Below are 56,568 nucleotides of genomic sequence, written 5' to 3' on the forward strand. Positions count from 1 at the left end.
CGGTCCCATTCCGAACCCGGAAGCTAAGCCTGCACACGCTGATGGTACTGCAACCGGGAGGTTGTGGGAGAGTAAGTCACCGCCGACACCAAACAACAAACACATAATTCAATAACCCAAAAGAAGGGAAGAGGACGGAACACCCACCGTACTCTTCCCTTTTTCCACGTTTTGCGGGAGCAAGCATCACGCGACGGAACACGTAGCGAGCCGCGTGCCGCCGGGGTGTAGTAGGCGACGAACCCTAAACCTTTGCTTTTACCCCCGGTGCTGGTTGTGGTGCGACTCTGGGGATCCCTGCGGTTTTAGGGGAGCCTATTCGAACATAAACACCCCCACACAAGGTACATGTCCACCACCCGGGATATTATAAAGGCACTCGTTAGAAAACACATACGAACCCTGTTCTTCTCTGCTGGAGTGCCTCGTCCATGACTGCCACACTCACCCCACCCGAACCAGATACCACCCTCGACTACCCAGACACCCTCCTCATAGGTGACCACCCCGCAAACGCACACGACACAGATGCCGACCAAGACGTTCCTGAAGCGTTCTACACCACCAACGCACCCGGCAACCACATCGGCAAAGCCGGCACCTACACACGCAAAACCACCTGGTTCCTCTACCGCGCCATCCTCCCCCAACTAGACGACGACGTCGACTTAAGCCTCACCAGCCTTGCCAAAGACCTGGGCATTTCCTACTCCAAACTCCTAGGCTTTCTGCGTGCACACTTCCGCATGCGCCAACTGCCCCTAGTCACCGAAGTACAAGGCCACCACTGGATCCTAGACCTTAACAAGCTGCGCATCATCGACCGCGAACTCAACAGGCTTGAAGACAACCCCGAGCATCTGGAAGCCATCGACGCCGCACTTGCAGACTTCCTCACCCCCACCACACCCAACCAAACAGTCCCCACCGATGCTGATCTGCGCCGATTTATCCGCACCTTCATCGACACCCACCTGCGCCCCGAAGACAAAGAAGAACAACCCCACCCACGACTGCGCATCAACTACAACCCGGATAACACCACCACACTATCGCTTACCTGCGATAGCGCCACCGCCACCATCATCGCCCGCCACATCGACGCCTACACCAATCAGGCCGCAACCACCGCCGCACAAGGCCTCATTGACCTGATCCTCGAAGACACCCACACCAGTGTTGCCATCAACACATTCACCACCAACCCCGATACCAACCTGGTCTTTCACCCTGGTGCCGGATGGATAAACCTCGACCATGCCCCTACAGACAACACTTTCATCCGCCGACTTAAATCCGACGAGGTAGACTCCTACACCCCCAGCATCGACATCCGCGCATACACCCAAGGCAGAGACGCCACCTGTCGCTGGCCTGGCTGCACCGTCCCCGCCACTAGGTGCCAACTCGACCACCGCATCGAATACGGCCAACCAGCCCAGACAATCTAATAAACCTCTGCCAACACCACCACAACATCAAAACCGACCGCAGAATCCACTACATCCTCGACCCCATGACCGGCACCATCGCCTGGCTACACCACGACGGCACCTACCAACTAGACCACCCCACCGGACCACTAGCCACACACCACACACACTGGAACCACACCTGGGCCCAATACCTCGCACTACAACAACAAAGAACACAGAGAAGGGAGGGCTAGGGAGTAGACCGGAGCCTGCGGTGTGTGACCAGGAGAATGGTCGTGCCGGCTTCTCGCATGCCGTTTTCCTCCTCAGGGATGATGTCGGCCGGAGACCACGGTCGCTAGACTTAAATAGGTAATTTCCCATTTACAAGGAGAACTTGTCTCATGACTGATGCTGCGGCTCGCGCCGTTGACTTGTTTAAGCAATACGGAAGCGATGACACAGCTGTCGTCGCTCTTGATCATGTATCCATTGAATTCGGTAAGAACGAATTCACTGCGATCATGGGCCCATCCGGCTCCGGTAAGTCGACGCTGATGCACACCATGGCTGGTCTCGATTCAGCGACCTCCGGATCAGCATTTATCGGTGATACCGATATTTCTGCGCTCAATGATAAAGACATTACGTCGCTGCGTCGTGACCGGCTGGGCTTTATTTTCCAGTCCTTTAACCTTGTGCCCACGCTGACTGCGGCGGAAAACATTACGCTGCCTACGGATATTGCGGGTAAGGATGTCGATAAGCAGTGGTTTGAGGAGGTCACTAGCCGCCTTGGCCTAGCGGAGCGCCTAGAACATCGCCCAGCTGAATTGTCTGGCGGACAGCAGCAGCGCGTGGCCTGTGCTCGTGCATTGGTTTCTCGGCCGGAAATCATCTTCGGCGATGAGCCAACGGGCAACCTGGATTCGAATTCTTCGGCCGAGGTGCTCGACATTTTGCGAACCGCGGTGGATAAGGACAGCCAAACAGTGGTCATCGTGACGCACGATGCCAAGGCCGCCTCGTATGCGGACCGGGTGGTTTTCCTTGCTGACGGCAAGCTTGTGAATGAGTTGCACAATCCGACGATGGAGGCCATTCACCAGGTAATGGCGGAGATTGAGGGCTAAATGGCACGCGGAAACGCAATGCGCAGAGTATCTCTGCGTAATATTGTGGCGCATAAGTTGCGCCTTGGGCTGACGATTCTTGCGGTGGTTTTGGGCACCGCGTTTATTGCCGGCTCGTTTATGTTTACCAATTCGCTGAAGTCTACGTTTGACTCCGCCGTGGATAATCAGTTCCGCGGCGTGGATGCAGTGGTGAGCCAAAAGGACGACAATGGCGCGAAACTGGATGACAAGTTGCGCCAAAAGTTGGCCGACGATAAGGATGTCAAGAACATCAATATCGCGGATACGGAGACCGTTGTCGCGGCCGATGAGAACTCGGAGGCCTATCAAACCCAGGGCGGCACGGCCAGCGTTGTCCCGTTCTACCCAGAAGACAAGGTCGTTGGTGGCGCCGATGAGCTGAAGGAGGGCGAGGAGCCTAGCGGTAAGAACGAGGTCCTCGTCAACTCTTCCGCGGCCGACAAATACGACATTTCCGTGGGCCAGAAGCTGACTGTGGTTCACCCTGATGAGCAGGATACGGTGACGGTTTCTGGCATCTCGGAGCCCGCGGTCGACCAGGGCGAGAGCATCGTGCTGAGCATGGCTGAAAAGGATTACCTGGAGCGCTACGGTGAGCCGAGCCAGCTCAAGGTTTCTGCAGCCGATGGAGTGGATGCGAATGCCTTGGTGGACCACCTGAATGAGAAGTATGAAGTCGAAGCGGAGTCGGGTGAGCGCCTGGCTGAGGAGACCTCGGAGATGATGTCTTCTGCTTTGAAGTTCATCAATTACTTCCTCATCGCGTTCGGCCTAATTGCGCTGCTGGTGGGCACCTTCATCATTGCAAATACTTTCTCGATGATTGTCGCACAGCGCACCAAGGAGTTTGCTCTCTTGCGTGCGCTGGGTGCTTCCCGTCGCCAGATCACAAACTCGGTGGTGGTGGAGTCCGCCATCGTTGGTGTTCTGGGGTCCATAGTTGGCGTAGTTGCTGGTATGGGGTTGGTCGCAATCATTAAGGCAGTCATGAGCGCGCAGGGAATGCCTCTCGATGGCGGCTTGGGCCTGAGCGTTTCGGCAATCGTAGTTCCAATCATTTTGGGCACTATCGTGACGGTTGTATCTGCGTGGGCGCCGGCACGGCGCGCGGGCCGCGTGCAGCCGGTTGAGGCAATGCGCACTACCGAATCTGCTTCCGGAACTTCCCTGAAGGTACGCACGATTTTCGGTGCCATTATCTTGCTGGTGGGTATTGTTGCGGCGTTGGCAGGCGTGCTTTCCGACGGCGAGACGAACGTCCGCGCCATCCTCGTCGGCGTCGGCGCATTCGGTGTCATCGTGGGATTCTTCCTAGTCGGCCCTGCTTTGTCGCTGCCTTTGGTGCCGACGGTGGGCAAGGCAATCGGTAAGCCGTTCGGCGCCATCGGTTCGTTGGCGGCTACCAACTCTCGTCGCAATCCGCGCCGCACCGCCGCCACTGCCTTCGCGCTGACTTTGGGTGTGGCCCTAGTGACCGCTATTGGCATGCTGGGCGCAACTATGAAGTCCTCCGTGGCCGATACCGTGGAGCAAAACATCACCTCTGATTACCTGCTTTCCGGTCCTAGCTCTGGTGAGTTCCCGACGCCGAAGGACACGGGTAAACGCGCGGCGGAGGCCGAGGGCGTCGATAAGGTGATTACCGTCGGTATGGCTCCGGTGGCCGTCGATGGTCAGGCATCGATGGATTATGGTCCACAATTCCAGCAAACGATGACTGCGGATGGAGATCCGTCGTCGATGATTGCGCTCGATATGGTCGAGGGTGATGCCAACTTGGAGAAGGGCTTCATTGCTACCGAGGACTTTGCCAAGGAACACGGCTGGAAGGTAGGAGAGACCTACAAGGTTACTTCTGCGGAAAAGGACAAGAAGGCCGAGGCGAAGCTGGTCGGTACCTTTAAGCCCACCGATGTAGTGCAGAACATGGTGCTCTCGCAGGATGTGGCTGAGAAGGTTGCGCCGGAGAGGTCCTTTACCGTCCAAATGGTGGGCGTCTTGGGCCAAGAAGGCTATGACAAGGAAGAACTGCGCCATAATCTGGAGGATGCGGTCAAGGATTTGGTCGTGGTTCAGGTTAATTCTGGTGAGGAGTATGCCGGCCAGGCGGCTGGCTTTATCGACCAGATGCTTTCCATCCTGTATGGCCTGCTTGCCCTTGCGGTGATTATTGCCGTGCTGGGAATTGTCAATACCTTGACCCTGGGTGTTATTGAGCGCCGCCAGGAGATCGGCATGTTGCGTGCCGTGGGTACGCAACGCCGCCAGATCCGCACGATGATTACCCTGGAGTCCGTGCAGATCGCGCTCTTTGGCGCGGTGATGGGCATCCTCATTGGTCTCGGCTTGGGCTGGTCCTTCATTGAGATCCTCGGCGATGAGGGGTTGGACTCTGCGCAGATTCCGTGGGCGATGGTGCTCATTATGCTTGTGGGCTCCGCCATCGTCGGCATTATCGCGGCAGTATGGCCGTCGCACCGCGCGGCGAAGACGCCGCCATTAGAAGCAATCGCTGACTAGCTGCATAGTCTAAGGCCTCCCCTCATCACACGACGAGGGAAGGCCTTATTGCTTTTTATGCGGCCATCCACGCTTTGAACGCCGATATTGCATCCTTGGTCTTCATCTCGGGCAGGTAGGCGTGCATGGTGGCCAGCGCGATGGCAGGAAGCTTCAATTCATCGTGATAGCACAGGTACCACGGGTGCTCTTCGGGCTGAAATTTGCGCTTGCTGGCCGCGAGGGTGCGGAAGCCGTAGAGCGGTTCGACTTCTTCTCCAATGCGATTGAGGGCGACGTCGAGCCAGCTAGGATCGTCTGGCTGTCCGGCCAAAGGCGCACCGGACAAGGAGATCCAGGCAAGGCCTTCGGACTGGGCAATGAGCATAGCCTCTGAGATGAGGAGCTCAATTACTCCCTTAAAGCCGTGCTCGTTGCGGCGCATGACGTCGAGAACGTAGCCGGCAATAGCACCATCTTCGTATACCGGCATCCAACTGGTCACACCATGCAAAGTGCCATCGGCGGACTCAGCGAGCAAAACCCGGGTGCCGTTCACCATCATTTCTTCTAAGCCGCCGAGGGTGAAGCCCATCTCGGGCAGGGCCTTGTCGGAGACCCAGTCCTCGCTTAGTGCGCTAATGCGGGCGATAGAGGTAATATCTAGCTCCTCCCAGGTGGTCCACCGAGTGCTAATCCCTTCTTTCTCGGCTTTATTTCGTGCAGTGCGCACATTTTGGAATTTCTTTCCTTTGAATTCCACGGACTCGCAGTTGAGGACTGCTTCTTCTGCAACTTGAAGGCGTTTGAACTGCGGGTGAGCATCGGCGAACTGCGCGTTGACGGAATACCACGCCACGGCCCAGCCTTGTTCGGTAGCAAAGCGCTCGAACTCAGCGCTGATATCGCGGCCGACGGGGGCGCCCAGCGTGAGGGCGATGCCATTGGAGACTCGATACGCCACATAGGAGTCGCCGTGGAAGAAGTACCGGTTGGATTTCCACAGCGTCATAAAGGAAAGATGATCACCGGTACCGGCTTCGAGTAAGCGCCGCGCGGTGCCGCGGTCGGACTCTAGTGCAGGGTTAACAGGGCGAGAAAAGCCGAGGTAGAGCCGGACTGCCAGAAGCATCCAGAAGGCGTTTCCAACCCATAGGTAGATGAACCAGGAAAACATCGTTGCCGGCGCGACGTGGTGGGGGAGGATAAACGCAACGACGGCCGGAACGAAACGCAATGGGGTTTCTGCGAGGATGTCGGCAAGATTCGCTGGGGGAACGGTGTTGTGCAACGAGGCGGTAAGGATCCACAAGCCCGCACCGAGAGCGGCGGCAAGTATAGCGAAGGCAATAGTGCGGGTGAAAAACGTGGGGTTTTCCCGGATCCGGAAGAGCGAACGATTGATAAGCAGCATGAACAGTGCCAAGAGCCAGGGCAGGATGACGAGCACGAGGTTGGGCAGAAGGTAGCTCAGGCGGGAATCGTCCCAAAGCTGGTAGGTCAGCAAGGCGATGGCCAGTATTTGAGTGATAACCGCCATCCACCACGCGAGCACGCGGCCGCGCATGAGACCAAAGCACACCACCAGCTGGATGATGAACGGCATGATATTGGCTACCAAGGCGCCGATGCCTTGGGCACGGGCAAGATCGACTGCTGCGGTGCAGCTGGTAGAAGTTAGCGAATCTGTGCAGACTTGGGTCGCCTCCAGAGCAGAAAGGTGTGGCGCCCACAGGAGCTGTGTGATTTGGGAGAAAGGACCTTCGGCCATGGGGTCGAGTGCCACGAAGGCGGGGCCAATGGCTACGCAGGCGACACCGACGGCGAGGAGCACGCGATGCTCCCTGATGGAAGGTGGTGCGGATTCGGGCTTAAAGAGTAATTGGCCAGCCGTAATAGAAAGAGTGGCGGCGACGATGCCGAGAACGTCTGACATGGTGCCGGAATAGAACACAAAAGTGGTGGTAAGCACGATAAGCGAAACGCGCAGACGGCGGCGCCATAAGCGGGGGAGTAAAGCGGAGGCAAAACCGGCGGCACCGGCGATGAAGCCGATAGGGGTGAGGAAGGTATCGCTCAATAAGTCATTTCCCCATCGATTTAGGCCTACGGTCTCAATGCCGCGGGCAAGGACGATGGACAGTGGGACGCTGATGAGCTGGGAGACAACTCCTACCGCCAATGTACGCAAGGACCCCAAGCGCCATTCTGCGGGTACGAGCCATAGCACGATGAGCGCTGACAAGATAATGGCGCCGCCGGGGTGCGCGGTAGTCAGCGCCAGCCAGTGGGAGGTGGGGAAGTCCACTAGGTGGAGCGCCCACATGATGACTAAGATGGACAGGGAAACAGGAAACCTGGTCAGGATGGTTTTAAGAACGGACATCGTTGGCTCCAATTCCGTCGAAGGGATCCTTAATCGCTGTCATGCCACCGCGACGGGCGGCCCAAGCGAAAGATTCGCGCAGAGCTGGGCGCCACACCTGAAAGGAGTGGCCGCCGGGGCGGGTGCCGAAGTATGTTTTCATGCCAGCGTTGCGGGCGGCGTCGGAAAGCGAGCGCAGGGCGTTGACGGAAGCTGTGTCCTTATCGCCAGCGATGAAGATGGCCTGGGCGGAGTAGCGCTTGTGGGCGAGCAAGTGGGAGGGATCCTGGTCATTGAAGGCGGACTCGTCGCCAGCGAAGAATTTCTTCACTGTTGCCGCGTGGTTGCCAATGGTGGGCTCGGCTTCGCCGGAAATGTCGATGATGGAACCATAGGCTTCAGGGCGGTTGGTAGCGATCTGCAGGGAGCAGGTGCCGCCGTAGCTTAATCCGCCCACGGTCCAAGTGCGCTGATCCGGGTTGACTTTGAATTTTTGCTTAATGGCTTGTGGTACGTCCTGGCTGAGGTAGGTCATTACCCTGGCCTGGGAGCTATCGGCGCAAATGGGATTGGCGGTTTCAGAGCCGGTGGCGTCTACGGCAACGACGATGGGGCTGCGGCCTCCATTCGCCGCCTGGAATTGGTCCGCGGTTTCGGCAGCCTCTCCTGAACCGAACCACTGCTCCGGGCCGCCCGGGTTGCCGTGCAGGAGGACGATGACGGGCAGGGTGTGGTCCGTCCAGTATGCAGGCGGGATATATGCCGTAGCTTGGCGGGCGGAGAAATGGGAGGTGGTGCCGGGAAGATCGACATGGACGATGGCTGCACCAGATTTGGTGTGGGAAAACTCTTCGTAGTTCATTTCCTTTGCCACAGGGCGCGGGTCAAGGGACGCAATATCTGGATAGGTTTGGTACTCCATGTTGACGATGCCGACCATAGCCAAAAGGGAAAAGATTCCGGCGGTGACCGTGACAATCTTGGGTTTGCGCACCACTGCCGCTACGGGGATGAAAGCTGCGAGGAAGATGTACCACGGCACTTGCCAGTGCCGGAGAAAGTACCAAGCGATGACGCACAGCAGGGCCGCGATGACCAGCGGCCATACCTTGCGTTGGAGGAGAATGATAATGCCCGCAATCGCGAGGATGGCGTAGAAGATCACTCCATTGATGGGATCCGCCAAAGGCAGATTCAAAAGGAAACTCACGCGGAAAATATTAAGCTTGAGCAAGCCAAAAGTAACTGCCAGTTAGCTGGGAGTTTACCCTTAAAACCCGTGATAAATGCGTGCCGCCCAGATGGTGCCGCGCCAGGCTAAAACGATGCCGAGGCCGATGGTCCAGAAGAGATATTTGCTAAGCCGCCACCACTGCTTGCGTTTGATCATTTCTCCCAGTTCTTTCGCCAATGTGGACCAGGTGGACAGGCCGCCGGCTAGGCCGAGGGCGAGGAAGGGGTGGATAAGGGGGGCGTCGGCAAGCTGGGCGAAACCATAGGCCAGGCCAAGGGCTAGGGAGCCCAAAATATTCGCCACGAAGGTGCAGTAGGGGGCGGGCACAAGCCGGGTAAAGCCATAGCGCAGGCTACCGCCGATGAAGCCGCCGAGAAGGACGCACAGAAGATTCATCGCAGCTTGTCACCTGCCAGGTAGCCGCCCACGCAGCCGCCAATGGTGGCTAGGGCATAGGCTAAAGCGATGGTCCAATGGGCCTCGGAAGTCAGGAAAGCGAAGGTGGCAAAGCTAGTGAAACCGCCGAGCACGCCGGTGCCCCAAAATGGGCTGGGGCGGAAATATCCCATTAGGGCACTGCCGAGGACATTGATAAGGAGCAGCGGGAGCATACCGCCGCCGAGCGCGGCGGAGAGGAGGTACCTGGCCACCGCGCCGAGCGCAGCGCCAGCACCCACGACGAGGAATTGAGGCATGCGGCCTATGTTACTTCCAGTTCATCCCTTGGGACTCTACGAACACGCGCACCTCATCCACTGGCTTGTTGAGCTTGGGGTCGAAGGCTAGGTAGGCCTTGGTTTCGCGGGCCACAAGGCCGGAGAGGAGGAGCAAGCCAATGAGGTTCGGGATGGCGATGAGACCGTTAGCCAGATCGGAGAAGGTCCAAGCGAGCTCGAGTTCCGAGACGGAGCCGACAAAAAGGAGACAGGCAAAGAACATGCGGTAGGGGATGGAAGCTTTGCGCCCGCACAGGGATTCCAGGGAACGCTCGCCGTAATACGCCCAAGCCATGATGGTGGAAAAGGCAAAGAAAATAATGGAGAGTGAAACGATGGTGCCGCCCCAATCTCCCGGCAGTACGCGGGAGAAGGCCTCGGCCGTCATGATTCCGGCCTCGTCGCGTCCCATATCCCAGGTGCCGCCTACAACAATGACCAAGCCGGTGATGGTGACCACGATGATGGTATCGATGAAGGTCTGGGTCATCGATACCAACCCCTGGCGCGCTGGGTGCGGGGTTTTGGCGGCCGCGGCGGCGATGGCGGCGGAGCCCATGCCGGACTCATTGGAGAAAATGCCGCGGGCCACACCGTATTGAATGGCCATCATGATGGTGGAGCCCACGAACCCGCCACCTGCGGCGGTGCCGGTGAAGGCATCGCTGAAGATCATGGCGAAGGCTGCGGGGATCTCCGTGGCGTGCGAGAAGATCACATAGAGTCCGCCCAGGACGTAGACGATGATCATCAACGGGACGAAGGCGGCGGTAATGCGCCCAATGGCCTGGATTCCACCAAGGAGCACGGAGCCCACCAGGACGAAGAGGATCGCGCCGGTGGCCGCCGGGGCGATGCCGAACGTCGATTCCATATTGGTGGCCACAGCATTGGCTTGGGCGAGGTTGCCGATGCCAAAGGACGCGCAAATTGCAAAGATGGCAAAGAATACGGCTAGTACCGATCCGAGTGGTCCGGGGATGCCACGCTTCAGGTACTGCTGCGGCCCACCGGACATCTCGCCCTTGGAATCCGTGGTGCGAAAACGCACGCCCAGGTAGGCCTCGGTGTACTTGGAAGCCATGCCTACGAGGCCAGTAATCCAGATCCATACCAGTGCGCCAGGGCCGCCGATGGACAGTGCAGTGGCCACACCTACGATATTTCCCACGCCTACGGTCGCGGCAAGGGCGGTGGTCAGCGCCTGATAATTGGAAATATCACCCTCGGTGGACTCATCGTCAGAGTCTGTGGCAAAGATGTGACGCATCGCGCGGCCCAGCGCTCGGAATTGGAGTCCTCCCAAACGAATGGTCAGCCACAGGCCGGTGCCCAACAGGAGGGGAATGAGGATGAACGGTCCCCACACCACAGTGCTGATGGCGGAGAGGATGGAATTAAGCGAGTCCATTCTGTAAATCTAGCGAACTATAGAAATGGAGTAAATTTGCCCATACCCCCAGCCGGGGGAATATTCGTCCTGCGCAACCACGGGAGAGCAGGCAAGCTGGATATATACGTCGTCCCCACTTCTAAGGAGCACGCCATGGCCCACGAGCGCGCCGGCACGCTGGCACAGCCCACGGATCTTATTGATATCGCAGAATTGGTCACCGCCTACTACACCCGCACCCCGGACGCCGATAACCCGGATCAGCAGGTGTCCTTCGGTACCTCAGGCCACCGCGGCTCCGCGCTGGATCGAGCCTTTAATGAGGCTCATATCCTAGCGATTACCCAAGCCATTGTGGATTACCGCGCGGAACAAGGCATTGCTGGGGCGATTTTCATCGGCCGAGATACCCACGCGCTGTCCGAACCTGCCATGGTCTCCGCCCTTGAGGTGCTGCTGGCCAATGGGGTGGAGGTTCGCGTCGATGAGCGCGGCCGCTACACGCCGACCCCGGCGGTCTCCCATGCCATCCTGACCCACCCTGGCACCGATGGCATTGTGATTACCCCGTCCCATAATCCTCCCCGCGATGGCGGCTTCAAATACAACCCGCCTACCGGTGGACCGGCCGATGCTCAGGCCACCGATTGGATTGCTGGCCGCGCGAACGAGTACCTGCGCGCCGGGCTGGAAGGCGTGAAGCGGACATCTGTCGCGGGCGTGCTGGACGAGCGCTGCGTGAAGCACGACTACGTGCACAACTACGTGGCTGACCTTAAGAATGTGGTGGATATGCAGGCCATTAAAGATTCCGGCCTGCGCATCGGCGCTGATCCCATGGGTGGCGCCTCCGTGGATTATTGGCAGGCCATCGCTGACCACTACGAGCTCAACATGACCGTGGTGAATCCAGAGGTGGATTCCACTTTCCGCTTTATGACCTTGGATACGGACGGCAAGATCCGCATGGATTGTTCCTCGCCGGATGCTATGGCCTCGCTTATCGACGCCCGCTCTAAGTTCGACCTTGCCACCGGCAACGACGCCGATGCGGACCGCCATGGCATTGTCACTCCCGATGCCGGCCTGATGAACCCCAATCACTACCTTGCCGTGGCTATCGAGTACCTCTTTAGTCACCGCCCGCAGTGGGGAAATGCCGGTGTGGGAAAGACCCTGGTGTCCTCCACCATGATTGACCGCGTGGTGGAAAGCTTGGGTCGCGAATTGGTGGAAGTTCCCGTCGGCTTCAAGTGGTTTGTGCCGGGATTGGTCGAAGGCGCCATTGGTTTCGGTGGTGAGGAATCCGCCGGGGCGTCTTTCCTGCGCTTCGATGGCTCCGTGTGGTCCACCGATAAGGACGGCATCATTATGGACCTGCTCGCCGCGGAGATTACCGCCGTCACCGGCAAGACTCCGTCCCAGCGCTACGCAGAACTGGCGGAGAAATTTGGCACCCCAGCCTATGCTCGCACCGACGCCCCCGCGAACCGCGAGCAGAAGGCCATTCTTAAGAAGCTGTCTCCTGAAAAAGTTTCCGCCACGGAACTGGCGGGCGAGGAAATCGTAGCCAAGCTGACGGAGGCGCCCGGCAACGGTGCGGCTATTGGCGGCCTGAAGGTAGCGACGGAAAATGCCTGGTTCGCCGCTCGTCCTTCCGGCACTGAAGATAAGTACAAAATCTATGCCGAATCTTTCTTGGGTGAGGAACATCTCAAGCAGGTGCAAGCAGAAGCACAGGCAGTTGTTTCCCATGTATTAGGGGTTTAACGCTACACTTAACCTCGTGAGTAACAAGATTAATGGGAAGCTGGTCCTCGATGTCATCAGCTTCATCGCCCGCTTCTATATGGCCTGGGTGTGGATTGACGCCGGCGTGCACAAGCTCGGCAAAACTTTAGACATGACCCAGGCCATCAAGGGCTATGACATCTTTACTCCCGATTGGGCTGGCTACCTCGCCATTGTCATCGGTCCGCTCGAAATCATCGGCGGCGTGTTGTTGCTGCTCGGGCTATTCCTGCGCCAGTCCTCCATCGTGGCTACCTGCGTGTTGCTGCTCTTCATGGTGGGCATCGCACAGGCATGGGCCCGCGGACTAGATATTGACTGTGGCTGCTTTGGCTACGACGCCCAAAATCCCGACCGAGGGATGGACTATGCGAAGACGCTGTTGCGCGACGCCGCATATCTATTCCTGACCCTATGGACCATCAAGCGCCCCTTCACCAAGCTTGCCCTTCACCCTTAAACGGTGGGCAAGGTAGGCTGAATTGGTCCGAAGATTTTTAAAGGCAAGGTTCAAATGAGCAAAGTAACTGACCCTAACGCCAAGGGTGGCAACGGTTTTATCTGGGGAGTCGGCGTACTCCTCGTCATCATTGCCGTTGTTATTGGCTACATCGTGTGGAATGGCAAGCAGTCGTCCACGGATTCCGTCGATGCCCTTGAAGCCAAGGACGTGAATATGTCCATGGAGTACAACGACGGCGCTATCACCCTCAAGTCTGAGAGCGCTAAGAAGGGCACCCCTGAGGTGGATCTCTATGAAGACTTCGCCTGCCCGCACTGTGCCGAACTGGCTGAGGCAACCGACGGTGACATGCAGAAGGCCATCGAAGACGGCAAGCTGATCGTCCACGTGCGTACCCTCAACTTCTTGGATGGCAAGGATATTGAGAACCAGGCGGGCTACTCCACTAAGGCAGCAGCCGCAATGTCCGAGCTGGCCAAGTCCGGTGATATCAAAACCTATTGGAACCTGCGCGACTACATGCTGCAGAACCAGCAAAAGGTAGCTACTTCGTGGGACATTAAGGACATCGCTGACGCCGCCAAGGAGTTTGGTGCGGACGATGATGTCGTTGATTCCATTAAGGATGTGGATATCAAGCAGGGCAATAAGGTGGCGAAGACCAACTACGACAAGTTGGAAAAAGAGACCGGCTCTGTCTCCTCGCCGCGCATTATCAAGGACGGCAAGGACGTTCCATCTGAGGAGCAGGAAAAGGACGGCAAGAGCATTGGTGACTGGGTAGAACTCGTCACCCAGTAGCAGGCGATTTGGAGAGTTAAATACCCTCCATGTATATTTAAGCGAGTTGCAGCCCACAGGGTTGCACCTCGTTTGAGGGGCTATGGCGCAGCTGGTAGCGCACCACACTGGCAGTGTGGGGGTCACGGGTTCGAATCCCGTTAGCTCCACAATATAAAGGAGAGGAACATTAGTTCCTCTCCTTTTTCTTGTTGCGGAGGGCTAGAGCTCCGCTAGATCCTCATCGAGCATGCGCTGATCGATGGCGATGCCCACGGCCGCGCCGCTGCCCATCGCTTGCGAGACTTGGTCCGGCGAGCTGACCACATTGCCGGCCGCCCACAGGCGCGATACCGAAGTCTGACCATGCTCTACGCTGACCCACCCATTGGCTGATTCGCAGCCGGCATCCCGCAGCAGTGCGTCATTGGGCAGAAAATCGGGCCCAGTAAAGCATGCTTCATAGGTGTCTTCTCCAGCAGAGCTTTGCACTACTACGCCGGTTGACGATGTCTCCTCTGGCCGGACCTGTGTCACCTCTGCATCGACTACTTTTACGCCTAATCCGGCGAGTTGAGTGCGATCGAGATCGGTGAGCTCAAGGCCGTTGGGATAGAAGGTCAGCGTGTCCGTCCACGTGGACAGCAGCTTGCTAATGCGGATGGTAAAAGGCGGATTCGCGCCGCCGATGAGCGCAACCTTCTTCCCGGTGGCTTCGTAGCCATGGCAGTACGGGCAGTGAAAGACCCTGGTGGCCCACAAATCGCGGAGCCCGGGAACTGCAGGGAGCTTGTCCGTGAGCCCCGTCGCGATGAGAACGTGGCGGGACTCGAGAACCTCGCCGCTGGCAAGTTTTGCCTGCCAAGGCTCGCACTCGGAAGTGCGGGTGAGTTTCTCCACCGAGCCCTGGGTAATGGTTCCGCCGAATTTCTTGACCTCCGCGTGACCGCGCTGAAGCAGCTCGGCGGGAGCCGCGCCATCGAGGCCAAGGATGCCGTGGGCATGGTCACTGAAACGATTGCGGGGAGCCCCGGAATCGATTAATTGAATATTTCGGTTAGCGCGGGCCAAGGTGATGGCGGCTGCGGTGCCGGCAAAGCCGCCGCCGATGATGATGGCGTCCGAGTACATTGCTCCTCCTTTATAGGAAGTGGGTAGCATGGTGCGCAGCCGAGTATATGCAGTCAATATCAAAGGGGCTCGCGCGCAGAATGAATCGTGATTCCACAGGGTTCTTTACACGCGAAGCGCTCTATGGGGCGTCGCCTGTGCAAGCAGTGGGCAGGTTCTTTGTAAAGTACTTCAACTTTCGTGGCCGGGCGTCCATGAGTGAGTTTTGGTGGGTCTTTGGCTTCCTCGTGTTGATTTCTGTGTCAATTGGCATTATCGACCGGCACTTTGGCGTGGATATTGAATCTATTGCAGACGCGGTACTTGTGATTCCAGTCGTTTCCTTGATGTGCCGGCGCTTGCATGATTCCGGGCGGACGGGCCTGTTATGCCTGATTGGGTTCATTCCCGTGCTCGGTGGAATTGCCTTGCTCTTTATGATGGCGCTGCCCACGCGCGATAACCCGGAGCTTTAAAAATGTCCTTGCCTGATTAGGCTGGGTGGCATGCAGACTTTTTCAAAGCGAGTACGCGACACGGATCAAGCAGGTGCCGAGGCGGCCGGATTGCGGTGGCTCGGGGACGCCACCGACGCGGTGGTCAACGTCGTAAGCGCTGACGGGCTAGAAATCGTTACCGAGCGCGTGGACGAGGTCATGCCCACGCCGGAGGCGGCGAGGAAGTTTGGTGCGGAGTTGGCGCGCATGCACCGTGCGGGAGCCGAAGCGTTTGGCGCGCCTCCTACCGGGTGGGAAGGCAAAAACTTCATCGGCAGCATCGAGCAAGACTGCATCCGGACGGATAATTGGGGCGAGTTCTACGTTAACCAGCGCGTATTGCCCTTCGCGGAACTGGCGGGGATAAGTGCGGCGCAATTGGACTTGGTAAGGCGTGCCTGCGACGCCATCGCCGCGCGCAGTTGGGATGTGGCGCCGGCGCGCATCCACGGCGATCTATGGGCGGGCAACCTGCTTTTTGGGTCCGACGGCGGCATCATGATTGACCCCGCCGCCCATGGTGGGCACCCGCATACGGATTTGGGGATGTTGGCGCTTTTCGGGGCACCGTACCTCGAGGAAATCTTCCAGGGTTATGGTGCGCCGAAGGACATAGAGAAGTGGATTCCCATGCACCAGCTGCACCCGCTGGCGGTGCATGCGCTTACGCACGGCGCTAGCTATAACCGGCCGCTGGAGCGCGCGGCGGCCGCAACCTTGGAGGCGCTGGGCTAAAGGTTCGGCCCCTGCGGCATGATGCGCTTATGGGCACCGCGGTGCCATAAGGTTTCGATGCGTTCGCGGGCGGCGTCGGGAACCGCCTTGCCCTCTAGGTAGTCATCGATGTGGGCGTAGGTGACGCCGAGGGCCTCTTCGTCAGGAAGCTGAGGCTTATCGTCCTCCAAGTCCGCGGTGGGAACCTTTTCCCAGGTAGAGCGCGGGGCACCGAGGTGCTTTAGGAGGGCGGCGCCTTGGCGCTTATTGAGGCCGGCCAAAGGGAGGAGATCTGCCGCGCCATCGCCCCACTTGGTAAAGAAAGCGGTGACGTTTTCCGCCGCATGGTCGGTGCCGATGACTAGCGCGCCGACCTCGCCTGCGATGGCGTATTGGGCGGTCATGCGCAGGCGCGCTTTGGTATTGCCGCGGTTGAAATCGGTGACGTCGGCAAGCTGCAGCGCATCCGCCACCTGCTCGTCGAGGGCCAGGGTGGCCGGCTTGATATCGACGGCGGGGCGGTGATCGGGCTGGATGAAATCCAAAGCAATCTGGGCGTCGTCCTCATCGGCCTGCACGCCGTGGGGTAGGCGCACGGCCCAAAACTCCGCGCCGTCGACGCGCTCCACCGCCAGCTGCGCAAGCTTTCCCGCCAAGGTGGAGTCTTGGCCGCCAGAGATACCCAGCACGTAGCCTTTAGCGCCGGTGGTGCGCAGGTAATCAACCAGGAAATCCACGCGGCGCTGCACTTCGGCTTCTGGATCGATAAAGGGGCGCACACCCAGGGCTTTTATGATGGTTTGCTGCAGATTTTCGGCATCGTTCGACATGACGTTCATGGTAGCCGCCTGACACAATATTGTGCTGTGAATAAGGAAGTTTATGTCAAGGTAGTAGCTGGCATAGCGGCCCTGGGCGGGCTGCTATTTGGATACGACACCGGCGTGATGTCCGGTGCCTTGCTTTTTATTAGCCCCGCATTCGATATGAGCGCGCACCAAGAGGGGTGGGTGACCTCGATGCTGCTCGTGGGTGCTGCAGTAGGGGCGCTGACGGCCGGGCGCATCGCCGATAGATTCGGCCGGCGGCTTACGCTGATTGCCGGCGGCATCATTTTCGTGCTGGGCTCCGTCTGGTGCGCCCTGTCCGGCTCGGTGGGAATGCTGGCAACGGCGCGCACCTTTTTGGGCTTTGCCGTGGGTGCAGTCTCCATCGTGTCCCCCATGTACATCGCGGAGATCGTGCCCGCCAAAGTGCGCGGGCGCATGGTCTCGCTCAATACCCTAGCGATTGTGGTGGGCCAGTTGATGGCCTACCTGGTCAACTCCGCGCTGGCTTCTACCGGTAGCTGGGAGTGGATGCTGGGCCTAGCCGCCGTGCCGGGCCTAGCGCTGGCGCTCGGAATGGCTTTCCTGCCAGAGACGCCGGTATGGCTGGCTACTAACGGCCACATGGCTAGCGCCCAGGAGATTGCCGGGCGCGCCGGGATGGATATTTCGGAGCTGACCTCGCAGGAGACCGCGCGAAAGTCCAGCGGATCCGAATGGAAGGCGCTGAAGGCCAATCGGTGGATGCAGATTACGGTGCTGCTTGCCATGCTGATGGGGCTGACGCAGCAGATCACCGGCGTCAACGCCATCGTGTACTTCGCGCCGACCATGATGAACCAGGTGGGGATTTCCACGGCCAACTCGGTTTATACCTCCATCGTTATCGGCACGGTATCCGTGCTGGCTTGCTGGGTGGGGCTCAAGGTCGTGGACCGCATTGGGCGAAAGCGACTATTGCTTACCGGCCTGACCGGCAACGTGGTCTCGCTGTTTATCCTCTCCTTTGCCTATTCCCATGCGCAGGACTCCACCGCTATGGCGATGGTCTCGTTGGTCTTTATGGCGCTGTTTATCGCCTTCCAGCAGGCCGCAGTGTCGCCCACTACCTGGCTACTCATCTCCGAGCTGGTGCCGCTGCAGGTGCGCGGCCTAGGCATGGGCATTGCGGGGCTCTCGCTATGGGCCACCAACTGGGCCGTGGCGCAGTACTTCCTGCCGCTAGTGGAGTGGCTGACCGGCCCGGTGGCGTTTATCGTCTTCGGAGTCTTTGGTCTCATTGCCATCGGCTACACCAAGGTTTTGGTTCCAGAGACTATGGGACGTAGCCTGGATGAGGTAGGCGAGGAGATGAAGTCGCGCTACGAGCGCGAGTCCGCACCCGTGAAGCCTTAGTGTTTTGGTATTGACGGCCGTGTGAGGTAACATTTTTCCTCGTGTCATGGCTGGGGATTCCCAGTCCGTGCTTTACTTATTCAACCGCATGTAGATTGCGCATAACGAAAGGAGCGCCCGATGAAGGTCCGTAAGTCCCTTCGGTCGCTGAAGAAGAAGCCGGGCGCCCAGGTTATTCGCCGCCACGGTAAGGTCTTCGTGATCAACAAGAAGGATCCCCGTTTCAAGGCTCGTCAGGGCTAATTGAGACGCGATTCCATCCGCTCCCTCCGGCTTTCCGGAGTGGGGCGGATTTTTTCATGCGTGAGCCCTGGCACAAAAGGATACATTCTCTTCAGCCCCGGTGAGCATAAAGGCAAATATATGAATATAATTATTTTGTCTATTTATGTCGTGAGAAAGAAGAATAATGTCCCAGCGAATCGTTGCCGCGCTCACTGCCGCCGCACTCGGATTGTCTGCCCCAGTGGCTCATGCCGCAGAACCACAGTGGGAATCCTCTGCACCGGAGTCCCTTGGCATCAATGACCCGTCCTGTGTGCCTTCAGGGGACATCACTGAGCCCGTTGTGCTGCTGCATGGAACCTCGAATAATGCTTCCGTGTGGGGAAATTTGGTCCATCTCTTACAAGATCAGGGGGCGTGCGTGTGGGCCTTTGACTACGGCGCCGATGATGTCACCTTGCAGAATATGATTCCAAGCGTCAAAGCCATCGCGGACCTAGATGATTCGGCCGCGGAAATTGCGGATCAGGTGGACTATGTCCGCGAGGTCACTGGCTCGGACAAGGTGAACTTGGTGGGCCATTCCCAGGGCGGTATGCACATCAAGACGTATACACAGATGCATGATGGGGCGGGTCATGTGTCCCATGCGGTGGCGCTAGGTGGCAACTTCCACGGCACCACGCTTAACGGGCAGGGGGAGACGCTTTCTAAATTCATTGCCTTCGCACCTCACCTCGCCGCCTTCCTGGCTAGTACGGCCGGTATCCAGCAAGTAGTGGGGTCGGAGTTTATGAAACGGCTCAATGCGCTGCCAGATACCGCGCCAGGCGTGCTTTATACCTCCATTTACTCGCCGGGGGATACGACGGTGACTCCGAATAGTTCTTCGCAGCTGGCGCTTGTCGACGGCGCCGATGTGGTCAACCTCGACCTGGGCGAGGTCTGCGGCGTGGCTCCTCGGCACGACAAGCTGCCGACCAACCGGACGGTGTTGAGTCAGGTCATTTTTGGCCTGAAGCGCGCCCCGGGGGAGGGGCCGAACCCGTCGACCTGCGTCTCTGAGGGGGCGCCGATAAGCGGGGCCCAGGGCGGGCCGCCAGTCCCTTAAATGTGAACTTTGACACACAAAATCGTGAACTCCAGGTAAACCTGCAGGAATCCCATTGGTGTAGTTTCATGGCTGTCCTTAGGTGTGGTCAACATGTGGGGTCCGGGGGTGTGCCATCCTGGGAATACCATGGCTGTAACTACTACATATTGTGTTAGTTGCGGGTATTTCCCCCAAAGTATAGTGTCGTTGATGTTGCTCAGAGCGGCGCAGGAAGCGCCCGTTTAGGCGGGAAAACGCTCCCCGCTCTGACGAATTTTTCAATGCAGGAGCTTTAAGGATCTATATGTCTATCACCGTTTACACCAAGCCAGCTTGCGTCCAGTGCAATGCCACCAAGAAGGCCCTCGACCGCGCCGGTCTCGATTACAGCTTGGTCGATATTTCTGTTGATGATGAAGCCCGTGATTACGTCATGGCACTGGGCTACGTTCAGGCACCAGTAGTTGAAGCTAATGGCGAGCACTGGTCCGGTTTCCGCCCTGACCGTATCAAGGGCTTGGCTTCCGTAGCGGCATCCGCCTAAGAGGTAGGGGAGGCCAGTAGCTATGTTGGTCGTGTATTTTTCCTCCGCGACGGAAAATACGCACCGGTTCGTGCAGAAACTGGGCTTTCCCAGCGCGCGCATTCCGCTGCGCCGCACGGAGGAGCTCCTCAAGGTCAACGAACCTTATGTCTTGGTGTGCCCCACCTATGGCGGGGGCGCTTCCATCAGCCACCAAAACTCTCGGCCCGTGCCAAAGCAGGTTATTAAGTTCCTCAATGATGAGCACAACCGCAGCCTCATTCGCGCGGTAATCTCTGGTGGTAATAGCAATTTCGGTGCCGATTTTGGCAAGGCTGGTGACGTCATCAGTGCCAAATGTAAAGTGCCCTATGTATATCGTTTCGAGTTGCTGGGAAACGATGACGATATAAAAATTTGTCGTGAAGGTTTATTGGCTAACGCCGCCGAGCTCGGGCTCGAGGCCGCGGCCTAGCGCCCACTACGACTTAAATAAAGATCCTGATTTTTAAGAAAGGCCTTGTCAGCTGTGAGTACGCAATTGGGGAAGACCGTCGCCGAGCCAGTAAAGCCAGAAGAGCAGTTGGATTACCACGCTCTGAACGCGATGCTGAATCTCTACGATGATAACGGCAAGATTCAGTTTGAGAAAGACCGCGAGGCCGCTAACCAATTCTTCCTGCAGCACGTTAATCAAAACACAGTCTACTTCCATGATCTGGAAGAAAAGATCGATTACCTGATTAATAACAAGTACTACGACCCGCAGGTCATTGAGCAGTATGATTTCTCCTTTATTAAGGAGCTATTCAAGCGCGCTTATTCCTATAAGTTCCGCTTCAAGTCCTTCCTGGGCGCGTATAAGTACTACACCAGCTACACGCTGAAGACCTTCGACGGACGCCGCTACTTGGAGCGTTTTGAAGACCGCGTCTCCATGACGGCTCTATTTTTGGCGGATGGCGATACTGGCCTAGCGGAGCACCTCGTAGACGAGATCATGACCGGCCGCTTCCAACCGGCTACCCCGACCTTCCTCAACGCCGGCAAGGCCCAGCGCGGCGAGCTCGTCTCCTGCTTCCTGCTGCGCATCGAGGACAACATGGAGTCCATTGGCCGCTCCATCAACTCCGCGCTGCAGCTTTCCAAGCGTGGCGGCGGCGTGGCCCTCCTGCTGTCTAATATCCGCGAGTCCGGTGCACCAATTAAGCACATTGAGAACCAGTCTTCCGGCGTCATCCCCGTGATGAAGCTGCTGGAGGATTCCTTCTCCTACGCCAACCAGCTCGGTGCCCGCCAGGGTGCCGGTGCGGTTTACCTCAACGCGCACCACCCAGACATCATGAACTTCCTGGACACCAAGCGCGAGAATGCGGATGAGAAGATACGCATTAAGACCCTCTCGCTGGGCATCGTCGTGCCGGATATCACCTTTGAGTTGGCTAAGCGCAATGATGATATGTACCTCTTCTCGCCGTATGACGTCGAGCGCGTCTATGGCAAGGCCTTCGGTGACATCTCCGTGACCGAGCACTATGAGGAGATGGTGGAAGACCCACGCATCCGCAAGAAGAAGATCAACGCCCGCCACTTCTTCCAGACCGTGGCAGAGCTACAGTTCGAGTCCGGTTACCCGTACATCATGTTCGAGGACACCGTAAACCGCGCGAACCCAGTGAAGACCTCGTGGATCAACATGTCCAACCTGTGCTCGGAAATCCTGCAGGTTAACTCCGCATCCGAATTCAACGCGGACCTGACCTATGAGGAGTTGGGCAGCGATATTTCCTGCAACTTGGGTTCCCTGAATATCGCGATGACCATGGATTCGCCGGACTTTGCCAATACGGTGGAAACCGCCATCCGCGGCCTGACCGCCGTGGCGGATAAGACCTCCATTGACTCCGTGCCGTCCGTGCGCCGTGGTAATGATGAGTCCCACGCCATCGGCTTGGGCCAGATGAACCTGCACGGTTACTTGGGCCGCGAACACATCGAGTATGGCTCGGAAGAGGGCTTGGACTTTACCAATGCTTATTTTGCCGCCATTTTGTATGCGGCGCTGCGTGCCTCCAATAAGATTGCCCGCGAGCGCGGCGAGTACTTCACGGAGTTCCCCCAGTCCGAGTATGCCTCGGGCGAATTCTTTGACCGCTACGATCCGGAAGAGTTCAAGCCGAAGACCAAGAAGGTACAGGAGCTTTTCGACGCCTCTTCGATCCACACCCCGTCCGCCCAGGACTGGGAGGACTTGAAGCAGGACGTGGCTAAGTACGGCCTGTATAACCGCAACCTGCAGGCGGTACCGCCGACGGGTTCGATTTCCTATATCAATAACTCCACCTCGTCCATCCACCCGATTGCCTCCAAGATTGAGATCCGCAAGGAGGGCAAGATCGGCCGCGTCTACTACCCGGCACCGCACATGGATAATGACAACCTGGAGTACTTCAAGGATTCTTATGAGATCGGCTACGAGAAGATCGTCGATACTTATGCCGTAGCCACGAAGTATGTGGACCAGGGCCTATCGCTCACGCTCTTCTTCAAGGACACCGCGACCACTCGTGAGGTCAACCGCGCGCAGATTTATGCGTGGCGCAAGGGCATTAAGACCTTGTACTACATCCGCCTGCGCCAGATGGCGCTGGAGGGCACCGAGGTCGAGGGCTGCGTATCCTGCATGCTCTAAACCGGTGGTAGGGTGCCTCGATGCACGTCGCGGGGAAGGACGTGCATCGAGGCGTTTAGCCGTTTTCGGCCCTAGTGCGGTCGAGAATGGTGCGGGAGGTTTCTTCGGCGGCGTCGGCAAGCCCGGCATCAATGGCGCGGGCCAGTTCCATGTGCAGCTGTGTGGTGCCGCTGATGGGGTCGCGTTTGCGGGAGCCGAAGACGGACTTGCCCTTGAGCATCGCCACTAGGGAGGGGGCGAGCGCGGCGAGCATTTCATTGCCGGAGGCCCGCAGGATGAGGGTGTGGAAGCGGAGATCGGTTTCCAATTCTTCGCCCACGCGCGGAGACGGGGTGGATTCCAGCTCGGCCAATCGCGCGGCGAGGCGCAGCAATTCCGCCCGCTGCTGGGCGGTGGCGTTGCCGGCAGCTAGACGCGCGGCCACCGGTTCGATGCCAAGCCTTAGCTCGTTGAGCCGGGCCACTTGCTGCCCGCGCGTTTTATCGTTGTCTAAGCGCCAGCCAATGATCGCTGGGTCATATACCGCCCACTTCTCCATCGGTAGCACCGTGAGGCCCACGCGGCGCCCAGAGCTCACCATGCCGAGATGCTCCAAAGCGCGCATGGCCTCTCGGGCTACGGTGCGGGAGATGCCAAAGCGCTTTTCGACGTCCCCCAGCCGGAACCGCTCGCCCTCCGCGAGGTCTCCGCTTACTATATCCGCGCCGAGCTGATCCACCACGGAGCCGAGTAGGGGAGGGGTAGCGCTCATGCGGAAATCCTTTCTTTGCATGCTCCGAAGTAACTGGGATCAGTATAGGTAAGTGGTATCCAGCACAATGGCTTAGAGGGGCGGCCGAATTGGGTATGCTGGGGAGCTAAAATTGTCCGTATTATGTATTGGAGTGACGCCGCGTGTCGCACGAGTACGATGACTATCTTTCTAGTCATGAAAAGCCAGTTGAAGCCATTAACTGGAATAGCATCCCGGATGAAAAGGACCTTGAAGTGTGGGACCGTCTCACCGGTAACTTCTGGTTGCCGGAAAAGGTTCCAGTCTCCAATGACCTTCCCAGCTGGAAGACGCTGACGGAGAAGGAAAAGGAAACCACCATGCGGGTCTTTACCGGCCTGACGCTGCTGGATACCATCCAGGGCACAGTGGGTGCGATTTCCCTCCTTCCGGATTCCCAGACTCTGCATGAGGAAGCGGTCTACACCAATATCGCCTTCATGGAGTCCGTGCACGCCAAGTCCTATTCCAATATCTTTATGACCCTGGCGTCCACGCCGATGATCAACGACGCCTTCCGCTGGTCCGAAGAAAACGAGAACCTGCAGAAGAAGGCCAAGATCATCTTGTCCTACTACAAGGGCGACGATCCGCTGAAGAAGAAGGTGGCGTCCACGCTGCTGGAGTCCTTCCTGTTCTACTCCGGCTTCTACCTGCCGATGTACTTCTCCTCCCGTGCGAAGCTCACCAACACCGCCGATATCATCCGCCTGATCATCCGCGATGAGGCTGTGCATGGTTACTACATTGGTTATAAGTTCCAGCAGGCGTATAAGCAGCTGGATGAAGAGCGCCAGGCGGAGCTGAAGGAATACACCTTCGACTTGGTCTATGACCTCTATGACAATGAGATCGACTACACCGAGGATCTCTACGATGACCTGGGCTGGACCGAGGACGTTAAGCGCTTCCTGCGGTACAACGCCAATAAGGCGTTGAATAACTTGGGCTTCGAGGGGCTCTTCCCGGCCGATGAGACCCGCGTTTCCCCGGCTATCTTGTCCTCGTTGTCGCCGAACGCCGACGAGAACCATGACTTTTTCTCTGGTTCGGGTTCTTCCTATGTCATCGGCAAGGCTGAGGACACTACGGATGATGACTGGGACTTCTAAGCATTCCCGCTGATCAGCGTGGTCTAGCGGCACACCTTCTGCTCGAACTCAACCGAAAGGTTGATAACGAGCGGGGGTGTGTTTTTACGTTTTGGGGCCGCACAATTCGGCGCGACTGTGACATATAGCACGCTGCATCTTTGGCGAAAACCGTAGGAGGAAATAGTGGCTGCGCCACGTGCAGGGGCAATGTGGCAGATGTGGTCAGTGGTGAGGTGTGTCCTTGTGTCCGAGTATTGGGGGAAGCTGGAAAGAAGAGGGGAAAATGGCCTAATATAAGGCGAGTAAACCTAGGTGTAGGTGGAGTCTGTCCACAGACACTTTGTTATTCAGGAGGATTTTATGACCGCTGTGGCGCCACGGGTCGACGATTACGTCGCCCCCACACGTCCAGAGCCAACCGGTAACGCGAAGACCGGTTCAAAGGCTTGGGTATTTCTAACCACCACCGACCACAAGCAGCTGGGCATCATGTACTTGATCATGTCCTTCAGCTTCTTCTTCCTCGGTGGCTTTATGGCACTGTTGATCCGCGCGGAGCTGTTCACCCCGGGTCTTCAGTTCTTGTCCAATGAGCAGTTCAACCAGCTGTTCACCATGCACGGCACCGTGATGCTGCTGCTGTTTGCAACCCCAGTTGTGTGGGGCTTTGGTAACTACATTCTGCCGCTGCAGATTGGTGCGCCGGACGTGGCCTTCCCGCGTCTGAATGCCTTCGGCTTCTGGGTTACCCTGCTGGGCGGCATCGTCATGCTGTTGGGCTTCGTTACCCCAGGTGGTGCGGCTGACTTCGGCTGGACCATGTACATGCCGCTGGCTGATGGTGTCCACACCCCGGGCATCGGCGCGGATATGTGGATTGTCGGCGTGGGCGCTACCGGTGTCGGTACCATTGCCTCCGCTATCAACATGATTACGACCATCCTGACCCTGCGCGCACCGGGCATGACCATGTTCCGTCTGCCGGTCTTCAGCTGGGCTGTGTTTACCGCATCCGCCATCGTGCTCATGATTTTCCCACTGCTGACCGCTGCGGCACTGGGCGTTCTGTATGACCGCAAGCTGGGCGGCCACATCTACGATTCCGCTAATGGTGGCGCCATCCTGTGGCAGCACCTGTTCTGGTTCTTCGGCCACCCTGAGGTTTACGTCCTCGCGCTGCCGTTCTTCGGCGTTGTGTCTGAGGTCGTTCCGGTCTTCTCCCGCAAGCCGGTCTTCGGCTACATCGGCCTGGTCTTCGCACTGCTGGCCATCGGCTCCCTGTCCATGGCTGTGTGGGCACACCACATGTTCGTCACCGGCGCTATCCTGCTGCCGTTCTTCTCCTTCATGACGTTCCTGATTGCGGTTCCAACCGGCGTTAAGTTCTTCAACTGGGTCGGCACCATGTGGAAGGGCCATATCACCTGGGATACCCCGATGATCTTCGCCATGGGCTTCATGGCAACCTTCCTGTTCGGCGGCATGACCGGCGTTATGCTGGCATCCCCGGCCCTGGACTTCCAACTGGCTGAGTCCTACTTCCTGATTGCACACTTCCACTACACCCTGTTCGGTACGGTTGTATTCTCCGCCTTCGCCGGCCTGTACTTCTGGTTCCCGAAGATGACCGGCCGCATGCTGGACGAGCGTCTGGGCAAGATTCACTTCTGGTTGACCTTCATCGGCTTCCACGGCACCTTCCTGGTTCAGCACTGGGTCGGCAACATGGGTATGCCGCGTCGTTACGCTGACTACCTGGAGTCCGATGGCTTCACGGTCTTCAACCAGATTTCCACCATCTTCTCCTTCGTCTTGGGCGCTTCCGTTATCCCGCTGATTTGGAACGTGTTCAAGTCCTGGCGCTACGGCGAGATTGTTACCGTGGATGACCCATGGGGCTACGGCAATTCCCTCGAGTGGGCAACCTCCTGCCCGCCGCCGCGCCACAACTTCGTGTCGCTGCCGCGTATCCGCTCCGAGCGTCCGGCCTTCGAGCTGCACTACCCGCACATGGTTCAGCGCATGCGCGAAGAAGCACACGTGGGTAGCCACTAAAGCGATATAACTCGCTAAAGCACTCCTGACTTAAGCCGCCTCCCAGCCCGCCAAGGGCCGTGGGAGGCGGCTTTGGCGTATCTTATTTGCCCCACGTGCGATAATGGGCCGCGTGAGTACCCAAGTTGATACCTATGCCGTCATTACCACCACTGGACCGGACAAACCTGGGGTCTCGGCTGCCTTCTTCCGCGTGTTGGCGTCTTATAGCGCCGCGCTTGTCGACGTCGAACAGGCCATCTTTTCCGGCCGTATCACCCTCGCTGCCCATACCCGCATTCCCAGTGCGCGCGCCGAGCAGATTGCACAGGGGTTGCGCAATACCTTGAGCATCTACGGGCAGCAGGTATCCGTGGACGTACGGGAGGAGGAATCTAGCGCGCGAGCTCGCTCTACGCATGCGGTGGTCCTCATGGGAACGGAAGTAACCGCCCACCACGTAGAGGAGGTCGCCCGCGTATTGGCCAACTTCGATGCCAATATCGATCGCATCCGCGGGCTTTCCACCTCTCCACTGACCGGCCTAGAGCTTTTCTTGTCCCTCGATGGTTCCGCGGCACCCGTACGCCAGGCGCTGGCAGAGCTGGCACAGCAGATTGGCATCGACATTGCCATCGAACCGGCGGGTCTGGGCCGGCGTTCCAAGCGCCTCGTCTGCTTCGACTGCGATAGCACCCTCATTCAAGGCGAGGTCATCGAGATGCTGGCCGCGCACGCCGGCAAGGAGGAAGAGGTTGCCGCCATCACGGCCCGGGCTATGCGCGGCGAATTGGACTTTGAGGAGTCCCTGCGCGAGCGCGTGGCCGTTTTGGCCGGCCTGGATGCTTCCATCGTTGATGAAGTAGCCCGCGAGATTCAACTGACCCCCGGTGCCCGCGAGACTATTGCCACGCTCAACCGCATCGGTTATCGCACCGCTGTGGTCTCGGGCGGGTTCATTCAAGTCCTGGAGGGACTAGCCGCAGAAATGCAACTAGATTACGTCCGCGCCAATACCTTGGAAATCGCCGATGGCAAGCTCACCGGCCGCGTAACCGGCAAGGTGGTTGACCGCAAGGCCAAGGAGGAATTCCTGCGGGAATTCGCCGCAGATTCCGGGGTAGGCATGCGCCAGACGGTCGCCGTGGGCGATGGTGCCAATGACATCGATATGATTACCGCCGCGGGACTGGGCATCGCCTTTAACGCTAAGCCGGCGCTGCAAGAAGCGGCGGATACCTCGGTAAATCACCGGCGGCTGGATGAAGTACTACAGATTTTGGGAATCCCGGCCGAGGAAGTTGTGCGTGGATAAGTTTGAAATCGCCCACCAGCGCTTGGTAGAAGCTTGTGACTCGCGCTCGTGGCGCGATGACCCAGAAAACCCTGACGAGCCCTCCACCATCCAAGCGATGCAGATTGCGCTTAACCTGCCAAAGCAGGAGCCGCCGGCGCGCACGGAGGTGCTGGAGGCGGCCGCCAGCGCCGTTGTGGCCGTGTGCTTGGACGAGCGCGCGGGGGAGGACGGGGCCTTCGCCCACGCCCTGGGCCAGTGGTACGGCCACCGCATCCGCAAGATCGCCCGCCGGGCCCGCAATAAGGCCTGGCGCGATGTGCAGAGCCTGCCCGGCGTGACCGTGGCGGACCGTGCCCGGGCCTTCGCGCCTTCGGCTGTGGGGGAGGTGGATCCGCTCATCGGCAAGCTGCAAATCGGTCACACTGACCTTGCTTATGATGAGCCGGGAGCCCCGCTTGGCGATGCCCCCGTTATCTACGTCGACCGCAGCCTCAACATGTCTGCAGGCAAGGCCGCAGCGCAGGTGGGCCACGGTTCGATGATGCTCGCCGCGGCGATGTCGGTGGGGGAGGCCCGTGCCTGGGCCGACACCGGTTTTAAGCTTTCGGTTCGCGAGGTGTCCGGAAAAGATTTTCGCACCGCCTGTGCGCAGGACGGCGCCGTGGTCATCGTAGACGCCGGCTTTACGGAGATTGCGCCGGACTCGGCTACCGTGTGCGCCCTGCGGCGACCAATCGCTTAAGCGCGCCGCGCACCGTATCCGGGTCGGTGGTTTGCCAAAAGCGCGGCATGGAGGCCTTGAGGAAGCTGCCGTAGCGCTTATACTCCAAGCGGCTATCGAGCACGGCCACCACCCCGCGGTCGGTCACGTGGCGCAGCAGGCGGCCTGCGCCCTGTGCCATGAGCAAGGCGGCGTGGTTGGCGGAAACCTCCATGAACCCGGAGCGGCCCGCAGCATCGGCTGCCTGGGCGCGCGCCTGCATGAGGGGATCGTCCGGCCGGGGGAACGGAATGCGGTCGATGATGACCAGCGAACAGGCCGGCCCCGGCACGTCCACGCCTTGCCACAGGGTAAGCGTGCCGAAGAGACAGGAGTTTTCCTTCTGGGAGAATTTTTCTACCAGTGCGCCGATGGAATCCTCGCCTTGCACGAAGAGGTCAAAGGGGATGCGCGGCTTGAGGGCGGTGGCCGCCTCTTCCGCGGCGCGGCGGGAGGAGAACAGACCAAGCGTGCGCCCGCCGGCGGCCATAATGAGCTCGTAGATCTCATCGATGGTTTCTTTGGGCAGGCCATCGCGGCCCGGCGCGGGTAGGTGCTTGGCGGTGTACAGGATGCCGGATTTGGCTGGGTCGAAAGGCGTGCCCGCGTCCAAGGTGTCGTAGGTGCCGCTCGGCATGCCCCACTGCGCGGCCATGGCATCGAAGCGGCCGCCGAGGGCGAGGGTGGCCGAGGTCAGCACCACCGTCTGCTCCCCAAAGAGGTTCTCGCGCAGCATGTGGGCGATGGAAAGGGGCGCCACGGCGAGGGTCTCGGCGTCGCTGCGCGGATCGCGCTCGAGCCAGACGACGTCGTCTTGTTTGGCCGGGTCATCGGTGGCGAAAACCTCCAGCATGCGCGCTACGGCTTGCGCGAGGTCGGAGAGGTGGTTGCTCAAGTTTTGGCGCTCGGCGTTTTTCTCCGGATCGTCGGTAGCCTCGCCTTCTGGTGCGTGAGAAATGAGGGACCTAACGCGCAGGAATTCGTCGGCAAGCGCGCGCAGGTGGCCCTGGGAGGTTTCATCTAAGTCGGTCCAACGGCCTGGCTCTTGGATTTTCATCAGGTCATCGAATTCCTCGGCCAAGTCCGAGAGGCTGCCAGCATTGCCCAGCGACTTCGCGCGGTTGGCGGCCATCTTGATGGCGCGGGTAGTAATCTCTGCGGTAGATACAGAGGTGATGCGGCCGTCGAGCTCGTGGGCCTCATCGATAATGGCGACGTCGTGCTCCGGCAAGATATTTGCCTCAGAAACCGCGTCGATGGCGAGCATGGCGTGGTTGGTGACCACGATGTCGACGTCGGCAGCCGCCCTGCGTGCCTCTTCCGCAAAGCAATCCGGCCCGTGCGGGCAGCGCGACGCGCCTAAGCACTCGTTGGACGTTACGGACACCGCCCGCCACACCAAGTCCGGCACGCCCGGCTCTAGATCATCGCGGTCACCGGTGTCGGTTTCCTGTGCCCACTCGTGGATGCGGCGCACTGCCTTGCCGCGGTGGGATATCTCGGATTCGTCGATAAGAGCTTCCGGGTCATCCGGCGTAGCCGCAATCTTATTCATGCACAGGTAGTTATTGCGGCCCTTCATGATGGCGAAGGTGGGCGTACGCTCCATCACAGGGGCGAGGGCCTTAGTAAGCCGCGGCAGATCGCGCTCCACCAGCTGGCGCTGCAAGGCTAGCGTCGCGGTGGAGACGATGACGGTGGACCCCGAGTTCATCGCATGCCGGATAGCCGGGACCAAGTAGGCCAGGGATTTACCGGTACCGGTACCGGCCTGCACTGCTAGGTGGCGCTCCTTTTCGAGCGCGGCCGAGACGGCGGTGGCCATGCGCACCTGACCTTCGCGCCGGCTGCCGCCCAACGCGTCAACGGCCTTGCCCAGCAGCGTTTCCGTGTCGAGGTTTAGGGGCTCATCTGCGTGCTCACTCACCCCACACAGTCTAGCGACCTACTTTTTAAAGCCCACCATCCGCGTGGGCACGGCCGCCTCATCGCGCGAGAGCGCCAGGCCTTCCCACGGCAGGGTCTTGCGGGCCTGATCCAAATACTCGCGAGAGGCATGCAGATCCGGCAAGCCGTCAACGATGTGCCCATCGCGCATGAGCGGAATGGTCATCTCGCGGGTATCGAGCTGGCCGGTATCTGGCGCCGGTGCCTCAAAGGGGTAGACGATTTCCTCCACCGCCACGCCCGAGGAACGGTAGGTGCGTAGCGCGCGCTTGGCACCGCCGACGGACTGCTTGGAAGTAGAGCGCTTGGCCACTGGGATGCCATCTACCTCCACTACCTTGTAGACCATGCCGGCGGTCGGTGCGCCAGACCCGGTTGCCACAGACGTACCGACGCCGTAGACGTCGACCGGATCGCCGCGCAGGCCAGCGATGGCAAACTCATCGAGGTCAGAGGAGACCACGATATTGGTGTTGTGGTTGCCCAAATCATCCAGCTGCTTGCGTACGCGGCGGGTGACCGCACCCAAGTCACCGGAATCTATGCGGACCCCACCTAGCTGCGGGCCACCTACTTTCACTGCGGTTTCTACGCCCTTGGTGATGTCATAGGTATCGACCAGCAGGGTGGTCTCTACACCCAGCGTGTCGATCTGGGAGCGGAAAGCGGCTTCTTCGTTCGGGGTGTCGTCCGGGTTGGTATGCGCCAAGGTCCAGGAATGAGCGGCAGTGCCGGAGACCGGGATGCCGTAGCGGTAGCCTGCCTCCAAATTGGAGGTGGCTTCGAAGCCAGCCAGGTAGGCCGCGCGGGCGGCGGTTACCGCCGCATACTCGTGGGTGCGGCGCGAGCCCATCTCGATAATCGGGCGGCCATCGGCAGCCGTGACCATGCGGGAAGCAGCCGAAGCCACCGCGGAATCGGCATTCAGGATGGACAGGATGACGGTCTCAAGGATTAAGCATTCACCAAAAGTGCCGCGCACGGTCAGGATGGGGGAGTTGGGGAAATAAAGCTCACCCTCGCGGTAGCCGTCAATCTGCCCGGAAAAGCGATAGTGACGCAGGTATTCCTTGGTTTTGTCATCCAGGAAGTCCATCTCTGCTAACTGATTGGCCGAAAAGCGAAAATCCTCCACCGCACGCAGGACCCGCTCGGTGCCGGCAACCACGCCGTAGCGGCGCTCATTGGGCAGACGGCGGCCGAATACCTCACAGGTGACCTGGCGGTTTGCCGAGCCGTCTCGCAGCGCGGCCTGGAGCATAGTGAGCTCGTATTTATCCGTCAGTAGAGCAGTGGAGCGATCATTAGGAATAGCTTTGTCATTCACGGGAGTGATAATACCCACTGACTAGGTGTTTTTCAGAGGTTTAGATTCTTTGGGCCTAGATTGTCCGCAGCTAGATTGGGCTGGCCCACAATAAATCCCCAAAAGTGGTTAGGCTAGAAAGCATGAAGGCGCAATTTCCCGTAGTCCGCATGAGCTCTCCTATGGCTACGCCCGAATTGGATGAAGAACTCGACGTAGATGTGGCCACGAGTGAGAACCTCCCGTGGATGTGCATCGTGTGGGATGACCCAGTCAACCTAATGAGCTACGTGTCCTACGTATTCCAAACCGTTTTGGGATATGACAAGAAGCGAGCCAATGAACTCATGATGCAGGTCCATACTGAGGGCAAGGCCGCCGTCTCCAGCGGCGAGCGCGACAAAATTGAGGCAGACGTGAAAAAGCTCCAGATCGCGGGTCTGTGGGCAACGATGCAGCAGGCAGGTTAAATATATGCAACCGTGGAAGAAAAAGAAGTCCCTTATGCGCGCGCCGAAGATAACGGCCGTTTTTGAGCCAATGGAGCGCGAGGTATTAGGTGATCTCACCGCTACCGTCTCCGAGGCGATCATCGGGCGCGCGCAGTCCGCACCTAAGGATGAGCTAGCAGAGATGCTGGACATGCCTACCGGCCACACCGAAGCCCCGGACGATCCTTCACTGGCCCGTCTCTTTCCAGACTTTGAGATGCCCGGCGATGAGGAATACGAAGGCGATGCTTCTTTGCTGCGCTCGCTGCACGAGAATGACATTGCGCGCGCCAAGCTAGAAAACCTTCAGGTCATCGGTTCGGCCCTTGGCCCCACCGGCGGGGTAGAGGTCACGATCAGTGAGCATGAGGCCCAAGCCTTTGTTGCCGGCCTTAATGATTTGCGCCTCTATGTTGCGGCAGGCGATGTTTCCGATGAAAACCTGATGTTGGACCGCGACAGCCTCGTGGAATGGTTGGCCTTTTGCCAGGATTCGCTGCTGCAGGTGCTGATGGACTAATGCTGGACGGCATAAGCATCGGGCACTATAGCGGCACCGATACCGGAGTCACAGTGCTCTACTGCGGGCCCGGCGGAGCGCTCGGCAGCGTCGACGTGCGCGGCGGCGGCCCTGGCACCCGCGAAACAGACCTTTTGCAGCCGCATAATACGGTCGAGCGCGTCCACGCCGTGGTGTTGGCGGGCGGTTCCGCCTTTGGTTTGGCCGCTGCCGACGGCGTAATGAATGAGCTGGCACACGAGGGGATTGGCTTTCCCGTCTTTGGCGAGGATAAGCCTGGACCGCGCGTGCCCATCGTCCCCGGAGCCGTCATCTTTGACCTCTTGGTCGGGCCTTCCCGCCCTGGGCCGAAAGAAGGCACAGCCGCGTTGCACGCCGCGCTCACAGGCAGCGATGAATCCATGGGGTCGGTGGGAGCTGGTGTGGGCGCCACCGCGGGCAAGCTGCGTGGCGGCTTCGGCCTGGCCACGCGCCGGGTAGGTGATTACGAGGTCAGCGCCGCGATGGTCGCCAACCCCGTGGGCGAAGTCATCGATCCGCAGTCCGGCCGGCTGTACGGCGCGCCGGGGCGCACCCCGGTCAATGCTGCCGCCTACCGCGCTTTGCCGCACCCAGCGGAGGCCAAGCTCAATACCACCATCGGCGCCGTGCTTACCGACGCCCCCGTAACTACCGCCCAAGCCCAGCGCTTAGCAATGACTGCCCACGATGGCATCGCTCGTGCGGTGCGGCCTGCCCATTCACCGCTAGACGGCGACACCATCTTTGCCTTGTCGACCGCTCAGCGCCCAGCTGAACTCAGCACGCAGGAGATCACCCAGCTATGCGCCGCGGCCGCCGATGCCGTGGAGGAGGCTATCGCCAACGCGGTTACCGCCGCCAATCCCGGCCTAGGCTTGAGCGCGTACCGCGATCTGCTGGACTAAGATAAAGCGCATTATGACTTCAGGCGGAATATCTAACTACCGGCCGGCGCCCTCGGGGCCGGTCAATCGCGGCGATTCCAAGAATTACACCCGCAGCGGCCGCATCACCACCGGCTTTTCCATAGCCTTTGGCTTCCTTGTCGTGGAGTGGGCAGTCCATATTGTCAACGCCTTCCTCTTTGGCGGCCAGCTATCCAATTACGGCATCCGCCCGTTAGATTTCAACGGCATTTGGGGGATTTTTGCCGCTCCACTGCTCCACGCGAACTTTGAGCACTTGATGTCTAACTCGGTGCCCGGCGCCATCTTTTGCTTCCTCATCGGTCTTTCCGGCCGCAAGGCCTGGTGGGAGGTCACGCTGATTACCACGCTGGTTGCGGGCCTCGGAACCTGGTTTATCGGCGGTCCCGGTACCTCGCATATCGGTGCTTCCAGCTTGGTCTATGGCTGGCTGGCGTACCTGATTGTGCGCGGAATTTTTAACCGCTCGCTCATCCAGACCATCTTGGGCATCGTGCTCGGCTTCGCCTACTCCGGCTTGGTGTGGGGCGTGTTGCCCGTCTACGAGGGCGTGAGCTGGCAGGGCCACCTCTTCGGCGCCATCGGCGGAATCCTCGCCGGTATGACCATTACCTCGGACGACCCGGTTAAGGCAGTGAAGCGCTAATGCCAACTGCGACCTCTCCCATCGGCATCTTTGATTCCGGCGTGGGTGGGCTCACCGTGGCCCGCGCGGTGATGGAACAGCTGCCGCACGAATCCGTCATCTATACCGGCGATACCGCTCACAGCCCTTATGGCCCGCGGCCCATCTCTGAAGTCCGCGCCTTTTCCCAAGACGTGGCCGATCGGCTGGTGGAGCGCGGCTGCAAAATGCTGGTCATTGCCTGCAATACCGCCACCGCCGCCTTCTTACACGATGCGCGTGAGCGCTACGATATCCCCATCGTGGAGGTCATCCGGCCCGCGGTGCGCCGCGCCATGTCCACCACGCGCAACGGAAAAATCGGCGTCATCGGCACCGAAGGCACCATCAAGTCTGGCGCCTATCAGGATCTCTTTGCGCTCAACCCCAAGGTGCAGGCCTTTGCCACCGCCTGCCCGGATTTTGTTCCCTTTGTCGAGCGCGGCATTACCGCCGGCCGCCAGATCCTCGGCGTCGCCGAGGGCTACCTAGCCCCGCTGCAGGCACAAGGGGTAGACACGCTGGTTCTAGGCTGTACGCATTATCCGCTGTTGACCGGGATCATCCAGCTGGCGATGGGCGATAATGTCTCGCTGGTGACCTCTTCGGAGGAGACCACCAAGGATGTGATGCGGATCCTCACGGAAACGGATATGTTGGCCCCCGCAGAGAATCAGCCGGTCCACACTTTTGAATCCACCGGAGATCCGGAGGCTTTTGCCCGCCTTGCCAGGCGCTTTCTCGGCCCCCAGATTGCATAAGGAAGTGGAATTTCTCCCCCGTTTGCACGTTGAATACGCATGCGGGGTGATTTCATGGAACTATTGAGCCCATGAAGCTGACCATCCTAGGCTGCTCCGGTAGCGTCCCCACCGCCCAGAATCCCGCCTCCGGCTACTTGCTGTCCTTCGATAATGCGCCGTCCATCGTCCTCGACATGGGCCCTGGCACCTTGGCGCAGCTGGAACAGCAGCAGGATCCTTGTGATGCGCACGTGGCCTTTAGCCATCTGCATGCCGATCACTGCCTGGATTTTCCTTCCCTGATGGTGTGGCGCCGCTTCCATCCCACCGCGCCGGCTGCTTCGCGCAATATGTGCTTCGGGCCGAAAGCTACGCCCACGCACCTGGGTCGCCTGTCCTCTGATGAGGTCGATGGCATCGATGACATGTCCGATACCTTCGCCTTTAGTGCCTGGGAGCCGGGCGAGCGCCAGCTCGTGGATGATGTCTATATCACTCCCTTCCCGGTAAACCACCCGGTAGAGGCCTATGCCTTGCGCGTGGAGCACACGAAGACCGGGCACACCATTACCTATTCCGGTGACTCTTCGTATACGCCCGCGCTTGTCGAAGCCGCCCGTGGTGCCGATATCTTCCTCTGCGAGGCGGCCTGGGGCGAGACCTCTGAGGGCAAGGCGCCGGACATGCACATGTCGGGCGCGGAAGCCGGTAGGGCGGCACGCGAGGCGGGTGTGGGCAAGCTGGTGCTCATCCACATTCAGCCGTGGGGCGATGCGCAAGCTACTTTGGAGGCAGCCCGCTCCGAATTCGATGGCGAGATTGTCCTCGGCGCCGCGGGGATGGAGTTCTAAGATACGCTGGACGGCATGACTGAATTTACTCGTGCCGATGGGCGCGCGCTCGACCAGATGCGCAGCGTCCGCATTACCCGCAATTTCACCACCAACCCGGCCGGCTCGGTGCTGGTGGAGTTTGGCAATACCCGCGTCATGTGCACCGCATCCGTAGAATATGGCGTGCCGCGCTTCAAGCGCGATTCGGGCGAAGGCTGGCTTACCGCCGAGTACGCCATGTTGCCTTCCGCCACCCACGACCGCATGCCGCGCGAATCCATGAAGGGCAAGGTCAAGGGCCGCACCCACGAGATTTCCCGCCTCGTCGGCCGCTCCCTGCGCGCCGCGGTGGATCTGGAGGAGCTGGGCGAGAACACCATTCAGCTCGACTGCGACGTCCTCCAGGCCGATGGCGGCACCCGCACTGCGTCTATCACCGGCGCCTATGTTGCGCTTGCCGACGCCATCGCACACCTCAAGGCCGAGGGCGTTGTCCCCGGCGAGCCGCTGCTCGATCCCATCGCTGCGGTCTCGGTAGGCATCATAGACGGCGAAATCTGCCTCGACTTGCCCTATGAGGAAGACTCCCGCGCCGAGGTTGACCTCAACGTAGTGATGCAGGAATCCGGCGATTTCGTGGAAATCCAGGGCACCGGCGAGCACGGCCTCTTTGGCCGCGAGGATCTCAACGAGATGCTGGACGTAGCCCAGAAGGGCTGCCGCGAGCTCATCGCCGCACAAAAGGCGGCGCTGGGGTGGTAATTCTCGTCGCGTCCAATAATCCGAAAAAGCTCGCGGAGCTCGAGCGCATCCTGGCCGATGCCGGCATCGAGGGCGTCGAGCTGCGCCCGCTATCCGCCGTGGAGCCTTACCCGGAGCCGGTGGAAGACGGCCGCACTTTTGCCGATAACGCGCTCATCAAGGCCCGCGCCGGCGCGGCTGCTACCGGCTTTGCTACCGTCGCGGATGATTCCGGCCTGGCCATCGAAGAGCTCAACGGCATGCCCGGCGTGCTTTCCGCCCGCTGGTCCGGCCAACACGGCAATGACCAGGCCAATAATGACCTGGTCTTGGCACAGATGGCCGATGTTCCCGATGAGCGCCGCGCCGCCGCCTTTGTCTCCGTCTGCGCACTCGTGACTCCCGATGGCACCGAGCACGTGGCCGAGGGCCGCTGGGAAGGCCGCTTCCTGCGCGAGCCGCGCGGGGACAACGGCTTTGGCTATGACCCACTCTTTCAGCCAGAAGGCGAGTCCCGGTCGGCTGCGGAGATGTCCCCAGAAGAAAAGAACGCGGTCTCGCATCGCGGCCGCGCTCTAAGTCAACTAGTCCCCGCCATCGCGGAGCTGGTTCGCAGTTCCTAAAGCTGGAACTCTTCCTCGATTTCCTTGCGGCGCTTGTGCTCCATCCAGAAGGACAAGAAAGGCACCACGCCGGCAAGGGCGGTGGTAAAGAGTTTGCCCACCGGCCACAGCGCGCGCGGGCCGAGGATGAGGATGGACAGCAGGTAAGTCATGTACGCGATGCCGTGGACGATCGCGATATAGGTGGCCCACTCGGGGATTTCCATGCCGATGAGGTACTGGCAGACCATGCGGATGACCAGGATAATCAGGAAGATACCGGTCACGGTGGCCGCGATGGAGAAAAACTTCAAAGGTCCGCGGATGCGGGCCTGGCGAGCGGGGTGAACTTTATTGGTCATAATCAGCTTTCTTCGTTCTCGCCGCGCCGGCGGCGCGGGGTATTCATGGCGTTAAACGTTTCCACATCTATCTGAGGCCGTTGGGGCAGGAAATCTTCATCGATTTTGGTTTCCGTCTGCGGCTGTGCGGGAGACTCAGCCGGGGCCTCAGTGACGGTGCTATCCATGTCGCGGGCTTCTTCCTCGGCCGCGAGGCGCTCGTTTTCATAGCGCAGCGTGGTGCGATAGGCGTAGATCACGAACACGGCGAACAGTGGCCACTGGAAGGCATAGCCCAAGTTTTGGAAGGTGCCCGAGCCGGAGCGGAAGCGCGTCCATTGCCAATAGGCCAGGAATAGGAAGAGCACGACGAAAAACGCGATGAGGAGGATGTGCCACCACCGCACCTGCACGCGCTTGTTCTTCTTTTCCTCTTGAGTGCTCACGCGATCCACCCTACCCACCAGCGGCCGGAAAACAGAACACCCCTGGTTTCTGAATTGACGGCGTGCCGTGTACACTATGGCAAGTCCCCCGCGCCCGTGGCGGAATTGGCAGACGCGCTAGATTTAGGTTCTAGTGTCTTAGGACGTGTGAGTTCAAGTCTCACCGGGCGCACAATCGGCGCCGTCAGCTCGCAGAGCCGGCGGCGCTTTCGCATATCACCGCCCGCATATTCGGCTTAAACGACAGAATGTGTTGTTTTGCGGCGTGTCGGGCTAAACGACATTTTGTGTTGGTGGGGGTTTAGCGTATGTGGCCTTTGCGTATTCCCATAGAGTGGTTGTAGGCAGTGTCGATGGCACTGTCCTGGTTGGCTAGGGTGTGTGCTTTGGCGAGTGCGTCCTGGCCCCAGTTTTGCTGCCTGGCGATCTCTACAGGGTCGTCAGGCAGTTGCGTGTGGAGGTATAGCCACCAGTCGCAGGCGATGCGCTGTTGTTCGTCGCGCAATCCTCGGTGGGTGTGCATGAGTTTCTTTATTTGAGAGTTCACCCCGCCTTCTAGCTTGTTGGTCGTGCGTTCCAACCGTTGGCCTTCTTCGGCTTTGGTGAGGTAGGCAAAGAGGTGTCCTTGTTGACTCATTTTCTTTAGCTGCAGGTAGATTCCGCGGTGAGTGTAGTGGGTGTACCACCACTTTTTGTTCCGGCGCTTGGACTTTGGAATCTGGTCGAAGGGAACGTCTTTGACGTAGGTTCTGGCTTTGAGCTGGGTGCTAAATACGGTGCCGAACTGTTGTAGTTTCACTGTCCATTCGGCTGCTTTATCCAGGTTGTCAACGGCGAGTAGTTCAAAGGAAAGTCGTTGTAATGCTTTACCCATCGGCGAGGTGGGATGAAGACCGGTGGCGCGTTGGATATTGCGTTTGACGTGGACAATGCAGCGTTGAACCGGGGTATCAGGCCACGGGCAGTTTAGTGCTTTAAGCCCGCCGGCATCGCCATCGCAGGTCACCAATTGTGGTGGGGCTAGCGGGTCGAGCAGGCGCGTGTAGGACCAGGAGGATTCTTTCGTGCACCAGAACCAATTGATGACATGGCTGGAGTCGGCAGCTACAACAAGGCATTTGGTGTTGAAGTAGGTGCCGTCGATGAAGATTTGGTCGTAGATTCGCTGCTTATCAACGCTTCGGGGTGGTTGGATAAGCCAGAACGGTGTGAAGCGTCGTTGCAAAGTTCGCGTTGAAACACCGCAGGTTTTAGCGGTTTCTGCCAGGCTGTTGCTGGAGGTGAGCCAGGAAATGAAAAGGCGGAACCATTTGGCTTGCACGGCATCGTTATTCACGCGGGTGAAGGTGGCCTTGCAGGTGCGGCATCGCCATCGTTGGCGCCCAGCACTCGTTGTTCCGTGTTTCGTGCATTCCCCGCCGCAGACGGGGCATCGAGGATGATTTTTACTCATCCCCTCATCGTGAACCTAGGTGCCTAGCACACCGGCATTCCTTTGGCGGTATTTCATGGTCGAAGCTAGAATATCCCTTTGGATAAGTGAAATAATCCTAATATTAGCAGGCCAGACGGGCTAAACATAAAACCTCACCAACACATCCTGTCGTTTAGGCCGCATATTCGCCCTAAGATAGTCATCATGAAAAAGCTGCTTTCCACCCTTATCGCCGTCATTCTCATTGCCGCCGTGGCTGCCGCCGCGGTGTTCATTTGGCAGGTACGGGAACCGGTGGAGGTGGAGACCGAATCGAGTAATACCAAGGTCATCAAGGCCGTGGAGCGCGAAGAGCAGGTGGTGCTCGTCTCGCTGGGTATCGAGGGCCTATCGGAGGAATCCGCCACGAGCACGCTGTGGAATTGGCAGGTCCCGGGCAGCGAGCGCACCCAGTACATCAAGTACTCTTACCGCGCCAAGCTCGGCATCGAAGGTTCGCAGGTTCAGGTGGAAGAAGAATCCCCGCACCACTTCCGCGTGGAGATCCCCGAGTTCATTTTCATCGGGCACTCGGATGAGAATTTCGAAACCGCGGTGGAGGACAATGGCGCGTTGAGCTGGATTACCCCGGATATCGATAAGGCGGAAACCATCACCAAGATCCTCAACGAGGACAAAAAGAAAGAGGACATCGCGGATAATCGCGATGTCCTCCAATCCCAGGCCAAGCAGTTCTACACCGGCATTATTTCCGGCGTGGCCCCAGAGGCCGAAGTGGACTTTTCCTTTCGCTAACTAGTCCACCTCGGTGAACTTGCGGTCCCACGAGGAGCGGACCGGGTTGGCGTCGGCCAGCAGAATATCGAAGCGGTCGTTGGCAATTTCTACGATTTCGCCCAACGCGGTGCGGTACTCCTGCTCCGGGGAGTTGGCCAGGCGGCGCACGCCAGTATCAATGACGCGGTCGACGGTGTCATTGGTATCCAAATACGCCACAAACGGCATATCAAAGCGCTCGCGATAGGCGGCGGAGAGCTCGGTGATGCGCTCGGTCTGCACATCATCTAGGTCGGTCAGACCGAGGGAGCCGCGGTCGGCGGAGATGGTGGCGGCTTCGTCGGCGTCGGCAAGCAGCAGATCATCCATGGCCGGGTAATCGTGGATGAGGGAGGCGCGGCGGGAATCATCCGCGGTCAGCACGGCCACCTGAATGGCCGCCCGCAGCTCATTAACATCGCCGAACGGCCGCGACTCCCACGCCAGCTCCAGCGGCCAGGTCTCGTTATTAAACAGCGGGCGCAGCGCGGAGACGAATTCCTCGCGGGAGGCGCCATTGAGTTGCTGCAGGCTCACGCTCTTGCCGACGGCCCGAGACACCTGCGTTCCCTGCTTGCCCCCAGTGTGGAAGAACAAAAGGTTGAGCACGATGGCGGTAATCGCGCCGATGGACATGCCAGAAGAGACAAAGGTTTGCGCCCACTCCGGGAAGGCGGAGGCGATATCCGGCTTGAAGGTCACCAGCATGGCCAGCCCCAGCGCCGAGGTAACGATGACGGAGTTGCGACCATCGGAAAGATCGGCCTTGGCGATGGTCTGCAGGCCCACCCACGCCACGTTGGCGAAAAGCGCCAGGGAGGCGCCGCCGAGAACAGGGGAGGGGATGGAGGCCACGACCGCGCCGGCCTTAGGCAAAATGCCCAGCACCATCATGAACCCGGCGGCGGCAACGGCCACCCAGCGCGATTTCACGCTGGTCAGGCGTACCAGGCCAACGTTTTGGGCAAAGCAGGTATAGGGGAAGGAGTTCATCACGCCGCCCACCAGGGTGGACAGGCCATCGGCGCGAATGGCACGCACGACGTCATCGCGGCGGATGCGCTTTTTTACAATCTCGCCGGTGGCAAAGACGTCACCGGTGGTCTCCACCATGGTGATGATCATGACGATGATGAGTGAGAAAATCGCTACCAGGTCAAACTTCGGCATACCGAAGTAGAACGGGGTAGTAATGCCGAGGGCGGGGGCGGAGGAGACCTCGTCAAAGGAGGCGTCGCCAAGCACGAGCGCCACGCCAGTGCCTAAGACTAGGCCGATGAGCACGGCCAAGGTACCCAGAAAGCCGGAGGAAAAACGCTGCACCAAGATGATGACCGCGAGCGTGCCAAAGCCATAGAGCAAGTCGCGGGTGGCCGGCACGCCCTCGGCGTAATTGACAAAGTCATTGGCCGACACCCCAAGCAGTGACGTACCCATGACCAGCAGGACCGAACCGGTGACCACCGGCGGGAAGAAACGCAGCACCTTGCCAAAGACCGGCGCCGCGAAGAAGGTAAAAAGGCCGGCGACAATAATGGCGCCATAGATGGTTGGCAGCGAGGCCACCCCACCCGCGCCGTCGGTCGCGCCCAGTCCAATGGCAATAATTGGGGAGACGGCCGTTGTAGTCACGCCCTGCACGATGGGCAGGCGCACGCCAATGTGCTTGCCGACGCCCAAGGATTGAATGATCGTCGCTATGCCACAGGTCAACAGGTCCGCATTAATGAGGTGGATGGTGGTTTCCGCATCCAGATTGAGCGAGCCGGCAATGAGCAGCGGGACGATTACCGCGCCGGCGTAAAACGCCAGCACGTGCTGTAAACCCAAGGCGGCTAGTTTGGGAGCGGGTGGGACGATATCTACTGGATGCTTGGGCTGCGAAGCCACGAAGTCCTCCTTTGTGCGGAAGCGAAGCTGAACGGCTTTAACAGTAGAGGTTCGTGCAGGTAGTGGCCAAAATCTTACCGTGATGAGGAACACGTTCGGGGCTAGTTCACCCCCGATGGAAGACGTACGTGCGTACTGCATAAAATCACTCACCTGCGAAACATCACGACCGGTTTATTACATGGCTTTCAAACGTTTGCGAGACTTGTTATTACCAGGAAATTAGTCAACAATTGAGGCCAGAGGGGCTTGGTGCTGTGGCTCGAAGAAAGCGGCATTTATCCCCTGCTAGAAATTCGCCCGAGAGAAGGGAATTATGACTACCGCAACGCAGCCTCAACAGTTTGAAGCGTGGAAGGGATTTGAGTCCGGTCCGTGGACCGAGGGCATCAACGTCCGCGACTTCATCCAGCGCAACTACACGCCGTACGACGGTGACTCCAGCTTCCTGGCGGGTCCGACCGAAAAGACCAAGCGCGTCTGGGAGACCCTGGAAAAGAATTACCTGTCCGTCGAGCGCGAAAAGCGCGTTTACGACGTTGACACCCACACCCCGACCGATATCGACGCCTTCCCGGCCGGCTACATCTCAGAGGACGACGACGTTATCGTCGGCCTGCAGACTGATACCCCGCTGAAGCGCGCCATGATGCCGTTCGGTGGCTGGCGCATGGTCAAGCAGGCTATTGCTGAAGCGGGCAAGGAAGTAGATCCTGAGGTGGAGAAGATCTTCACCCGTTACCGCAAGACCCACAACGATGCGGTCTTCGATATCTACACCCCGCGCATCCGCGCTGCTCGTTCATCACACATCATCACCGGCCTGCCGGATGCTTACGGCCGTGGCCGCATCATCGGCGACTACCGCCGTGTCGCACTGTATGGTGTGGACTACCTGATTGAGGAAAAGCAGGCTTCCCGCGATTCCGTCGCAGATGCTGGCTTCTCTGAGCACTGGGCACGCTTCCGCGAGGAGCACTCCGAGCAGATCAAGGCCCTGAAGAAGCTCAAGAAGATGGCTGAGTCCTACGGCTTCGACATCTCCCAGCCGGCTAAGACCGCTCACGAGGCAGTGCAGTGGACCTACTTTGGCTACCTGGCTTCCATTAAGTCCCAGGATGGCGCCGCAATGTCCATCGGCCGCCTGTCCGCCTTCTTCGATTGCTACTTCGAGCGCGACCTCGCCGCTGGCATCATCACCGAGGAAGACGCCCAGGAGATCATCGACTCCCTGGTTCTCAAGCTGCGTATCGTTCGCTTCCTGCGCACCATCGATTACGACCAGATCTTCTCCGGCGACCCATACTGGGCAACTTGGTCCGACGCTGGCTTTGGCAACGACGGCCGCCACTTGGTCACTAAGACCTCTTTCCGCCTGCTGCAGACCCTGGTGAACCTTGGCCCATCACCTGAGCCAAACATCACCATCTTCTGGGATCCGAAGCTGCCAGAGGGCTACAAGGAATTCTGTGCCCACATCTCCATTGAGACCTCCTCCATCCAGTACGAGTCTGACCGCCAGATCCGTGAGCAGTGGGGCGATGACGCCGCAATTGCTTGCTGTGTCTCCCCGATGCAAGTTGGCAAGCAGATGCAGTTCTTCGGCGCTCGTGTGAACGCCGCAAAGGCTCTGCTCTACGCCATCAACGGTGGCCGCGATGAGGTAACCGGCAAGCAGGTTGTCGAAGGCTACGAGCCCATCAAGGGCGACGGCCCACTGGACTTCGACGAGGTTTGGCAGAAGTACGAGGAGATGCTGGACTGGGTTGTTGGCACCTACGTAGAAGCCCTCAACATCATCCACTACTCCCACGATAAGTACGCCTACGAGGCAGTCGAGATGGCGCTGCACGATTCCAATATCGTCCGCTCCATGGGCTGCGGCATCGCCGGCCTGTCCATCGTTGCCGACTCCCTGGCTGCTATCAAGTACGCCAAGGTCACCCCGGTACGCGACGAGACTGGCTTGATTACGGACTACGTCACCGAAGGTGACTTCCCGTTCTACGGCAACGATGACGACCGCGCCGATGATATCGCCGCTACCATTGTCCACACCGTGATGGAAAAGATTAAGGCCATCCCGATGTACCGCAACGCCATCCCAACCCAGTCCGTGCTGACCATTACCTCGAACGTGGTCTACGGCAAGGCAACAGGCGCCTTCCCGTCGGGCCACAAGGCTGGCACGCCGTTCTCCCCGGGTGCTAACCCAGAAAACGGTGCTGACAGCCACGGTATGGTCGCGTCCATGCTGTCGGTCGGCAAACTGGACTACAAGGATGCCCTCGACGGTATCTCGCTGACCAACACCATTACTCCCTCCGGATTGGGCCGCACCCCAGAAGAGCGCATCAATAACTTGGTGGGCGTTCTGGACGCCGGCTTCATCATGGAAAAGTAAGAACCACTCATCCCATCAACCATCTCGAAAAGGAGAAAATCATGGCAACCCCAACTTTCGAAGACCGCATGTCAGCAATGAAGGCAAACCGCGATGCACACCAGATGAACTCTGGTCTGTACCACGCCAACATCAACGTGCTGGACAAGTCCACCCTGGAAGATGCCGTTGAGCACCCAGAGAAGTACCCGAACCTCACCGTTCGCGTCTCTGGCTACGCAGTCAACTTCGTTAAGCTGACCAAGGAGCAGCAGCTCGACGTTATCTCCCGTACCTTCCACCAGGGTTCCTAATCATGGCAGATGGCGTTACTGGTGTCGTTACCCTCTCTCCTGAAGAGGGAGAGCGAGTCCGCGGCGCGGCCGCGGGCCTGGGAAATGACGCTCAATTCGATGACATTACCCGCCCCGAACTCATGGAGGCGCGCCGTACCGGCGATATTGCCCTCGTGCACTCTTGGGAGCTCGTGACCGCCGTCGATGGCCCGGGTACCCGCATGACGATGTTCATGTCCGGTTGCCCACTGCGCTGCCAGTACTGCCATAACCCAGACACCTGGGAGATGAAGACCGGCACGCTGGAGCGGGTCGAGGATGTGGTCAAGCGCATCAAGCGTTATAAGCCAATCTTCAACGCTTCCGGTGGCGGTCTCACCATCTCCGGTGGTGAACCCCTCTTCCAACTTTCTTTCACTCGCCGCGTGCTCAAGGAAGTTCACGATGCGGGCATCCACACCACCATCGATACTGCCGGTTATCTCGGTGCGCGGTTGCGTGACGAGGACTTGGACAATATCGACCTCGTGCTTCTCGACGTCAAGTCGGGCGACGAGGAAACCTATCGCAAGGTCACTCAGCGCGAACTCCAGCCCACGCTGGACTTCGGCGACAGGCTGAACAAGATAGGCAAACCGGTGTGGATCCGCTTCGTGGTGGTGCCAGACCTCACGGACTCGCCAGAGAACGTGGAAAATGTGGCCAATATCGTGGCGCGTTGGAAATCCAATGTTGAGCGCGTTGAGGTCCTGCCTTTCCACAATATGGGCAAGGACAAGTGGGAGAGCTTGGGAATGAACTACCAGCTAGCTGACACGAAGCCACCTAAGCCGGAGGATGTGGAGAAAATCCGCGACGTCTTCCGCTCGAAGGGCTTGAAAGTCTACTAGCCTGGGAGGACATGACCTCCTATCGCCGCTTCGGCCACACAATTAAAGAGCACCACCTAGAAGTCCCGTGGGATTATTCCAATCCCCACGGGACTTTTGGGCTTTACGCCCGCGAAATCATTCCGCCCGGCGGAGAGGACCTGCCTGCGCTGCTTTATCTCCAGGGCGGGCCTGGTTTCCCAGCACCCCGGCCGCTGGCGCCTACGGGGCTGATTGGCAAGGCGCTAGAGCGCTACCGCGTTATCCTCATGGATCAGCGAGGCACCGGCCGCTCGCACCGTATTGATGCACTTAGCCCGGCCGCAGAGCGCACCGCCAAGCACTTGGCGTTGCTGCGCCAGGACAATATCGTCCGCGATGCCGAGCGCCTGCGCGAGCACCTCGGCCTCGAGAAGTGGTCGCTGTTCGGGCAGTCTTTCGGCGGCTTTTGCATCACCGCCTACCTGTCCCAGGCGCCCGAGCGCGTCGAGCATGCTTTCTTCACCGGCGGCATCCCCACGCTGAAGGGCGCGGATGAGCTCTACCGCGCTACTTTCCGCAAGCTCAAGGCCCGCCAGCAGCGTTTCTACCGCGAATTCCCGTGGGCACAGGGCCGTATCGAGGAGATCATTTCCCATCTGGACAATTCAGATGAGCGGCTGCCTACCGGTGAGCGCCTGTCCGCGCTGCGCTTTCGTACCATCGGCATCGAGCTCGGCCGCGGCACCGGCTTCGATTCGCTTGCCTACCTACTGGAAGAGCCCTTCCGCACCGTGGCGGGGGAGAAGCGGTTGCGGGGTGATTTCCTGGCGGACGTCGGCCAGCGCGTGAGCTTTGCGGACGGCCCGTTATATGCCGCCATTCATGAATCCATCTATGGCGGCACCGGTGGCCAGGCCACTACGAACTGGGCGGCGCACCGCGTGCGCGAGGAGTTCCCCGAGTTTGCCGAGTCCGGTACGTGGCTAACCGGCGAGCACATTTTCCCCTGGCAGTTCGACGAGGATCCGGCTTTGCACGCGTTTGCCGACGCCGCCCATGGCCTCGCCCGCCACGAATTCTCCCCGCCCTATGCGTTGGGCGAGGTGCCGACCACAGCCGCGGCCATCTACGTCGATGATATTTTCGTCCCGCTCGAGGAGTCCTTGGCTACGGCCGCGCACCTGGGTGACCTGCGCCCGTGGGTTAGCAATGAGTTCCAGCACAACGGCATCCGCGAGGACGGTGCTACCATCCTTGCCAGGCTCTTTGCGCTTATCGACGATCACTAGCATTTCGCTATTTCCTATGCGAAAATATTGGTGATCATCACAACATTTAGGGAGACTCAATGATTGCCACCATAGTAATAGTCCTTATTCTGCTGATTATCTTGGGAACGCTCTTCGATGGCTATTTCATCGTTCGCACTCGCGAAGCTGCCATACTGGAGCGTTTGGGCAAATTCCAAAAGGTGGCACATGCTGGCCTGCACTTTAAGATGCCGTGGATAGATCGCGTCCGCGATAAAATTTCGCTGCAGGTGCGGCAGCTGGACGTGATGGTGGAGACCAAGACGAAGGATAATGTCTTCGTCCAGATCCCTGTTGCCGTGCAGTACGAGGTAGTCCAGGGCCGCGAGCGCGAGGCGTACTACATGCTCTCCAATCACGAGCAGCAGATTGTGGCTTACGTCCAAGACAATGTTCGCTCTTCCGTGGCGAATATGAACCTAGATGATTCCTTCTCCTCTAAGGACACCATCGCCCGCAATGTTGCGGCCTCCCTGCGCGACAACATGGCCGAATATGGCTGGAACTTCGTCAATACCTTGGTTACCGATATCCGCCCCGATTCCCGCGTGCGCGAGTCCATGAACTCCATTAACGCAGCGCAGCGCGAGCGCGAGGCGGCCGTAGCCCAGGCGGAGGCTGAAAAGATCCGCGTGGTGAAGGAGGCCGAGGGCGCAGCCGAGGCGAAGAAGCTGCAGGGCCGCGGCGTCGCCGACCAGCGTAAGGAAATCGTCGAGGGCATTGCACAGCAGTACGAGATGCTTCGCGACGCCGGCGTGGAAGAGTCCCCCGAAGCTCTCATGCTGGTCTCCCAGTACCTCGACGCAATGGTCGACGTCTCTCACAACGGCCAGGCGTCCGTTCTCTACATGCCCTCCAACCCGCAGGGGATGGGCGATCTTTTCGGCGGTATGCGCGACGTGCTCATGGCCAACCGTGCCCTCGACTCCGCCGAGGAGCCGTCCCAACGCCGTCGCCCGCAGCCTAAGAAGCCTTCCCGTGCTGAAGAAATCGAGCGCGAATCTAAGCGTCAGGCCGAACGCGCTAAGCGCGAAGCCATCGCCGCTTCCCAGCGCGCTGAGCAGCAACGCTCCGAGAACCAGCAGGCAGAGCCGCAGGTGCAGCAGGGCCAACACTCCACCGCGCAGCCCCAGGCTGCCCGCGAGTACTTCCAGCAGCTGCGCGAGCAACTGAAAAGCGAGGACTAGCCCTGAGCATCGATAACCTCTTTGATGCCTATACCGCGCAGCGTGGCATAACCCGCCGCGCGGAGGTGATCCCCGATCACGAGTGCCAGGTCTTCGCTACCGACGGCCATCCTGACTCTGGCCGTGATGCGTTAAACGCCGCGCGCGACCTTGTCCACGATGTTCTTATGGCCGATGACACGCCGAGTAGCGCTACCTCGCAGAGGCAGCGCTAACGAACCCAGCGGACCTTGCCATTGACCCGAGCAAGGCGCCCGCGCAGTGGCGGGGCATTGGGATCATCTTGGTTGACCCCGTTGTGGTAGGGGCAGCACACCGTCAGGTTCTCCATATTGGTCAACCCGCCGTGTTTCCACGCCTTGAGGTGATGGATCTGGGCCTTGTCCGCCGGGTGGTTGCACGGCGGCCACGGGCAGGTGGGATTTTCGGCCGCGGCCATCTGTCGCTGTTTTTCGGTGGCGTAACGCGATGTGCGATACAGGTTGACTGGGCCCTTGACGGGATGGATAAGGGTGGCTAGACCATGCTCGGTGAAGGTGCGTTCGACCAGCTCGGCGCCGGTAATGGTGGCGCCATTTGTTAGGCGCAGGGTGACTTCTTCACCATCGCCGTCCAAAATGCGGTCCAGCGCGTTGAGCGGGATGATGACATTGGTTGTGGTGCGCGCGGAAGGCGCGCCCGAGCCGCGAAGGAGATCGCGGAGGGAATCGAGAGGGCGGTCGGGGTCGAGCGCGGCGTCGAACTCCGCGAGGAAGGCTGAGGGGGCAGTGATCCGCATCGTCCACGGGCCATTCGGCCGGCGCAGCAACTGCACTCCCTCGCGGGGCGGCATGCGACGCGGGCGGAGGTCGCGCAGACGCCGCTTGGCGCGGCGGGCGATTTCAGAAGCCGGCCCGCGCAGGCGGCACAGCTCCACGCGCAAGTTCCAGGCATCACGTTTATTGCGCAGCCGGGAGACGTATTTTTCGATGAGCTTGAGCGTTACGAGGTCGTGGTGTCGGGCGGCCGTGGCCGCGTGGCGTTGCTTGCGGCTAAAGCCGGTCGTACCGAAATAAACTTCGGCCATGGCGCGCAGTTCGCGCGCTTCCACGTCCGGCAAACCAAGCTCGAGAAGGGCGCGCTCAGACATGCCGTGGGCCTCGGCGAGGATGTCCATCGCCGAGGCAATATTGGTGGCATAGGCCTGCAGTGCGCTCATAGCTGCAACTTTAAGCAGAGCCGGCGGGCGAGCCGAGGCGAAGACGTCCGCAACTGTGGATAACTTGTTTAAGCGTCAACTTTCCCAGTGGCCCGCAATGGCAAAAAGGTACGAAACGAGCAGGCGCTTAATCTCTACGACCACGGCATCAAAGTCGTCCGAGTCGCCCGCAGTTGCGCAATTGAGCTGCGCGACGACGCTGTGGATAAGGGAGCTGGCCTGGTCAATGCGCTCGGCATCCGCGGCGGTGTCGCGCCGAGTGAGATCGCAGGCGGGGTACAACGCACCGACGGGTGCCCCGGCGCTAGTTAAGACCCTTCATCACGCGGGCGACGTGGCCGGTGGCCTTGACGTTGTAGTGCGTCTGGCCGATGGTGCCATCCGGCTCGACCAAGAAGGTGGAGCGGATAACGCCCTGGACGATCTTGCCGTAGTTCTTCTTCTCACCAAACGCGCCGTAGGAGGTCATGACAGACTTATCCGGATCCGAAAGCAGGGGGAAGTTCAGTTCGTGGTCTGCGCGGAACTTCGCCAGCGCCTCCGGCTTATCGGGCGAGATACCCACGACGGCGATATTGAGATCATTGAGCTGTTCCAGGGAATCGCGGAAATCGCAGGCTTCCTTGGTGCAGCCTGGGGTATTGGCGCGGGGGTAGAAGTAGACCAGTACGCGCTGGCCTGCGTAATCGGCGAGGGAAACGGTGTTTCCGGCGTCGTCGGCAAGCGCAAAGGCAGGGGCGGTATCTCCAACATTCAAACGGTTTTCAGTCATAGTTTCCACCTTACTTACCGCCCGGGCTGCACGCTTTTGGGCCGGCGGGGTAGAATGACCCCGTTAAGAGCGAACCTAAGTTAAGAGGAGAACTTCGTGGCACGCAATATTGAAGACATTCAGCGCGATATCGAGCGCACCCGCCGCCAGCTGGCCGGCACCCTGGACGAGCTGGCACAGCGCAGCAGCCCGCAGAACTTTGCCAACGAGGCTAAGACCGCGGCTACCGATAAGCTGCAGGACCGCAACGTGCAGATGGCCCTGGGCGGCGTCGGCGCCGCTGTGGTTGGTCTGATTGCTTTCTCGGTCTTCCGCTCTCGCCGCCGCAAGAGCGACCTGAAGGAGCTGCAGCGCCTGCTGTCCGAGCGCCACTAAATTATGGAAGTCCCCGCACACTGCGGGGACTTTTTTCGTAGGCTGGGTTGGGATGAAGACACCAATCCCTTTTTATTTGCAGGAAATCCTCACCAAGGTGCGCGATAATCGCGACGGTGCCGTGGCGGATTATATTCCGGAGCTGGCCAAGGCTGAGCCCGAGTATCTCGGCGCCGCGATGTGCACCACCACCGGCCACGTCTACTCAGCGGGCGATGATGAGGTGGAATTTACCCTGCAATCCTTGTCCAAGCCGTTTGTCTACGCACTGGCGCTGCAGGAGCTGGGCCTTTCTGCGGTGCGTGAGATAGTGGGCATGGAGCCTTCGGGGGAGGCTTTTAATGAGCTTTCGCTCAACCGTGATGATCACCGGCCGGTCAACCCCATGATTAACGCGGGCGCGATTGCGGTCACGCAGTTAATTAATGGCGTGGATTCGGAGCCGGCCGAGCGCGTGGAGCGCCTGCGCACCTATTTTTCGCGGCTGGCGGGACGCGATTTGCTTATCGACGCCCCCATGCGCGACTCCGAGCTCGAAGTCAGCGACCGCAACCTTTCGCTGGCGCATATGCTGCGCAATTACGACATCATTCAGGATGAGGCGCACGATGCGGTGTCAACGTATATCGAGCAGTGCTCGATTGTGGTGACGGTACGGGATTTGGCCGTGATGTCGGCAACGTTGGCGAATGGCGGCGTGCAGCCGGTTACAGGGGACAAGATTCTCGATGCGGACGTGTGCCGGTTGACGCTATCGGTAATGAGCTCGGCCGGCATGTATGACGGCGCCGGACGGTGGATGGCCGAGGTGGGCATCCCGGCGAAGTCGGGCGTCTCGGGCGGCCTGTTGGGCACGTTGCCGGGCCAGTTGGGCGTGGCTACATTCTCACCGCGGCTGAACAAGGAAGGCAACTCGGTGCGCGGGGTGGATGCGTTTAAGTTGTTGTCGAAGGATATGGGCCTACACCTGATGTCTACGGATGAGCGTTATGGCGTGAACCCGGTGCGCAAGGTGGAGCAGGATGCGGAGCTGACCGTCATTTATCTGCAGGGCTTGATTAACTTCAACGCGGCCGAGACCATCTTGTACGAGCTGATGGAGTCGGATTTTGGCGAAGGTACGGTAGTGCTCGAGCTATCGCATATCACCGGTACAAACCGTATGGGTCGGCGCATGCTGAAAGAGGGGCTGCGCCGCATCCGCGAGTCCGGCTTTGATATTGCGATCGTGGATCCGGATGGAGAGCTGGAAGATCGCACCATGTCGGACGGTACTCAGGTGCCCAAGGGAGAGCCGGAAGACTACATGATTAACGGTGAACCCGTTTAGGTTTGGGTTGCCTTACTTAATCAGGTTAGGATGTCCTATGTAAGGCCCTTCGCGTTAGCCGCGAGGGCATCCAACGACCAAGGACTAAAAATGGCTCATACTCCCTTCAAGGTGATGGCGGTTGTGGCGGCATCGGCAACCGCACTCGTCGGCTGCGGCGCAGCTGAGGAAGTAACTGGCGGCTCCAGCGGCGATGCTGAGTTCTCCTTCACCGATATCACCGGCCGTGACGTGGAACTGGATAAGGCTCCCGATCGCGTGATTTTGGGGGAGGGCCGATCGCTTTTTGCTACCGGCGTACTCAATACCGATAATCCGCTGGACAAGGTCGTTGGCATCGGCACGGACCTCAAACAAAACGTGCCGGATTACTATAACGTGCTGGAAAAGGAGCTGCCCTCCGTCAACGAGGTGCCAGAAATCGGCGGCTTTACCAAGGGCGATGTCACCGTGGAGAAGCTTGTGAGCTTGGATCCGGATCTTATCGTGCTGTCGCTGGATCAATACGATGCTTCCCGTGAGGCGGGCCTGACCGACAAGATGGACCAGGCTGGCTTGAAGTATGCGGTCACCGACTTCCGCCGCGACCCGCTGGAGAATACGCCCAAGACTATGGACATCTTCGGCGAGATCTTTGGCCAAGAGGATCGCGCTGAGGAATTCAACGCAGATTGGCAAAAGACCGTGGATCTGGTTGAGGACCGCGCAGAGAAGATAAAAGATAAACCAAAGACTTTCGTTTGGAGAGCAGCAGGTGTGTCCGATTGCTGCGGTTCCTGGAACGATTCCAATATCTCCCAGCTGGTCAACGCGGCCGGTGGCGAGAATATCGGCGATAAAGTCATTCCGGGCGAGTCCGGCACAATCACCCCGGAAAAGGTCCTGGAATCTGACCCGGATATGATCATCGCCACCGGTGGCGATTGGTCCGAGATGAAGGACGATGAAGGCCACCCTGTCGGATACGCTGCAGTGGGCTACGGCATTGATGAAAAGGAAGCCAAGGGTAGCATCGCGAAGCTTCCGGAGAAGCAGGCCGGCTTCGATAAGCTGCGGGCGGTTAAGGAGCATCACCTGCACAGCATGTGGCACCAGTTCTATGATTCGCCGTTTAACTACCTGGCACTGCTGCAGGTAGCGGAGTGGATCGACCCGGAGGCGTATGCCGATATGGACGTCGCCAAGCAGTGGATGGATGCGCAAGAAAAGTACTCGCCGGTCTCTGGCGAGGGAACCTTCTTTAGCACCAACTAATGGAGGGCGCAGAGGTAGCCGCCCTCGCGCGGCAACATAAGAAGTTAACCTGGCAACGCATAGGCATCGTTGCGGGCCTGACGCTCATCGCAGCCGTGGCTTTTATTATCAGCAACTTCGTGGGTGCGATTGATATCAGCCCAGGCGAGGTCATGAAGGGTATAGTCAATCCCGCGGGGCTGGATGACCAGACGCGCACGGTGCTATGGCAACTGCGCCTGCCCATGGCCGTGATGGCCGTGCTTATCGGTATGGCCTTGTCCTTGGCCGGCGCGGAAATGCAGACCATCCTCAATAACCCGCTGGCCGAGCCTTTTACCCTCGGCATTTCTGCGGCCGCCGCGTTTGGCGGCGCCACCTCCATCGTGCTCAAGTGGCAGCTGATTGCGCAGCCGCAGTTCAACCTGGCGCTGATGGCGTGGCTTGCGGCCGCGGTGGCTACGGCCATTATTGTTATCGCGGCCGTCATCCGTGGTGCGAAGGCAGAAACCATGGTGCTGCTGGGCATCGGCTTGGTGTTCTTCTTCCAAGCCATGCTGGCGCTTATCCAGTACCAGTCCTCGGCCGAGGCGCTGCAACAGATCGTCTTTTGGTCCATGGGTTCTCTTACCCGCGCCAATTGGGCGGCCAACGGCGTGCTGGCGGCCGTGCTGATTATCGCCCTGCCCATTCTGTGGGCGCTGGGCTGGCGTCTTACTGCTTTGCGGCTTGGCGATGCCCGCGCCACCGCCATGGGCGTTAATACCTCCCGCCTGCGCATCGTGGTGCTCATCGTGGTGTCGCTCGTCGCGGCGACGACCGTGGCCTTTGCCGGCATCATCGGTTTCATTGGTCTGGTTGGCCCGCATATTGCCCGCATGCTGGTGGGCGAGGACCAGCGTTACTTCTTGCCCGCCTCCATGGCTGCGGGCGCGGCCGTGATGTGTGCCGCGCATGCGGTCAGCCTGATGATTAAGCCGGGCTTGGCCATTCCCATTGGTATCGTTACCTCGCTTTTGGGCGTGCCATTCTTCATTGCCATCGTCATGACCCGAAGGAGGGCACTGTGGACGTAGAACTGACTATTTCCGGGTTGAGTGCGGCCTATGGCAAGCACCGCGTACTGGAGTCCGTGGATGTGGAAAAACTCCACGGCGGGCAGTTGGTGGGCCTGTTGGGGCCGAATGCCTCCGGCAAGACCACGCTGATTAAGTCCCTGGCCGGCGTCCACCGCGGCTGCCAGGGCGAAGTGGATTTTCGCGTCGATGGTACGGCACCGCGCGGCAAGCGCCGCCGGCAGCTCATCGGCTACGTGCCGCAGGATCTCACGAGCACGGCCGCGCTGCGGGCGTTTGAGGCCGTGCTGATCTCTGCGCGCCGTGAGGCCTGCGAGGACCCGATTACGCGCACCGGTGAGGTGCTGCACTCGCTGGGGCTGGATGCGATTGCCTCGCGCTACCTTAACGAGCTTTCCGGAGGCCAGCGCCAGCTGGTGGCGGTGGCGCAGATGTTGGTGGGCAACCCGGGCCTCATGCTTCTCGACGAACCCACGTCCGCCCTCGACCTCCATCACCAGATCTTTGTATTGGACGAGGTGCGTGCCAAGGCGAAGCGCGACGGCAGCCTGGGCTTGGTGGCCATCCACGATATTAACCTGGCTGCGCGCATGTGCGACCAGCTGGTAGTGCTCAAAAAGGGCCATATTCGCGCCCAGGGCAAACCTTCGGACGTTCTCACGGGGGAGCTGGTGGAAGGTGTGTATGGGGTAGAGGCGGACGTCGTCCAGCATGGCGGCGCTCCACTCATTGCTCCGCTGCGGGTGAGATAACAAAAAGGCCGGGCTATTGCCCGGCCTAATTTTTTAACTTAAATTTTTAAGTGGTGCGCCATCAGGGAATCGAACCCCGAACCCACTGATTAAGAGTCAGTTGCTCTGCCAATTGAGCTAATGGCGCATTGTTGACTTCCTGCCGTGTGGCTCTCTGTGCAACGAGTAGATACTCTAGCAGCCATTCTTAAAAAGTGTAAAATCGCCTGGTTACGGCGTGTTTTTAGGGGTCTATAACGAATTGGTTAATGCCTGAAGTGGCTTCTGGTAATTGCTGGAGTGAGACGCTAATCTAAATTGGTCTTTGAAAGCAGCAATTACGTGTCTAAGGGCAACTCAGTGAAACATTCCCTCCCTATTGCGCGCCGCCTCATCGCGGCCGCGGGCGTTGCGTGCATTTCCCTAGCCGCCGCCTCCTGCTCCTCTGATTCCTCTGCCGAGAATCAAACCGCTGACCAAGAATCCACCGCCGCCGCGAGCGCGAACGGCGCGAAGGATGGTGACAAAAAGTCCGAAAAGAAAAAGGACGGCCTGAAGGTTTCCGTAAAGGACGGGGCGCAGGACGTAGACCCGTCGAAGCCGGTAACGGTGGAGACCAACGGCAAGCTCAAGAGCGTCACCATGACCAATGAAGTGGGCGTGGAAGTAGAAGAAAAGCTCTCCAAGGACGCTAAGAAGTGGTCTACCGCGGAGGACTTGGGCTATAACCACACCTATTCCATCGTTGCCTCCGATGTGGATGGCAACAAGAAGAACCTCAGCTTTTCCACCCCGCAAGCGGCGGGCGTTGCCGAAGTCTCGCTTACTCCGATCCCGGACTCTGAGGTGGGCGTAGGCCAGGTTATTGGTGTGAACTTTGGTGTGCCGATTACGGACCGCAAGGCAGCCGAGAAGACTATTACTGTGACCACCAACCCCAAGGTGAAAGGCGCTTTCCACTGGGTCAACAACCAGGAGGTGCGCTGGCGTCCGAAGGACTACTGGGAGCCGGGCACTAAGGTTGAAGTAAAGGTGGACCAGTACGGCAAGGACCTAGGCGGCGGAATCTATGGCGGCGAGAACGCCAAGACCAATTTCACCATTGGGGACCGCACCGTCGCGATTATTGATAACGCCACCAAGACCATGAAGGTCTTCAAGAATAAGAAGTTCTTGCGCGCCATCCCGGTCTCGTTAGGCCGCGATTATCAGTACGATACGCCGAACGGACGCTACATCATCGGTGACGAGCACCCGC

General features: G+C 59.3%; 55 protein-coding genes, 3 tRNA genes and 1 rRNA gene (1 of these 59 only partly in view). 42 read left to right on the plus strand and 17 right to left on the minus strand.

Going from position 1 to position 56,568, the window contains the following annotated elements:
- The 4 genes from rrf to BKN05_RS08305 form a co-directional block, all read left to right on the plus strand.
- Positions 1-88 (plus strand): 5S ribosomal RNA (gene rrf / locus BKN05_RS08290); the annotation flags it as partial.
- Positions 89-431: 343 nt separating this feature from the next.
- Positions 432-1,451 carry an HNH endonuclease gene (locus tag BKN05_RS08295; protein ID WP_286688410.1) on the plus strand — a complete coding sequence of 340 codons (1,020 nt, stop codon included), beginning with the start codon at positions 432-434 and terminating at the stop codon, positions 1,449-1,451.
- 368 nt (positions 1,452-1,819) lie between these two features.
- On the plus strand, positions 1,820-2,548 hold the full coding sequence (locus BKN05_RS08300; RefSeq protein WP_286688411.1) for an ABC transporter ATP-binding protein: 729 nt from the start codon (positions 1,820-1,822) through the stop codon (positions 2,546-2,548).
- Entirely contained in the window at positions 2,549-5,092 is a 2,544-nt protein-coding gene (locus BKN05_RS08305; protein WP_286688412.1) for an ABC transporter permease, read from the plus strand.
- A 55-nt stretch (positions 5,093-5,147) separates the two neighbouring features.
- Here the strand turns inward: BKN05_RS08305 and BKN05_RS08310 are convergent, their stop codons facing one another.
- Genes BKN05_RS08310 through BKN05_RS08330 form a run of 5 tightly spaced genes read right to left on the minus strand, consistent with a single transcriptional unit; the run spans position 5,148 to position 10,797 of the window.
- Positions 5,148-7,457, minus strand: coding sequence for a bifunctional lysylphosphatidylglycerol flippase/synthetase MprF (locus BKN05_RS08310; protein WP_286688413.1), 2,310 nt, complete (start codon positions 7,455-7,457; stop codon positions 5,148-5,150).
- Positions 7,444-8,646 carry an alpha/beta hydrolase gene (locus BKN05_RS08315; RefSeq protein ID WP_065422228.1) on the minus strand — a complete coding sequence of 401 codons (1,203 nt, stop codon included), beginning with the start codon at positions 8,644-8,646 and terminating at the stop codon, positions 7,444-7,446. Before BKN05_RS08315 ends, BKN05_RS08310 begins: the two co-directional genes overlap by 14 nt.
- Before the next feature lie 60 nt (positions 8,647-8,706).
- On the minus strand, positions 8,707-9,066 hold the full coding sequence (locus tag BKN05_RS08320; protein ID WP_049378429.1) for a fluoride efflux transporter FluC: 360 nt from the start codon (positions 9,064-9,066) through the stop codon (positions 8,707-8,709).
- Entirely contained in the window at positions 9,063-9,365 is a 303-nt protein-coding gene (locus BKN05_RS08325) for a fluoride efflux transporter family protein (RefSeq protein WP_049378430.1), read from the minus strand. The genes BKN05_RS08320 and BKN05_RS08325 overlap by 4 nt, the downstream gene beginning before the upstream one ends.
- A 10-nt stretch (positions 9,366-9,375) precedes the next feature.
- Positions 9,376-10,797: an alanine/glycine:cation symporter family protein gene (locus BKN05_RS08330; RefSeq protein WP_286688414.1), complete on the minus strand. Its 1,422-nt coding sequence runs from the start codon at positions 10,795-10,797 to the stop codon at positions 9,376-9,378.
- Between the two features lie 135 nt (positions 10,798-10,932).
- Between BKN05_RS08330 and pgm the strand changes: the two genes are divergently transcribed.
- The 4 genes from pgm to BKN05_RS08350 all read left to right on the plus strand — a co-directional run bounded on the left by pgm (position 10,933) and on the right by BKN05_RS08350 (position 13,983).
- Positions 10,933-12,549, plus strand: a complete 1,617-nt coding sequence (pgm, locus tag BKN05_RS08335) for a phosphoglucomutase (alpha-D-glucose-1,6-bisphosphate-dependent) (RefSeq protein ID WP_286688415.1) — start codon at positions 10,933-10,935, stop codon at positions 12,547-12,549.
- 16 nt (positions 12,550-12,565) lie between these two features.
- Positions 12,566-13,030 carry a MauE/DoxX family redox-associated membrane protein gene (locus BKN05_RS08340; RefSeq protein WP_286688416.1) on the plus strand — a complete coding sequence of 155 codons (465 nt, stop codon included), beginning with the start codon at positions 12,566-12,568 and terminating at the stop codon, positions 13,028-13,030.
- A 54-nt stretch (positions 13,031-13,084) separates the two neighbouring features.
- Positions 13,085-13,834: a DsbA family protein gene (locus tag BKN05_RS08345; RefSeq protein ID WP_286688417.1), complete on the plus strand. Its 750-nt coding sequence runs from the start codon at positions 13,085-13,087 to the stop codon at positions 13,832-13,834.
- Positions 13,835-13,910: 76 nt separating this feature from the next.
- A tRNA-Ala gene (locus BKN05_RS08350) sits at positions 13,911-13,983 on the plus strand.
- Between the two features lie 52 nt (positions 13,984-14,035).
- On the opposite strand, the gene BKN05_RS08355 is transcribed toward BKN05_RS08350, so the two are convergent.
- Positions 14,036-14,944 (minus strand): NAD(P)/FAD-dependent oxidoreductase, encoded by a 909-nt coding sequence (locus BKN05_RS08355; protein ID WP_049378435.1) that lies wholly within the window; start codon positions 14,942-14,944, stop codon positions 14,036-14,038.
- A gap of 80 nt (positions 14,945-15,024) precedes the next feature.
- Between BKN05_RS08355 and BKN05_RS08360 the strand changes: the two genes are divergently transcribed.
- Both BKN05_RS08360 and BKN05_RS08365 read left to right on the plus strand, forming a co-directional pair.
- Positions 15,025-15,399 (plus strand): DUF805 domain-containing protein, encoded by a 375-nt coding sequence (locus BKN05_RS08360; RefSeq protein WP_258172067.1) that lies wholly within the window; start codon positions 15,025-15,027, stop codon positions 15,397-15,399.
- A gap of 30 nt (positions 15,400-15,429) precedes the next feature.
- A complete protein-coding gene (locus tag BKN05_RS08365) occupies positions 15,430-16,155 on the plus strand; it encodes a fructosamine kinase family protein (protein ID WP_049378437.1) in 726 nt (241 codons plus the stop codon).
- Here the strand turns inward: BKN05_RS08365 and nadE are convergent.
- Complete coding sequence (nadE, locus tag BKN05_RS08370; protein ID WP_286688418.1) at positions 16,152-16,973, minus strand: NAD(+) synthase; 822 nt, start codon at positions 16,971-16,973, stop codon at positions 16,152-16,154. The two genes, BKN05_RS08365 and nadE, sit on opposite strands and share 4 nt — an antisense overlap.
- Positions 16,974-17,000: 27 nt before the next feature.
- Between nadE and BKN05_RS08375 the strand changes: the two genes are divergently transcribed.
- The 6 genes from BKN05_RS08375 to nrdE all read left to right on the plus strand — a co-directional run bounded on the left by BKN05_RS08375 (position 17,001) and on the right by nrdE (position 22,889).
- Positions 17,001-18,356 (plus strand): sugar porter family MFS transporter, encoded by a 1,356-nt coding sequence (locus BKN05_RS08375; RefSeq protein WP_049378439.1) that lies wholly within the window; start codon positions 17,001-17,003, stop codon positions 18,354-18,356.
- 120 nt (positions 18,357-18,476) lie between these two features.
- The gene (gene ykgO / locus BKN05_RS08380) at positions 18,477-18,599 is read left to right on the plus strand and encodes a type B 50S ribosomal protein L36 (RefSeq protein ID WP_003847162.1); all 123 of its coding nucleotides are present in this window, start codon (positions 18,477-18,479) and stop codon (positions 18,597-18,599) included.
- Positions 18,600-18,765: 166 nt separating this feature from the next.
- Positions 18,766-19,692 carry an alpha/beta fold hydrolase gene (locus BKN05_RS08385; RefSeq protein ID WP_286688419.1) on the plus strand — a complete coding sequence of 309 codons (927 nt, stop codon included), beginning with the start codon at positions 18,766-18,768 and terminating at the stop codon, positions 19,690-19,692.
- A gap of 286 nt (positions 19,693-19,978) precedes the next feature.
- Positions 19,979-20,218 (plus strand): glutaredoxin-like protein NrdH, encoded by a 240-nt coding sequence (gene nrdH / locus BKN05_RS08390; RefSeq protein ID WP_049378441.1) that lies wholly within the window; start codon positions 19,979-19,981, stop codon positions 20,216-20,218.
- Positions 20,219-20,240: 22 nt separating this feature from the next.
- Entirely contained in the window at positions 20,241-20,672 is a 432-nt protein-coding gene (gene nrdI, locus BKN05_RS08395) for a class Ib ribonucleoside-diphosphate reductase assembly flavoprotein NrdI (protein ID WP_049378442.1), read from the plus strand.
- A 54-nt stretch (positions 20,673-20,726) separates the two neighbouring features.
- On the plus strand, positions 20,727-22,889 hold the full coding sequence (gene nrdE, locus BKN05_RS08400) for a class 1b ribonucleoside-diphosphate reductase subunit alpha (RefSeq protein ID WP_049378443.1): 2,163 nt from the start codon (positions 20,727-20,729) through the stop codon (positions 22,887-22,889).
- A gap of 55 nt (positions 22,890-22,944) precedes the next feature.
- On the opposite strand, the gene BKN05_RS08405 is transcribed toward nrdE, so the two are convergent.
- On the minus strand, positions 22,945-23,640 hold the full coding sequence (locus BKN05_RS08405; RefSeq protein WP_200435271.1) for a FadR/GntR family transcriptional regulator: 696 nt from the start codon (positions 23,638-23,640) through the stop codon (positions 22,945-22,947).
- A 143-nt stretch (positions 23,641-23,783) separates the two neighbouring features.
- Between BKN05_RS08405 and nrdF the strand changes: the two genes are divergently transcribed.
- The 4 genes from nrdF (at position 23,784) to BKN05_RS08425 (ending at position 28,828) form a co-directional block, all read left to right on the plus strand.
- Positions 23,784-24,773: a class 1b ribonucleoside-diphosphate reductase subunit beta gene (nrdF, locus tag BKN05_RS08410; RefSeq protein WP_049378445.1), complete on the plus strand. Its 990-nt coding sequence runs from the start codon at positions 23,784-23,786 to the stop codon at positions 24,771-24,773.
- 342 nt (positions 24,774-25,115) lie between these two features.
- A complete protein-coding gene (ctaD, locus tag BKN05_RS08415; RefSeq protein ID WP_049378446.1) occupies positions 25,116-26,810 on the plus strand; it encodes an aa3-type cytochrome oxidase subunit I in 1,695 nt (564 codons plus the stop codon).
- Positions 26,811-26,913: 103 nt separating this feature from the next.
- Positions 26,914-28,104: a phosphoserine phosphatase SerB gene (gene serB / locus BKN05_RS08420; protein WP_286688420.1), complete on the plus strand. Its 1,191-nt coding sequence runs from the start codon at positions 26,914-26,916 to the stop codon at positions 28,102-28,104.
- Entirely contained in the window at positions 28,097-28,828 is a 732-nt protein-coding gene (locus tag BKN05_RS08425) for an aminoacyl-tRNA hydrolase (RefSeq protein ID WP_286688421.1), read from the plus strand. Before serB ends, BKN05_RS08425 begins: the two co-directional genes overlap by 8 nt.
- On the opposite strand, the gene BKN05_RS08430 is transcribed toward BKN05_RS08425, so the two are convergent.
- Positions 28,794-30,773, minus strand: a complete 1,980-nt coding sequence (locus BKN05_RS08430) for an ATP-dependent DNA helicase (RefSeq protein ID WP_049377280.1) — start codon at positions 30,771-30,773, stop codon at positions 28,794-28,796. The two genes, BKN05_RS08425 and BKN05_RS08430, sit on opposite strands and share 35 nt — an antisense overlap.
- A gap of 18 nt (positions 30,774-30,791) precedes the next feature.
- Entirely contained in the window at positions 30,792-32,120 is a 1,329-nt protein-coding gene (locus BKN05_RS08435; RefSeq protein WP_286688422.1) for a nicotinate phosphoribosyltransferase, read from the minus strand.
- A gap of 122 nt (positions 32,121-32,242) precedes the next feature.
- Between BKN05_RS08435 and clpS the strand changes: the two genes are divergently transcribed.
- From clpS to rdgB, 8 genes are all read left to right on the plus strand, one after another.
- Positions 32,243-32,569 carry an ATP-dependent Clp protease adapter ClpS gene (gene clpS / locus BKN05_RS08440; RefSeq protein WP_005323948.1) on the plus strand — a complete coding sequence of 109 codons (327 nt, stop codon included), beginning with the start codon at positions 32,243-32,245 and terminating at the stop codon, positions 32,567-32,569.
- A 4-nt stretch (positions 32,570-32,573) separates the two neighbouring features.
- Complete coding sequence (locus tag BKN05_RS08445; RefSeq protein ID WP_286688423.1) at positions 32,574-33,110, plus strand: DUF2017 domain-containing protein; 537 nt, start codon at positions 32,574-32,576, stop codon at positions 33,108-33,110.
- A complete protein-coding gene (locus BKN05_RS08450; protein ID WP_286688424.1) occupies positions 33,110-34,036 on the plus strand; it encodes a P1 family peptidase in 927 nt (308 codons plus the stop codon). The genes BKN05_RS08445 and BKN05_RS08450 overlap by 1 nt, the downstream gene beginning before the upstream one ends.
- Before the next feature lie 13 nt (positions 34,037-34,049).
- Complete coding sequence (locus tag BKN05_RS08455) at positions 34,050-34,703, plus strand: rhomboid family intramembrane serine protease (protein WP_198491989.1); 654 nt, start codon at positions 34,050-34,052, stop codon at positions 34,701-34,703.
- Positions 34,703-35,482, plus strand: a complete 780-nt coding sequence (gene murI, locus BKN05_RS08460) for a glutamate racemase (RefSeq protein ID WP_286688425.1) — start codon at positions 34,703-34,705, stop codon at positions 35,480-35,482. Before BKN05_RS08455 ends, murI begins: the two co-directional genes overlap by 1 nt.
- Positions 35,483-35,553: 71 nt before the next feature.
- Positions 35,554-36,315 (plus strand): MBL fold metallo-hydrolase, encoded by a 762-nt coding sequence (locus tag BKN05_RS08465; RefSeq protein ID WP_198491987.1) that lies wholly within the window; start codon positions 35,554-35,556, stop codon positions 36,313-36,315.
- Between the two features lie 15 nt (positions 36,316-36,330).
- Positions 36,331-37,059 carry a ribonuclease PH gene (gene rph, locus BKN05_RS08470; protein WP_198491986.1) on the plus strand — a complete coding sequence of 243 codons (729 nt, stop codon included), beginning with the start codon at positions 36,331-36,333 and terminating at the stop codon, positions 37,057-37,059.
- The gene (gene rdgB / locus BKN05_RS08475) at positions 37,053-37,661 is read left to right on the plus strand and encodes an RdgB/HAM1 family non-canonical purine NTP pyrophosphatase (RefSeq protein WP_005327300.1); all 609 of its coding nucleotides are present in this window, start codon (positions 37,053-37,055) and stop codon (positions 37,659-37,661) included. Before rph ends, rdgB begins: the two co-directional genes overlap by 7 nt.
- Here rdgB and BKN05_RS08480 read toward each other — a convergent pair.
- Together BKN05_RS08480 and BKN05_RS08485 are read right to left on the minus strand one after the other, a co-directional pair.
- A complete protein-coding gene (locus BKN05_RS08480) occupies positions 37,658-38,002 on the minus strand; it encodes a DUF3817 domain-containing protein (protein ID WP_049377274.1) in 345 nt (114 codons plus the stop codon). The genes rdgB and BKN05_RS08480 overlap by 4 nt on opposite strands.
- Positions 38,003-38,004: 2 nt before the next feature.
- A complete protein-coding gene (locus BKN05_RS08485; protein ID WP_286688426.1) occupies positions 38,005-38,427 on the minus strand; it encodes a hypothetical protein in 423 nt (140 codons plus the stop codon).
- A 90-nt stretch (positions 38,428-38,517) separates the two neighbouring features.
- Here BKN05_RS08485 and BKN05_RS08490 point away from each other — a divergent pair.
- Positions 38,518-38,599 (plus strand) — tRNA-Leu (locus BKN05_RS08490).
- A 129-nt stretch (positions 38,600-38,728) separates the two neighbouring features.
- Here BKN05_RS08490 and BKN05_RS08495 read toward each other — a convergent pair.
- Positions 38,729-39,880, minus strand: coding sequence for an IS1249 family transposase (locus BKN05_RS08495; RefSeq protein ID WP_286688427.1), 1,152 nt, complete (start codon positions 39,878-39,880; stop codon positions 38,729-38,731).
- A gap of 186 nt (positions 39,881-40,066) precedes the next feature.
- On the opposite strand from BKN05_RS08495, the gene BKN05_RS08500 reads away from it, so the two are divergent.
- Positions 40,067-40,657 carry a hypothetical protein gene (locus BKN05_RS08500; protein WP_286688428.1) on the plus strand — a complete coding sequence of 197 codons (591 nt, stop codon included), beginning with the start codon at positions 40,067-40,069 and terminating at the stop codon, positions 40,655-40,657.
- Here the strand turns inward: BKN05_RS08500 and BKN05_RS08505 are convergent, their stop codons facing one another.
- Complete coding sequence (locus BKN05_RS08505; RefSeq protein ID WP_286688429.1) at positions 40,658-42,568, minus strand: solute carrier family 23 protein; 1,911 nt, start codon at positions 42,566-42,568, stop codon at positions 40,658-40,660.
- 316 nt (positions 42,569-42,884) lie between these two features.
- Here BKN05_RS08505 and pflB point away from each other — a divergent pair, with 316 nt between their 5' ends.
- The 5 genes from pflB to BKN05_RS08530 are packed head-to-tail and all read left to right on the plus strand — an operon-like array spanning position 42,885 to position 48,595.
- Entirely contained in the window at positions 42,885-44,972 is a 2,088-nt protein-coding gene (pflB, locus tag BKN05_RS08510; RefSeq protein WP_049377271.1) for a formate C-acetyltransferase, read from the plus strand.
- A 41-nt stretch (positions 44,973-45,013) separates the two neighbouring features.
- The gene (grcA2, locus tag BKN05_RS08515) at positions 45,014-45,265 is read left to right on the plus strand and encodes an autonomous glycyl radical cofactor GrcA2 (RefSeq protein WP_005323969.1); all 252 of its coding nucleotides are present in this window, start codon (positions 45,014-45,016) and stop codon (positions 45,263-45,265) included.
- Positions 45,266-45,267: 2 nt separating this feature from the next.
- Complete coding sequence (gene pflA / locus BKN05_RS08520) at positions 45,268-46,137, plus strand: pyruvate formate-lyase-activating protein (protein ID WP_286688430.1); 870 nt, start codon at positions 45,268-45,270, stop codon at positions 46,135-46,137.
- 11 nt (positions 46,138-46,148) lie between these two features.
- Complete coding sequence (locus BKN05_RS08525; RefSeq protein WP_286688431.1) at positions 46,149-47,387, plus strand: alpha/beta fold hydrolase; 1,239 nt, start codon at positions 46,149-46,151, stop codon at positions 47,385-47,387.
- Between the two features lie 59 nt (positions 47,388-47,446).
- Positions 47,447-48,595 (plus strand): SPFH domain-containing protein, encoded by a 1,149-nt coding sequence (locus tag BKN05_RS08530; protein WP_286688432.1) that lies wholly within the window; start codon positions 47,447-47,449, stop codon positions 48,593-48,595.
- Positions 48,596-48,806: 211 nt separating this feature from the next.
- Here BKN05_RS08530 and BKN05_RS08535 read toward each other — a convergent pair whose 3' ends face one another.
- On the minus strand, positions 48,807-49,793 hold the full coding sequence (locus BKN05_RS08535; RefSeq protein ID WP_286688433.1) for an HNH endonuclease signature motif containing protein: 987 nt from the start codon (positions 49,791-49,793) through the stop codon (positions 48,807-48,809).
- Positions 49,794-49,880: 87 nt separating this feature from the next.
- On the opposite strand from BKN05_RS08535, the gene BKN05_RS08540 reads away from it, so the two are divergent.
- A complete protein-coding gene (locus BKN05_RS08540; RefSeq protein ID WP_286688434.1) occupies positions 49,881-50,105 on the plus strand; it encodes a hypothetical protein in 225 nt (74 codons plus the stop codon).
- Here the strand turns inward: BKN05_RS08540 and bcp are convergent.
- Complete coding sequence (bcp, locus tag BKN05_RS08545; protein WP_286688435.1) at positions 50,098-50,565, minus strand: thioredoxin-dependent thiol peroxidase; 468 nt, start codon at positions 50,563-50,565, stop codon at positions 50,098-50,100. The two genes, BKN05_RS08540 and bcp, sit on opposite strands and share 8 nt — an antisense overlap.
- Positions 50,566-50,661: 96 nt before the next feature.
- On the opposite strand from bcp, the gene BKN05_RS08550 reads away from it, so the two are divergent.
- The 5 genes from BKN05_RS08550 to BKN05_RS08570 all read left to right on the plus strand — a co-directional run bounded on the left by BKN05_RS08550 (position 50,662) and on the right by BKN05_RS08570 (position 55,331).
- The gene (locus BKN05_RS08550; RefSeq protein WP_286688436.1) at positions 50,662-50,940 is read left to right on the plus strand and encodes a DUF3618 domain-containing protein; all 279 of its coding nucleotides are present in this window, start codon (positions 50,662-50,664) and stop codon (positions 50,938-50,940) included.
- Positions 50,941-50,992: 52 nt separating this feature from the next.
- Positions 50,993-52,270: a glutaminase gene (locus BKN05_RS08555; RefSeq protein WP_049377260.1), complete on the plus strand. Its 1,278-nt coding sequence runs from the start codon at positions 50,993-50,995 to the stop codon at positions 52,268-52,270.
- A 90-nt stretch (positions 52,271-52,360) separates the two neighbouring features.
- A complete protein-coding gene (locus tag BKN05_RS08560; RefSeq protein ID WP_286688437.1) occupies positions 52,361-53,524 on the plus strand; it encodes an ABC transporter substrate-binding protein in 1,164 nt (387 codons plus the stop codon).
- Positions 53,524-54,579: a FecCD family ABC transporter permease gene (locus BKN05_RS08565; protein ID WP_284788719.1), complete on the plus strand. Its 1,056-nt coding sequence runs from the start codon at positions 53,524-53,526 to the stop codon at positions 54,577-54,579. Before BKN05_RS08560 ends, BKN05_RS08565 begins: the two co-directional genes overlap by 1 nt.
- Positions 54,570-55,331, plus strand: a complete 762-nt coding sequence (locus BKN05_RS08570; RefSeq protein ID WP_284767084.1) for an ABC transporter ATP-binding protein — start codon at positions 54,570-54,572, stop codon at positions 55,329-55,331. Before BKN05_RS08565 ends, BKN05_RS08570 begins: the two co-directional genes overlap by 10 nt.
- A gap of 51 nt (positions 55,332-55,382) precedes the next feature.
- Here BKN05_RS08570 and BKN05_RS08575 read toward each other — a convergent pair.
- Positions 55,383-55,458, minus strand: a tRNA-Lys gene (locus BKN05_RS08575).
- A 212-nt stretch (positions 55,459-55,670) separates the two neighbouring features.
- On the opposite strand from BKN05_RS08575, the gene BKN05_RS08580 reads away from it, so the two are divergent.
- Positions 55,671-56,568 carry the 5' portion of a L,D-transpeptidase gene (locus BKN05_RS08580; protein ID WP_286688438.1) on the plus strand. Its footprint extends 332 nt past the window's final position, so the window shows 898 of its 1,230 coding nt (coding positions 1-898); the start codon lies at positions 55,671-55,673; the stop codon falls past the right edge of the window.

The organism is Corynebacterium sp. S5S1 (assembly GCF_001913985.1).
Lineage (GTDB): Bacteria > Actinomycetota > Actinomycetes > Mycobacteriales > Mycobacteriaceae > Corynebacterium > Corynebacterium marquesiae.

Coding starts and splice junctions, on each gene's coding strand:
- BKN05_RS08295 (WP_286688410.1), top strand. CDS start 432: ATGACTGCCACACTCACCCCACCCGAACCAGATACCACCCTCGACTAC.
- BKN05_RS08300 (WP_286688411.1), top strand. CDS start 1,820: ATGACTGATGCTGCGGCTCGCGCCGTTGACTTGTTTAAGCAATACGGA.
- BKN05_RS08305 (WP_286688412.1), top strand. CDS start 2,549: ATGGCACGCGGAAACGCAATGCGCAGAGTATCTCTGCGTAATATTGTG.
- BKN05_RS08310 (WP_286688413.1), bottom strand. CDS start 7,457: ATGTCCGTTCTTAAAACCATCCTGACCAGGTTTCCTGTTTCCCTGTCC.
- BKN05_RS08320 (WP_049378429.1), bottom strand. CDS start 9,066: ATGAATCTTCTGTGCGTCCTTCTCGGCGGCTTCATCGGCGGTAGCCTG.
- BKN05_RS08325 (WP_049378430.1), bottom strand. CDS start 9,365: ATGCCTCAATTCCTCGTCGTGGGTGCTGGCGCTGCGCTCGGCGCGGTG.
- BKN05_RS08330 (WP_286688414.1), bottom strand. CDS start 10,797: ATGGACTCGCTTAATTCCATCCTCTCCGCCATCAGCACTGTGGTGTGG.
- pgm (WP_286688415.1), top strand. CDS start 10,933: ATGGCCCACGAGCGCGCCGGCACGCTGGCACAGCCCACGGATCTTATT.
- BKN05_RS08345 (WP_286688417.1), top strand. CDS start 13,085: ATGAGCAAAGTAACTGACCCTAACGCCAAGGGTGGCAACGGTTTTATC.
- BKN05_RS08355 (WP_049378435.1), bottom strand. CDS start 14,944: ATGTACTCGGACGCCATCATCATCGGCGGCGGCTTTGCCGGCACCGCA.
- BKN05_RS08360 (WP_258172067.1), top strand. CDS start 15,025: ATGAATCGTGATTCCACAGGGTTCTTTACACGCGAAGCGCTCTATGGG.
- BKN05_RS08365 (WP_049378437.1), top strand. CDS start 15,430: ATGCAGACTTTTTCAAAGCGAGTACGCGACACGGATCAAGCAGGTGCC.
- nadE (WP_286688418.1), bottom strand. CDS start 16,973: ATGAACGTCATGTCGAACGATGCCGAAAATCTGCAGCAAACCATCATA.
- ykgO (WP_003847162.1), top strand. CDS start 18,477: ATGAAGGTCCGTAAGTCCCTTCGGTCGCTGAAGAAGAAGCCGGGCGCC.
- BKN05_RS08385 (WP_286688419.1), top strand. CDS start 18,766: ATGTCCCAGCGAATCGTTGCCGCGCTCACTGCCGCCGCACTCGGATTG.
- nrdH (WP_049378441.1), top strand. CDS start 19,979: ATGTCTATCACCGTTTACACCAAGCCAGCTTGCGTCCAGTGCAATGCC.
- nrdI (WP_049378442.1), top strand. CDS start 20,241: ATGTTGGTCGTGTATTTTTCCTCCGCGACGGAAAATACGCACCGGTTC.
- BKN05_RS08405 (WP_200435271.1), bottom strand. CDS start 23,640: ATGAGCGCTACCCCTCCCCTACTCGGCTCCGTGGTGGATCAGCTCGGC.
- ctaD (WP_049378446.1), top strand. CDS start 25,116: ATGACCGCTGTGGCGCCACGGGTCGACGATTACGTCGCCCCCACACGT.
- serB (WP_286688420.1), top strand. CDS start 26,914: ATGGGCCGCGTGAGTACCCAAGTTGATACCTATGCCGTCATTACCACC.
- clpS (WP_005323948.1), top strand. CDS start 32,243: ATGAAGGCGCAATTTCCCGTAGTCCGCATGAGCTCTCCTATGGCTACG.
- BKN05_RS08445 (WP_286688423.1), top strand. CDS start 32,574: ATGCAACCGTGGAAGAAAAAGAAGTCCCTTATGCGCGCGCCGAAGATA.
- BKN05_RS08450 (WP_286688424.1), top strand. CDS start 33,110: ATGCTGGACGGCATAAGCATCGGGCACTATAGCGGCACCGATACCGGA.
- BKN05_RS08455 (WP_198491989.1), top strand. CDS start 34,050: ATGACTTCAGGCGGAATATCTAACTACCGGCCGGCGCCCTCGGGGCCG.
- murI (WP_286688425.1), top strand. CDS start 34,703: ATGCCAACTGCGACCTCTCCCATCGGCATCTTTGATTCCGGCGTGGGT.
- BKN05_RS08465 (WP_198491987.1), top strand. CDS start 35,554: ATGAAGCTGACCATCCTAGGCTGCTCCGGTAGCGTCCCCACCGCCCAG.
- rph (WP_198491986.1), top strand. CDS start 36,331: ATGACTGAATTTACTCGTGCCGATGGGCGCGCGCTCGACCAGATGCGC.
- BKN05_RS08480 (WP_049377274.1), bottom strand. CDS start 38,002: ATGACCAATAAAGTTCACCCCGCTCGCCAGGCCCGCATCCGCGGACCT.
- BKN05_RS08495 (WP_286688427.1), bottom strand. CDS start 39,880: ATGAGTAAAAATCATCCTCGATGCCCCGTCTGCGGCGGGGAATGCACG.
- BKN05_RS08500 (WP_286688428.1), top strand. CDS start 40,067: ATGAAAAAGCTGCTTTCCACCCTTATCGCCGTCATTCTCATTGCCGCC.
- pflB (WP_049377271.1), top strand. CDS start 42,885: ATGACTACCGCAACGCAGCCTCAACAGTTTGAAGCGTGGAAGGGATTT.
- grcA2 (WP_005323969.1), top strand. CDS start 45,014: ATGGCAACCCCAACTTTCGAAGACCGCATGTCAGCAATGAAGGCAAAC.
- pflA (WP_286688430.1), top strand. CDS start 45,268: ATGGCAGATGGCGTTACTGGTGTCGTTACCCTCTCTCCTGAAGAGGGA.
- BKN05_RS08525 (WP_286688431.1), top strand. CDS start 46,149: ATGACCTCCTATCGCCGCTTCGGCCACACAATTAAAGAGCACCACCTA.
- BKN05_RS08530 (WP_286688432.1), top strand. CDS start 47,447: ATGATTGCCACCATAGTAATAGTCCTTATTCTGCTGATTATCTTGGGA.
- BKN05_RS08535 (WP_286688433.1), bottom strand. CDS start 49,793: ATGAGCGCACTGCAGGCCTATGCCACCAATATTGCCTCGGCGATGGAC.
- bcp (WP_286688435.1), bottom strand. CDS start 50,565: ATGACTGAAAACCGTTTGAATGTTGGAGATACCGCCCCTGCCTTTGCG.
- BKN05_RS08555 (WP_049377260.1), top strand. CDS start 50,993: ATGAAGACACCAATCCCTTTTTATTTGCAGGAAATCCTCACCAAGGTG.
- BKN05_RS08560 (WP_286688437.1), top strand. CDS start 52,361: ATGGCTCATACTCCCTTCAAGGTGATGGCGGTTGTGGCGGCATCGGCA.
- BKN05_RS08565 (WP_284788719.1), top strand. CDS start 53,524: ATGGAGGGCGCAGAGGTAGCCGCCCTCGCGCGGCAACATAAGAAGTTA.